Origin of the sequence: Stagnimonas aquatica, from assembly GCF_003730135.1 — a bacterium.
GTDB lineage: Bacteria > Pseudomonadota > Gammaproteobacteria > Nevskiales > Nevskiaceae > Stagnimonas > Stagnimonas aquatica.
This window is the reverse complement of the sequence record NZ_RJVO01000002.1, coordinates 1-57,671: the sequence shown is the minus strand read 5'-3', so window position 1 is coordinate 57,671 and position 57,671 is coordinate 1. Positions and strand designations below refer to the sequence as shown.

The window sequence follows — 57,671 nt, the reverse complement described above, 5'->3', positions numbered from 1 at the left end:
GTGGTCCCAGGCGTCGTGGGCATCACCCCAGGAGTGCGGTGTACCTACCACCAGGCCGTTGCCCTCGCGGCTGTCGAGGTAGTACGGCAGCACCGTGCGGCTGGCGTTGCGCTGCACCAGCATCGACTCGCCGTTGTAGCGCGGCAGCATGAAGCGGTCGCCAAAACCGCGCACGCCCTGCAGCAGACCAAAGTAGTGGTCGAAGCTGCGGTTTTCCTGCATCAGGATCACCACGTGCTGCACATCTGTGATGTCGCGGTTGACGACCTTGGCCGGGATGCTGAGGGCGCGGGCGATGGAGGGCGGCAGCAAGCCAAGGCCGGCACCGTAGAGGCCAGCGCGTAGAAAATCGCGACGATCAAGCGTGCTCATACGGAGTTTGCGGTGAACGAACGGTCGTCCAGCATCCCAGGCGCTGATGAAATCCGCGTGTCAGTGGCTGCCGCCGTCGCGGGCAGTCCGCGATAATCGCGGCATGAATGCGTCCACCCCCGGCAATCTCTGGATCGTCTCCGCCCCGTCCGGCGGCGGCAAGACCAGCCTCACTCGCGCCCTGCTGCCCCGGCTCAAGGGCCTGGGCGTGGAGGCGGCGATCTCGGTCAGCTACACCACCCGCGCGCCTCGCCAGGGCGAGGAGGAGGGGGTGCACTACCACTACGTCGACGAGGCGCGCTTCGTCGGGATGATCGCGGCCGGGGACTTTCTCGAACACGCCCATGTCTTCGGGCGCCGCTACGGCACCGGGCGCGAGCGCACCCAGGCGCTGCTGGCGGCGGGCGTCGATCTGATTCTCGACATTGACTGGCAGGGCGCCCGCCAGGTGCGTGCCGCCATGCCCGAGGCGCGCAGCCTGTTCATCCTGCCGCCCTCGCGCGCCGAGCTCGAGCGGCGTCTGCGTGGCCGTGGCACCGACAGCGATGCGGTGATCGCCGCGCGCATGGCCGAGGCCACCGCCGAGATGAGCCATTACGCCGAGTACGAACACTTGCTGGTGAACGCCGACTTCGAGACCGCCTGCGCCGAGCTGACCGCGCTATTCCTGGCGCCGCGCCTGGCTCGCGAGGCGCAGCAGCGGCGCCATTCCGACCTGATCGCCGACCTGCTGCGCCCCTAGCCGCGCGAGCCTGCTGCTGGAAAAACCAGCAGTACTCGGCTATCCTTCGCGGCCTTGTCTGCACCACTCAATGAGGTTTTCATGGCCCGCGTAACTGTTGAAGACTGCCTGGCCCAGATCCCCAACCAGTTCCAGTTGAGCCTCGTGGCCGCCAAGCGCGCCCGCCAGCTCGCCCGCGGCGCCGAAGCCCATCTGCCCTGGGGCAACCACAAGTCCACGGTGCTGTCGCTGCGCGAGATCGCCGAGGGTTACGTTACCGAGAGCGTGCTCGACGAGCAGGAGCTGCCGGTGATCCAGGCCCCGAAGATGGAGCTGGAAGCGCTGGACCCCTCGTTCGACCTCTAAGCGTCGAGCGAATCAAAAAAAGCCCGCGACTGCGGGCTTTTTTGTTGCTGCTGCCGGATGGGCTCCCGGTGTCTGGCCGGGGCTTGTGTCTCGACTGCCCGGACCCCACCGGCGCTACGCGCCACCTCCCCTACGCGTAGGGGAGGCAACCGCCCATGCCTCCCCTGCATGCAGGGGAGGTGGCGCGTAGCGCCGGTGGGGTGCGCCGCTACGCCTCAGGCCTTCTTCAGGTACTGCGACTTCAGCATCATCGGCGTGCCATCGACCTTGCAGTCCACGTCATGGTCGCCGGACACCAGACGGATGTTCTTGATCTTGGTGCCCTGCTTGATGACCAGGGATGAGCCTTTCACCTTCAGGTCCTTGATCAGGGTCACCGTGTCGCCGTCCACCAGCACATTGCCGACGGCGTCCTTGACGATCTTTTCGGCTTCAGCGTCTTCGGCGGGCGCCGCCACCGGCCATTCGTGGGCGCAGTCCGGGCAGATGTAGAGCTCGCCGTCCTGATAGGTGTTTTCCAGGGCGCAGACTGGGCAGGGAGGGGGAGTGGTGGGCATGGGCGCGTCCTTGGCGAATGGGGGCGCGAGTGTAACCACTGGGTGCCGCGCGTTCAGACCTGCGCGTACTTCTCGACATCGCCGACCCAGCGGCGGATCAGCAGTCGCGCCAGCTCGGGCTGGCTGTCCAGCCACTGGTCGGCGAGCTGCTGCAATTCCGGGATCAGCGGCGCGTCGCGCTGCGGATCGGCGAGCTTGAGCCCGATCACGCCGGTCTGGCGCCGCCCCAGCAGCTCGCCGGGGCCGCGCAGCTCGAGGTCTTTCTGGGCGATCTCGAAACCGTCGGTGGTGCGCCGCAGGGTATCGAGTCGGGCGCGCCCCAGTTGGCCCAACGGCGGCTGGTAGAGCAGCACGCACTGGCTCTCCACCGCGCCGCGCCCGACGCGGCCGCGCAACTGGTGCAACTGCGCCAGGCCGAGGCGCTCGGCGTTCTCGATCACCATGATGCTGGCGTTGGGCACATCGACGCCGACCTCGATCACCGTGGTGGCCACCAGCAACTGCGTCCGGCCGTCCTTGAACGCCGCCATCTGCGCTTCCTTCTCGGTGGGCTTCATGCGGCCGTGGACGAGGCCGATGTGCAGCTCGGGCAGGGCCGCGCGCAGTTGCGCGGCGGTGGTTTCGGCGGCCTGGGCTTCCAGCTCGTCGCTGTCCTCGATCAGGGTGCAGACCCAGTAGGCCTGCTTGCCCTGGCGGCAGGCCTCGCCGATGCGGGCGGTCAGCTCCGGGCGCCGCTCGTTGACCAGGGCGACGGTGGTGATCGGCGTGCGCCCGGGCGGCAGCTCGTCAATGACGCTGACATCGAGATCGGCATACAGCGTCTGCGCCAGGGTGCGCGGGATCGGGGTGGCGGACATGATCAACTGGTGCGGGCTCAGGCCCGCCGGGCCCTTGTCGCGCAGCGCCAGACGTTGCTGCACGCCGAAGCGGTGCTGCTCGTCCACCACCACCAGGGCCAGTTTCGCGAAGGCGACGTTCTGCTGGAACATCGCATGGGTGCCGACCACCAGGCTGACCTCGCCGGCGGCAATCGCGGCGAGGGCGGTGTCTTTCTGCGACTTCTTCAGCTTGCCGGCGAGAAAAGCCACCGACAGGCCCAGCGGTGCCAGCCAGCGGCCGAGATTTACCGCGTGCTGCTCGGCCAGCAGTTCGGTGGGCGCCATCAGCGCCGCCTGGTAGCCGGCGCGGGCGGCGGTGAGCAGGGCGACGGCGGCGACCACGGTTTTGCCGGAGCCGACATCGCCCTGCACCAGCCGCAGCATGGGCTTTTGCAGCAACAGGTCCTGCGCGACCTCGGCCAGCACCCGCCGCTGGGCGCCGGTCAGCTGGAACGGCAGCGCTGCCTGCAAGGCCGCCTGTGCAGCGGCAAGGTTGGCCAGGCGCGGCGCCGGGCGGGTCTTCACCTGGCGGCGCAGCAGACGCATGCACAGTTGATGGGCCAGCAACTCCTCGCGCAGCAGCCGGCCCTGTGCCGGGTGTCGTTGCGCCATGAGCAGGCGGGCGTCGCTGTCGGCCTCCGGCTGGTGGATCAGCCGGAGAGCGCTGAGGCTGTCGGGCAGCGGCAGGCCGGGCAGATTCAACAGCAGCGAGCGGTCGCGGGCGGCGAGCTCCAGCGCCTGCTGGATCAGGCCGCGCAGCTTGGTCTGCGAGAGGCCGGCGGTAAGCGGATAGATCGGCGTCAGCCGCGCCTCGGTGGGCAGGTCCTCGGCGCGCTCGGCGACCCGGTATTCCGGGTGCACCATCTCCATGCCGCCGACACCGCCGCGCGGGCTGCCGTAGGCGCGCAGCCAGCGACCGGGCTGCAGCGCCGTGCGCTGCGCCTCGTTGAAGTGGAAGAAGCGCAGCAGCAGGCTGCCGCTGGCGTCCTCGATGGAGACGCGGAGGGTGCGGCGCTTGCCGGTGAAGCCGACTGCGGCGGCGCCGATGCGGCCCAGCACCAGGGCGTCTTCGCCGCCCTTGAGCTGGCCGATGGGGACGGCCTGGCGGCGGTCCTCGTAGCGCAGCGGCAGGTGGAACAGCAGGTCCTGGATGGTCTCGATGCCCAGGCCGTGCAGCACGCCGCCCAGGTAGGGGCCGGCGCCGCGCAGGTACTGCACGGCGCTGTGCAGACCGACCGCAGCACCGGCCGACTTTGGGGCGCCGCCTTGGCTGCGTGCTGTGGCCACGCGCGCGGGCGCGGCTCCGGCTAGTCGAGCACCAGGATGCCGTCGGCTTCGATGCGCGAGCCGCGCGGCAGGCTGGCGATGCCGATGGCGGCGCGCGCCGGGTAGGGCTGCTGGAAATACTGGCCCATGATCTCGTTGACCTTGGCGAAGTGGCCGAGGTCGGTCAGGTAGATGTTGAGCTTGACCAGGTGCTGCAGGCCACCGCCGCTGGCCTTGGCGACCGCCGCCAGGTTCTTGAACACCTGGTGGATCTCATCCTCGATGCTGGCATTGGTCAGGGCCATGCTGACCGGATCGAGCGGAATCTGGCCCGAGAGATAGACCGTCTTCCCGACCTTGACGGCCTGGGAATAGGTGCCGATGGCGGCAGGGGCGTCGGCGGTGTGAACGATTTCGCGGCTCATGCGTTTAGGAATCTGTTTTGTCAATTAAAGGTTTACGCAGCATTGGCATTCATCGGCGGGGCTAGCCGTGGCAGAGAACTTGCTTCAGGCTAGCCCCAACACGACAGCTACGTCAGTTGTCGGCAACTTCATTCGGACCACTATGAAGAACGCATTTACTTTACGCGGTATCAGCCGTTTCAGCGCCGTGGCGCTGATGACCTTGGCCGGCGCGGCGCAGGCGATTCCGGAGCGGCCGGCTTCCGGCCCGGTGGAGTTGCTCGCCCGCCTCAACAGCAACACCCAGGGCGCGCTGCTGAATCATTCGCTGCCCGACAGCCTGTACAACACCGTGCACAGCACCGGCAAAACGCCGCTGCTGGTCGACAACCCGGCCGCCGACCCGGTGGAGCGCGCGCAGTTTTTCCTGTCCATCTACGGCAGCCTGGTCGGCGCCGACAATCCGCTGAACCAGCTCGGTTCGCGGCGTGTTTCCAAGGACCGCACCGGCGTCACCCATGTCCATATGGATCAGGTCTCCCAGGGCCTGCCCGTTTTTGGTGCGCGGCTGGTGGTGCACATGGATGGTAGTGGCGTCCGTGGTGTCAACGGCGTGTTCGTTCCGGGCCTGGATCAGCTGTCCACCACGCCGAAGATGTCGATCGGTGACCTGCGCCAGCGCGCCATGGCCGCCGGCGCCAAGATGTATCCGGGCAAGGCACTGAAGCTGGAATCCAGCCGCCTGATGTTCTACCGCACCGGCCTGCTCAAGGGCGTCCCGGGCGAGAGCTACCTCGCCTACGAGGTGATCCTGACCGGCGGCACCCTGGCCTACCCGATCAAGGACCGGCTGATCCTCGACGCCAACCGTGGCACGGTGCTCAACCGCATCGACGAGATCCACACCGTCCTCAACCGCGAGATCTATTTTGCCAATCAGGACCTGCCGCCGTTCTACACCGAGGGCAGTCTGGGCGCACCCAGCGACATCCCCCTGGTGGGCGACGTCGGCAGCGACCCGACCTCGCGCATCCCGCGCCTGCCGGTCGATAACCTCTACATCTTCGCCGGCGGCACCTACGAGCTGTACAAGAACCTGTTCGGCCGCGAAGGCTACGACGACGGTTTCATTGATCCGGCCACCGGCGAGTTGCGCGCGCAGGTGCAGAAGAGCGTCTACCTGATCAACGAGCAGTGCCCGAACGCCTACTGGAACGGCGACTCGACCAATTACTGCCCGGCGTTCGATGCCGACGACGTGGTCAGCCACGAGTGGAGCCACGCCTACACCGAGTACACCCACGGGCTGGTCTACCAGTACCAGTCGGGCGCGCTCAACGAAGCCTATTCGGACATCTTCGGTGAGACCTACGACCTGGTGAACGGCATCGAAGGGCCGCTGGGCGTGACCTTGACCGAAGGCGATTACTTCGAGAACGGCGGCAGCCGCTGGGTGCTGGGCGAGGACTTGTCCGAAGTCGCCGCTGGCCTGCTGCTGCGCGACATGTGGGATCCGGACAACTTCGGCGTCAACGTGCCGCTGCTGGGTATCCAGATTCTCGCGACCCCTTCGCCGGGCAGCGTTATCACCTCCGAGAACTACTACTGCAGCACCGGCGACAACGGCGGTGTGCACACCAACTCCGGCGTGCCCAACCACATGTACGCGATGCTGGTGGACGGCAAGGAGTTCAACGGCGTCACCATTCCCAAGATCGGCATGACCAAGGCCGCGCACATCTACTTCCAGGCTGAAACCCAGTACCAGACGCCGACCACCAACTTCGCGCAGCACGCCGACGCCCTGCTGATGTCCTGCAAGGATCTGATCGGCAAGCCGCTCAACGACGTGCTCGGCAAGGTTTCTGACGAAGTGATTTCCCAGGCTGACTGCGACGCTGTCGAGCTCGCCAGCAAGGCGGTGGAGCTGCGTCAGAACCCGAAGGAAAAGTGCGGTTACACCACCGTGCTGAAGCCGGAAGCCTCGACGCCCGCGCTGTGCCCGACCGGCAAGTTCGTCACGCCGAGCTACAAGGAAACCTGGGAAGCCGGTGCGATCCCGAGCGGCTGGACCACCAGCAAGAACATCACCGGCGACTACGATTCGCCGACCTTCGACTGGTCGATCAACTCCGACCTGCCGGCGCCGCATACCGGTAAGGCCTTGTTCGCTCGCAACGACGGGGATGGCACCTGCACCTCCGGTGGCGATGCCTCCGGCTCGATCCGCGCCGACTCGCCGGAGTTCACGGTGCCGGATAGCGCCAGCTTCCTGTCCTTCACCCACTTCATGCAGTCCGAGCAGGGCTTTGACGGCGGCAACCTGAAGTACAGCACCGATGGCGGCAACACCTACGCCATCGTCCCGCAGGATGCCTTCACCTACAACGAGCACACCGGCGTGTTCGGCGACGGCCCGCTGCTGCCGATCCCCGACCCCATCGGTCTGCCCGGCAACGGCAACAACACCAGCCCGCTGGCGGGTGAGGCGGCCTGGACCGGCGCCGATCAGGGTGAGGCCACCGGTAGCTGGGGCACCACCATCGTCGATCTGGCCAAGCTGGGCCTGGCCAAGGACGCCAAGGTCAAGTTCCGCTGGGAGTTTGGTCAGGACGGCTGCGGCGGCAATCTGGGTTGGTTCATCGACGACACCCAGGTCTACTACTGCGGCCTGACCGATCCGGGCACCGGCAGCAGCTCGGGCGGCAGCAGCTCCGGTGGCAGCACCAGCAGCGGTTCGTCCTCCTCGGGCGGTAGCACCAGCAGCGGTTCCTCGTCCGGCGGCAGCACCAGCAGCGGCTCGTCCTCGGGCAGCAGCGGTGGTTCCTCCTCCGGCAGCAGCGGTCGCTTCGGTGGCGGCGCCTTCGGCTGGCTGGCCTTGCTGCCCCTGTTCGCGGCGGCCCTGCGCCGCCGCCGTTGGCACTGAAGACGGATCGGAGACGCCGGCGAGTCCATCGCCGGCGCGCTCTCCGGTAGCGCAGTATCCGAATCCCGGGGCGGAAGCGCCCCGGGATTTTTTATGCCTGGGCCTGGACCTGGGCTCGGCGCAACTGTTGCAGCAAAGGCTGGAAATCCAGGCGGCAGGCGCGGCTCAGCGCCACGGCGCGCGCTTCTGCGTCGGTCCAGTCCCGCAGGGACCAGGGCCATCGGCTGGCAAATACCAGCCGGTTGTCGTTGGCCTGGGCGTTGAGCACCAGCACCTGGTCGTCGAAGGCGCTGCGCAGGTCTTCCAGCAAACGGCTGGCGCGACTGGCGACGCCGATCAGATTGATCACCGCGATGCCCTCATGACGCAGCTTGCCGCGCAGTTCGCGGAAGAACTCGGGGCTGCAGAAGCGACGCGCGGTGCCCTGGGCGTCGCAGCCGTCGAGCAGCACCACGTCGAGACCGGTGGTGACCTGGGAGAGGTGGTCGGCGGCGTCGGCGAGCACGATGCGGTGGCGTGCGTCCTCCGCTGGCAGCTGGAACAGACTGCCGAAGGCGAGCACCTCCGGATTGATTTCCACCGTGGTGATGCGGGTCTGCGGCAGGTGCCGGTAGCAGAACTTGGTCAGCGAGCCGCCGCCCAGGCCGACGATCATCAGCTCGCGCGGGTCCGGCAGCAGCGGCAGAAAGCCCATCATCTGCCGGGTGTAGCTGAGCGTCAGCGCGTCCGGGTAGTCCATCAGCATTTCGCTCTGCACATAGCGCAGGCTGAAGTGCAGGCGCCGCGAGCGGACGCTGTCGAGCGCGAACGGCCGCCGATAGCGACCATTGCGGATCCGCTTTAGCGCCTGCCTCAGGTCGGCATCGGCCGGCTCCCGCAGCCAGAGATGCTCCCCGCTGTAGAGGCCCTCGGCGGGCAGACGATGCCAACGGCGGCCGTCCGCGCCGGCGGGCAAGGCGAGAGGGTCGAGTGAGTTCGGGCGCAAGGTAAGGGCGGCCTCGGTGGGGACTGCGGGTGCGGAGCTTTCGGTGCGACATGTGAATGACATGTGCGTAAGATGATAACAAAATGCCCTGGTCTTCCCTCCTTGCAGCGCTATTTGCTGCGCTGGGGAACCGCTTTTTCCCAGTGCTAGGATTCGGCCCATGGAAACCAAAACTGCCCGTCTGACCGTGCTGATCGACCCGGACAAGAAGGAGGCGTTCGAGCAGCTCTGCGCCCGCCAGGATCAGACTGCCTCACAAGTGGTGCGGCAGCTGATCCGCGACTATCTGGCCAAACACGGGGTTTCTTACGGCCGGGACGACGCCGGGCGTGGCTGAGGCGGGTGGCGGTCATTGCATTCCGGTGTCGGGGACGCCAGCGGTTTGAACGCACTCCGGAACTGGCGTCTACGGCCCATGACCGTGGCAGACCTCGACGCCTGCCTGGCCCTGTGGCGACGGTGCGAAGGACTGGTGCTGCGCGAGGCCTGCGACCAGCCTCCCGCCCTGGCTGCTTTCCTCGAGCGCAATCCGGGCTTCAGCTGGGTGGCGGAAACGGAGCGGGCGCAGGTGATCGCGGCGGTGCTGTGCGGCCACGATGGCCGGCGCGCCTACCTCTACCATCTCGCGGTCGATCCGTCGTGGCGGCGCCTGGGCTGCGGGCGGGCCTTGCTGACTGCGGTTCGGCAGCCGCTGAAGGCCGCCGGCATCAGCCGCTGCCATGCCTTTGTCCGCACCGATAACGCCTCGGCACTTCGTTACTGGGAGCGTCTGCAGGCCGAGCGCAGGACCGACATCCAGTTGTTCACGGTGCGATTCGCTGACGAGGTTTAAGCCGACAGCGCGCCTGCAGAAATGCGTTGGCCCCCTGGGGAGCAGGCTCGGTCAGCGAGCCTCTGGCGGGGTGTATCAACTGCCGTCGGCACATCGGCCGTCGCCGCGCTAGGAACGGCTCACCCGCTCCACGGCAGACAGGCGTCGCACCCGCTTGATGACTCGGGCGAGGTGGATACGGTCTTTCACGGTGATCAGGAAGCGCATCTCCACCGCCTCTTCGGCGCCGGACCGATCAGGCATCTGCACGTTCTCGATGGAGCTGCCGGCCTCGGAAATCTCGCCGGCGACGCTGGCCAGCAGGCCACGGCGGTTGTGCGCCTTGAGCTTGAGCTCGGCCAGGAAGTCGCCCTGCACCTTCTCCGACCACACCAGGGCGATCCGCTCGCCCGGGCCGCCCTTGCGCGCCTGCACGTGTTCGCAGTCGAGGCGGTGGATGATGATGCCGCGGCTGGCCGAGACGTAGCCAATGATCGGATCGCCGGGAATCGGCCGGCAGCAGCGGGCGTAGTCGATCACCAGACCCTCGGTGCCCTCGACCGCCAGCGGCATGGAGTCGCTGGAGCGGGTGCCGGTGGCCGATTCCGGCAGGAAGTGGCGCGCCACCAGCGGCGCCAGTCGCTCGCCGGTGCCGATGGAGATGAACAGATCCTCCAGCTCCTCCAGCTGGTAGCTGGCCAGCACCGGAGCCGCTGCCTTGGCATTGAGCACGGTCGGCGGCAGCTTGAGTTCGCGCAGGGCGATTTCCAGCAGACGGCGACCGAGCCGGATCGCCTCGTCCTCGCGCTGTTCCTTCAAGAAAGCGCGGATGCGAGAGCGTGCCTTGGCGGTCTTCACGTAGTTGAGCCAAGCGGCGTTGGGCCGCGCGTGACGGGAGGTGATGATCTCCACCGTCTGGCCATTCTTGAGTGGCGTGTTGAGCGGTTCCAGATGGCCCTCGATACGGGCGGCGACGCAGTGATCGCCCAGCTCGCTGTGCACGGTGTAGGCGAAATCCACCGGCGTCGCCCCCTTGGGTAGCCGGCGGATCTGGCCCTTGGGCGTGAACACGTAGACCTCGTCCGGGAACAGATCGACCTTGACGTTCTCAACCAGCTCCTGCGCGCCGTCGCTGCCCTGCGAGTCCAGCAGCATCTGCAACCACTCGCGGGCACGCGCCTGCGGCGCGGAGTTGGCGGCATCGCGTCCGCCCAGCTTGTACTGCCAGTGCGCGGCGATGCCGCTCTCGGCGATGTGGTGCATCTCGCGGGTGCGGATCTGGATCTCGATCTTCTTGCCTTCGGGGCCGACGCAGGTGGTGTGCAGACTCTGGTAGCCGTTGCCGCGGGCATTGGCGATGTAGTCGTCGAACAGACCCGGCACCGGCTTGTAGACGTGGTGGACGATGCCCAGCGCGCGGTAACACTCATCGAGCTTGGCGACCACGATGCGAAAGCCCAGCAAGTCCATTACGTCGAGAAACTTCAGCCGCTTCTTCTGCATCTTGCGGTAGATGCTGTAGTAGCTCTTCTGGCGGCCGATCACGGTGGCGCCGATGCCTTCCTCGGCGAGTGCTTTCGACAGCCGCTGCTCAATCTCGCGGATCAGGCTCTTCACATCGCCCAGACGCTCGCCCACCGCCTTGACGAACACCTCGTAGCGTTGCGGATGCAGGTTGGCAAAGGCCAGATCCTCCAGCTCGCGGCGCAGGGTGTTGATGCCCAGGCGCTGCGCGATGGGCGCGTAGATCTCCAGGGTTTCCTGGGCGATGCGGCGCTTCTTCTCCGGCGCCATCGCACCCAGGGTGCGCATGTTGTGGAGACGGTCGGCGAGCTTGACCAGGATCACCCGCAGGTCGTCGGTCATCGCCAGCAGCAGCTTGCGGAAACTCTCCGCCTGCCGCTCGACGCGGCTCATGCCCTCGATCTTCTCGATCTTGGAAACGCCATCCACGAGCTTCGCCGCCTCGGAACCAAACTGGCGGGCGATCTCGTCCTTGGACACCGAGGTGTCCTCGATCACGTCGTGCAGGATCGCGGCGATCAGGGTGACGTGATCCAGCCGCATCTCGGCGAGGATGCGCGCCACCGCCAGCGGATGGTAGATGTAGGGCTCGCCGCTGCTGCGGTTCTGCCCGGCGTGCATCTCGGCGCCGAAGTTGTAGGCGCGGCGCACCTCGGCGACCTGCTCTTCCGGCAGGTACTCGTTGAGCAGACGTACCAGAGTCTCGATACCGAACTCCCGCGCCACCCGCTGCGTGCGCAGCGCGGTGCCGATCTTCTGGATCAGCGGACGCGGCGAGAAGGGGCTGGGGGTATCCATGCCGGGGAGTATATTGGGCGACCGGGCCTCGCTGGTGACTCAGTACGGCCTGCCGTCCTTGTGCAAGGGCAGCATCTCGCGCCGGGAGCCGCCATCCGGCTGCGCGACCTGCTGGTAGCGAAGCAGCAGATCGTCGTCCGGGTAGTGCGCCTCGTCGTCGTCGTCGCGGGTGCCGACCTCCAGATAGACCGCGACCGAGTCCCCGCGATTCACCAGTTGATGGCCATCGCCATTGCCGGCCGGGTAGCCGGCGCAGTCACCGGCCCGGAGGACTTGCTCGCCTGCGTCCGTGCGCAGCACCAGCTCGCCCTCCAGCAGGTAGACGAACTCTTCCTCGTGGGTGTGCCAATGGCGCAGCGCCGACTGGCCGCCCGGCCCGAGGCGGACCAGATTCACGCCGAACTGCGTCAGGCCCAGCGCCGGTCCCAGGCGCCGCTTTACACGGTCGCCCATGCGTGACTTGTAAGGCTCGGGGTAGCCGCTGCCGCGAAGCTCGGGCAGGCTGGCGGGATCGAGCGCGGGCAGTCGCAGAGCGTCGGACATGATGGTCTCCGATGGCGGATTCGGGACAGTTTAGGTCGGTGCCAGCGCCTCGCGAATCGCGCTGGTGAAGGCTTCGCCATAGTGCTTGAGCTTGGCTTCGCCGACGCCGGGTATCTCCGCGAAGGCGGTGAGCGTTGCCGGCTGCTGCTGCGCCATGGCGCGCAGCGCGGCGTCGGCGAACACGACATACGGTGGCACGCCCTGTTCGTCGGCGAGCCGTTTGCGCAGGGCGCGCAGGTGCTGGAACAGCCGCTCCTCGGCGCCGGCCAGCGGCACCGCTTCGGTGGCGCTGCGGTTGCCGCGCCCACGCGGCGGTGCTTTCTCGGCCTTCGGTGGCGCCGCCAGCTCGACCCGACGCTCGCCCTTGAGCACCTGCCAGCTCCCGGCGGTGAGCGTCAGCACCGGATAGCCGTCCTGCGTCTCGCCCAGCAGGCCCTCGTGCTTGAGCACACGCGCCAGATGCCGCCAGTCCTCCACCGGCCGGTCCTTGCCGAGCCCGTAGGTGCTGATCGTCTCGTGGTTCTGGCGGATCAGCTTCTCGGTTTTCGCCCCGCGCAGGATGTCGATGATGTGCCCGGCGCCGAAGCGCTGGTTGAGCTTCGCCAGCCGGGCGACGGTGGAGAGTAGTTGCTGGGCGGGGACCGTCCAGTCCTCGGTGACGCGCGGTGTGGTGCAGTTGTCGCAGGCGCCACAGGGGCCGACGAAGGTTTCGCCGAAATAGGCGAGCTGCACCTGCCGCCGGCAGGCGCTGGTCTCGGCGTAGTCCAGCACCTGGCGCAACTGCTGGCGCGCCTGGCGCTGCTCTTCCAGCAGGGGCTCGCTGGTGACCGGATCGAGCTTCTGGGCGATCAGGAACTCGGCGGTGTGGATGTCGCCGGCGCCGAAGTAGAGCGTGCATCGTGCCGGCTCGCCGTCGCGGCCGGCGCGGCCGGCCTCCTGGTAGTAGCCCTCCAGCGACTTCGGCAGGTCGTAGTGCAGTACCCAGCGCACGTCGGGCTTGTTGATGCCCATGCCGAAGGCCACCGTGGCGACCATCACCGAGACGTCATCGCGGATGTAGCGTTCCTGGTTCTGGCTGCGGGTCTCGGCGTCGAGGCCGGCGTGGTAGGGCAGGGCGGCGATGCCATCGGCCCGGAGCTTCTGGCTCAGCTCGTCCACCCGCTTGCGCGACAGGCAGTAGACGATGCCGGCGCCACCGGCGCGCGCCTGCGCCAGCAGCTCGCCGTAGGTGCGCGAGGTCTTGGGTTTGACCGCGTAGTAGAGGTTGTGGCGGTCGAAGCTGGCGACGTGCACCGCCGGTTCCCGCAATGCCAGTTGGCGGATGATGTCGCTCCGCACCCGGGGCGTGGCGGTGGCGGTGAAGGCGTAGACCGGCACCTGTGGAAAGCGCTCGCGCAGACGCGACAGTTGCCGGTACTCGGGGCGGAAGTCATGGCCCCATTCGCTGACGCAATGCGCCTCGTCGAGCGTGAACGCGGAGATGCCCTGCGCTTCCGCCAGACGCGGCAGGAAGCCGTCGAGGAATTCGCTGCTCAGCAAGCGTTCGGGCGCCAGGTACAGCAGCTTGATCTCGCCGCGCAGCAAGGCGCCCATGCGCTCGCCGCCTTCGCCGGCCTTGAGGCTGGAGTTGAGGAAGGTGGCGGCGATGCCGTTGTCGGCCAGGAGCCGCACCTGGTCCTGCATCAGCGCGATCAGCGGCGAGACCACCACCATCACTCCCGGCATCAGCAGCGCCGGCAACTGGAAGCAAAGACTCTTGCCGCCGCCGGTGGGCATTACCGCCAGAAGGTCGCGGTGTGCCAGGGCATCAACAACGATGGACTCCTGGCCGGGGCGGAAGTGATCGAAACCGAAGTGCTGCTTGAGGGACGTCTGGAGTGAAAGTTGGAGGGGATTTTGCATCCCGCTAGTGTCGGGCCATGGCGGCTCCCCGCCAACTGTTGGATCGTCGCTTTTGAAACTAAGGTGGTAGCTGCGCCGGCTTTTGGCGATATAGCACTTGCTCGGTGCTGACGATCAGGTAGGCCCTATTTTCATCAAGGCGTCCCTTGACCAGCGCCGGAAGAATGTCTGTCAGTGCCCCATCTGACCAGATCTTGGTTTTATTCTGGTGCCAAAGTAGAGCACTGTGCCCACCCACAGATTGCACAGTTGTGGGGCTTGGCACTGGTTCCAAGGCATTGATGGAACCGTCGGAGCTGCGAATTTTGATCTGGGTGCTATCTCCCAGTGGCTCGGACCAGACCACCAGGCTGCCTTTCGCGCCGTGGAAGGCACTAAAGGCTGGACTAAGGATGGACTGCACCGCAGGCGCGCTGTAGGCAGCGTGTACCAGCTGCTTTGCGCCATCGGCCAACTCCCTTTGCCACACCACGCTGCTACCGTTGGTGCTCACTTTTCTATCGTGATTGCCATCTGCGCTGAGCTTGGTCGATGTGGTGGTGGCGGTGTTGTAGAGGTACACACTTTGCTCTGACGGGCCGCCGCCGCTTGATTGCATCGATGCCCAGTAAAACACCGTCGCGCTGTCGTCGCTGTTTGCCTGCAGATCGAAGCCATCGGAGCCCAGGGTTTGGCCGCTCTGTCGACTAATCACCGATTCCATTCCCGTTTCGAGATTGCGGACGCGCAACGAATTGGTCGTGCTCCAAGCCACGAACGGCCACTTGGCTACGGGATTGATGCTAGCGGCATTGGCTGGCCCATGATCCGTGATCGCACCGGCGTTCCAGACCCGAAGTCTGGCGAAGTTGTTTTCAGGTGGGCGACTGGACCAGACCACGCGCGTACCGGCAATCTGGAAGCTCGACGCACCGGTTTCCGAATCCAGGTTTGTGATCAAGGATTCGCTTCCGGAGAACTGCCGCAGGCGGATTTCTCTATTGCTGGTGCGGTACAGGATCTTGCCGTCTTTGGCGTCCAGCAGTTCTCCACCCGCACCCAAGGACAGCAGGCGCTCAAACTGCGTTGCCGCGAGTGGCGCGTAGATTATTGGAGTGGACAGGCTGCTGAGGTTGTTGCCAGCATCGCGCGCCGAAACTTTCAGTGTGTAGGTTCCCTCCGGGAGGCCTGACAGGTCGTAGCTAACTGAGAAGTCGTTTCCGGACGTCTTGAGTATGGTGATGTCGCCCAGCGTAACCGTGATTTTCGGGTCCGGCTGATCGTCATTGACCTGTCCGGAGATTTGCAGCTCGGTTCCGACGATGGACCATTGCTCCGGACTGGTCAGATGTATACGGGGATAGTTGTTGACCTCGAAGGTCTTTGTCAGGGTGAGCGATTCGGCGTGAGCGTCGGTAACGACTGCGCTTACGACGTGGGTGCCAGCCGTGGCCGTTCGTGTATCCCACTCCCAAATGTAGGCGTCGGCGTCGCCTTCGAACTCGCATTCGTCCGGGTTGGCGCAGCCGTTCTTCTGACTTAGCGAAAGGGTTTGCTCATTGTCCAGATAAAACGTGACGTTGGTGATGGCTGTGTCGGACGCGGCGGTAACAATTGCCCGCACCACACCGCCCGATCCTTTGATCTGCAGGTTTGCGTTCAAGTCCGGGTTCGCCACTTCGGCTGTGCGTTTGATCAGCACATAGTTGTCCGATCCGAACCGAATTCTTGCGTTGAGCAGGTGAGAGCCGTTGCCCCACGCCGGTGTTGACCAGGTGGCCGGAAACAGCGGCCCCACTGTGCCGCTGGTCAGTTCGCGGGTATCGACGAAGTAGGTGACCCTTGTTGGGTTGCCCACAACGGACTGAATGCTCAGTTGCACCGAGCCAACAAGTGGTTCGTTCTGATCGAGGGCGATGCTCGCTCCCAAGGTGGGATCGACGGTCAGTGCCGCAGCTCCGGATGCGGTGCTCAGCACCGCTTGTCCGGAGGGTCGAAGGGATACCACGCGGTAGCGCCGTTTTTCGCTGGTTGATCGCAGCCAGGTGTATGTATTTCCTTGGCCCTCTGTAGCAGACAGGGACTCCTCGACCTCCCAGGTCGAAGCCTTCGCATTCGTGGCCGGCTGCGACTCGACACGGTATGCAGATTCGTCGGTCAAAACGTCTTGCCAAGTCAAGGTGAGTGTCGCCGTGTCAGGCGTGTACTCGGCACTGAGATTGGCATTCGCAATCTCTGGGGGTGTCGGCAGGAAGCGCGCGGCTACACTGCGGCCTGTCGACATGGTGATTTGGCACTCGCCAATGCCCGAACACGGAGCGCCCCAGCTATCGAACGTCGAATCATCTTCGGCGGTGGCCGAAAGACGCACGGTACTACCTTGTGAGAAGTTGGCGGTACAGGTGGTTGGGCAATCGATGCCCGATGGAACCGAAACTACGCGGCCCAGACCAGTTCCGGTCAAGGAAACGGTCAGGATTTTCGGGGTCTCGATGGGCTTTTGTAAGAAGCGGGCGGAGACACTTCGGTCTGCCGACATGGTGAGTTGGCACTCGCCAGCTCCTGAACACGGAGTGCCCCAGCTATCAAAGGTCGAGTCGTCGATGGCGGTGGCCGAAAGACGCACGATGCTGCCTTGTGGGAAATTAGCGGTACAGGTAGTCGGGCAATCAATGCCCGATGGAACCGAGACTACGCGGCCTTGTCCTGTGCCCGTCGAAGAAACTGCCAACGCTCTCGTCGGTTCTGGAGGTGTATCAGTCCCACCACTACCTCCACCTCCACATGAGCTCAACAGCAAGACCACACAGGCTAGGCCATAGGCGATTGCGGCTCGAGGCCAGTTTGCCGAGGCGGGGCCGATTTCTTGTGTGTGGATCCAAGCCGCCGGAGAAAAGAAAGTAATCACTGTTCGCCCCCCCCCTACACCGTGGTTAACGCTAGAAACGAAGGCCACCGAGAAGCTAATTCTCCGCACCCTAGTGAAACCAGCGTTGTCCCGTTTTCCCTAACGTCCCCAGAATCTGAAGTCCCTCACCGAAGTCAGGAACAATCGGCACTTCTCCGCTTTCTAGCCGATAGCTGCACCCTATCTTAGTACTACCCTCTGGGCGAGGTAATCTGTGATCTGGCTCTTAATTCTGTGGACGAATAAAGCGCGCCGTTCAAGGACCAAGCAAATTCGGTCCTTGAACGGGTGCTGAAAACGACGTTCAGTTGAGTGCCAATGATGTGTTTCAGCCGCGCCCGGCCAGTTGCGCGACGATGGCGGGGTTTTCCAGGGTGGAAATATCCTGGGTGATGTCCTCGCCCTTGGCGATCGAGCGCAGCAGGCGGCGCATGATCTTGCCGCTGCGGGTCTTGGGCAGGCCATCGGCTAGGCGGATGTCGTCGGGCTTGGCGATGGCGCCGATCTGCTTGGCGACGTGCTCGCGCAATTCCTTGACCAGGGCATCGGCCTCGGCGCCGGTGGGGCGCTGGCCCTTGAGGATCACGAAGGCGAATACCGCCTCGCCCTTGACCTCGTGCGGCCGTCCGACCACTGCCGCCTCGGCGACACGCGGATGGCTGACCAGGGCCGACTCCACTTCCATGGTGCCCAGGCGATGGCCGGAGACATTGAGCACGTCATCGACGCGACCCATGATCCAGTGATAGCCGTCGGCGTCGATGTGGGCGCCGTCGCCGGCCACGTAGTACTTGTTGTTGAACTGGCCCCAATAGGCGGAGCGATAGCGTGCGTTGTCGCCCCAGATGGTGCGCAGCATCGACGGCCAGGGTTTGGTGATGACCAGATAGCCGCCCTGACCGGGCGCGGTCACCGGCTCGCCGGTTTCATCGACGATGGCGGTGAAGATGCCGGGCAGGGGCTTGGTGCAGGAGCCGGGCTTGGTCGGAACCGCGCCCGGCACCGGCGCGATCATGATGGCGCCGGTCTCGGTCTGCCACCAGGTATCGACGATCGGCAGCTTCTCCTTGCCGATGACGCGGTGATACCACATCCAGGCTTCCGGATTGATCGGCTCGCCGACGCTGCCGAGCAGGCGCAGCTTCGACAGGTCGTACTTGTTGGGCCACTCCTCGCCGAGCTTCATCAGCGCGCGGATCGCGGTGGGGGCGGTGTAGAAGATGGTGACGCCGTGCTCCTGGGCGATCTTCCAGAAGCGACCGGCGTCGGGCACCGTGGGCGCGCCCTCGTAGATCATCACCGTCGCGCCGTTGCTCAAGGGGCCGTAGGCGACGTAGCTGTGGCCGGTGATCCAACCGACGTCGGCAGTGCACCAGAACACGTCGTCCGGCTTCAGGTCGAAGACCCACTGGGCGCTCAGGTGCGCACCGAGCAGGTAGCCACCGGTGGAATGCTGGATGCCCTTGGGCTTGCCGGTGGAGCCGGAGGTGTAGAGCAGGAACAGCGGATGCTCGGCGTCCACCCATTCCGGCTCGCAGCGCTCGGACTGCGTGGCCAGCAACTCGTGCCACCAGAGATCGCGGCCGGCGACCATGGGCACGCCGTGGTCGGTGCGCTTCAAGACGATGACCTTGGTGATGCTCGGGCCGCCAGCCGACAGCGCCTCGTCCACCGCCTTCTTCAGCTCGACGATGTTGCCGCCGCGCCAGCCACCATCGGCGGTGATGACCAGCTTGGCGCCGGCATCCTCGATACGGTCCTTCAGCGAGCTGGCCGAGAAGCCGCCGAACACCACCGAGTGGGTGGCGCCGATGCGCGCGCAGGCCTGCATGGCGATCACCGCCTCGGCGCTGTGCGGCAGGTAGATCACCACGCGGTCGCCGACCTGCACGCCCAGGCTCTTGATGGCGTTGGCGAGCTTGCAGACTTCCGCGTGCAACTGCTTGTAGGTGTAGGTGCGGACATCGCCCTTTTCACCCTCGAAGCGGATCGCGAGCTTGTCGCCCTGGCTGCCGAGGTGCCGGTCCAGGCAGTTGACCGAGACATTGGTCTTGCCGTCGGCGAACCAGCGGTAGTTGGGGGCCTGGCTGTCGTCCAGCACCTGGCGGAACGGCGTCTGCCAGTGCAGGTTCTCCTTGGCCAGACGGCCCCAGAACGCGGTGAAGTCGGCTTCCGCCTCGGCGTGCAGCGCGGCCAGCCTGTCGGCATCGAGGCCGGCCTTGGCGACGAACGCGGCACTGGGCGGGAATACCCGGCTTTCCTCAAGCACGGATGCGATGGAACTCACGGTCTTGTCCTCCTGGGTTGGAACGGCGGCCCCGCTGCGGGAGCCTTCATAGGGCGCGTATGGCTTCATTTCGAGTATGCCTCAGCGGGGTCTTGGGATCGTCGCGCGACGGCCGTGCTCAGTGGCTGGCGGCGGTGCTCGCGCCGTAGCCGGTTTCCGAGCGGATCATCTGCGCCTGGAAGCGGCCCTGCTCGCGGCGTGCGCGGGCGCTGGAGTCGGTCACCGAGCCCAGCCAGCAGCCGAAGAAGGCGATGGCCATGCTGAACAGCGCCGGGTTGTCGTAGGGGAAGATCGCAGCGGCGTGGCCGAAGGTCTTCACCCACACCGCCGGGCCGATCACCGTGAGGGTCACCGCCGTCACCAGGCCCAGGCCGCCACCGAGCACCGCGCCGCGGGTGGTGAAGCCCTTCCAGAAGATCGACATCAGCAGGATCGGGAAGTTGGCCGAGGCGGCGACCGCGAAGGCCAGGCCGACCATGAAGGCGACGTTCTGCTTCTCGAACAGGATGCCCAGGATGATCGCCAGGACGCCCAGGGCCAGGGTCGCCATCTTGGAGACGAACACCTCGTCCTTGTCGTTCACCTGCCCCTTGCGGAACACGCTGGCGTAGAGATCGTGCGAGACCGCGCTGGCGCCGGACAGCGTCAGTCCGGCCACCACCGCCAGGATGGTGGCGAAGGCCACCGCCGAGATGAAGCCGAGGAAGACATCGCCGCCGACCGCATGGGCGAGGTGGATGGCGGCCATGTTGTTGCCGCCGCGCAGACCCTTGTCATCGAGGTAGAAGGTGTCGGTGCCGACCAGCACGATGGCGCCGAAGCCGATGATGAAGGTGAGGATGTAGAAGTAGCCGATGAAACCGGTGGCGTAGAACACGCTCTTGCGGGCTTCCTGGGCATCCTTGACGGTGAAGAAGCGCATCAGGATGTGCGGCAGGCCGGCGGTGCCGAACATCAGCGCCAGGCCGAGGGAGATCGCCGAGATCGGATCCTTGACCAGGGTGCCGGGCGCCATGATGGCGTTGTGGTCCTTGTGCACCTCGACCGCGCGGGAGAACAGGGTGTCCAAGGAGAAGCCCATCTTCTGCATGACCATGTAGGCCATGAAGCTGGCGCCGCCGAGCAGCAGCACCGCCTTGATGATCTGCACCCAGGTAGTGGCGAGCATGCCGCCGAAGGTCACGTAGACGATCATCAGCACGCCGACCGCGACCACGGCGGTGGAATAGTCCAGGCCGAACAGCAGCTTGATGAGCTGGCCGGCGCCGACCATCTGCGCGATCAGATAGAACGACACCGTGGTCAGCGTGCCGACCGCCGCGAGGGTGCGGATCGGCTTCTGCTCCAGGCGGTAGCTGGCGACGTCGGCGAAGGTGTACTTGCCGAGATTGCGCAGGCGTTCGGCGACCAGGAAGGTGACCACTGGCCAGCCGACCAGGAAGCCGATGGAGTAGATCAGGCCGTCGAAGCCGGAGCCGAACACCAGGGCGGAGATGCCCAGGAAGCTGGCGGCGCTCATGTAGTCGCCGGCGATGGCGAGGCCGTTCTGGAAGCCGGTGATGCCGCCGCCGGCGGCGTAGAAGTCGGCACGCGACTTGGTGCGTCGCGCTGCCCAGTAGGTGATGCCCAGCGTCAGCGCCACGAAGGCGAAGAACATGCTGATGGCGGTCCAGTTGGTGGCCTGCTTCACGGCCTCGCCCTCGAGGGCGGCAGCGAAGACCGGGCTGGCGGCGAAGGCCGCGAACAAGCTCAGGATGCGTTTCATGGCGAGGTCCTCGAATGGCCTACTTGTTCTGAGCGGCACGGACCGCGTCGGCGGTCAGGCGGTCGAAATGGGTGTTGGCGCGGCGCACGTAGATGCCGGTCAGCACGATGGCCGAGAGGATCACGCCGAGGCCGAGCGGGATGCCGAGGGTGATGACGCCATCCAGCGGCATCGCCAGCGTCTGCTTGCCGAAGGCGATCATCAGGATGAAGCCGTAGTAGATGACGCACATGGCGATGCTCAGGCGCACCGCCAGCGAGTTGCGGGTCTTCTGCAGTTGATGGAAGGCGGGGCTGTCGGCGATCCGTTGCAGATCGGCGCTCAGCGGCGGGGTTTCGGATGCCTCGTCACGCGGGGCGTGCAGGGTGGCGGCCATGGTCATGTTCTCCTCCAGCTTTTTGTGGTGCAGCGGGTGATCGCACTCTAGGAGCGCGGGCCGGAGGAAGGGAACGCGACTTTAGTCGGGTCGCCAATGCCGGCCCGCTAGGACTTTGGTCTAATCACCATCACGAGGAGTCGCGCCCCGAGAGTGCGGCCCCGCTTCCGAGGAGTCGCGATGCTGCCGGGTTGGTTGCTGTTTCTGGTCTCCGCGTCCTACGTGGGCCTGCTGTTCGGCATCGCCCACTACGGCGACCGCGTCAGTGCCTTTGGTCGCACGCCGGCGCAGCAGCCGCTGATCTACAGCCTGGCGCTGGGCGTTTACTGCACCTCCTGGACCTTCTACGGCGCGGTCGGCCGGGCCGCCGACAGTGGCTGGGATTTCCTGCCGATCTATCTCGGGCCGCTCTTGGTATTCGTGTTCGGCATGCCCTTGCTGTCGCGCATCATCGAGGTCAGCAAGCGCCACAACATCACCTCCATCGCCGACTTCATCGGTGCCCGTTACGGCCGCCATCAATCGCTGGCCCTGTGGGTGACCTTGATCGCGGTACTCGGCGTGCTGCCTTACATCGCCTTGCAGCTGAAGGCGGTGGCTTTCGGCTTTGAGGTGCTGGCCTCGCCGCTATCGCTTTCCGGCGGCCTCGGCCACCGCTATGGCGATAGTGCCCTGGTGGTGGCGGCCCTGCTGGCGGTGTTCGCGATCCTGTTCGGCACCCGCCAGGTGGTGTCCAGCGAGAATCACCACGGCATGGTGCTGGCAATCGCCTTCGAGTCGGTGATCAAGCTGCTGGCCTTTCTCGCGGTTGGTCTCTACGTCTGCTACGGGATCTACGACGGCTTCGGTGACGCCTACCAGCAGGCGTCGCGTTTACCGCAGCTCAGCGAGCCCTTGGCTCGCGCCGACTGGCAACTGGGATTCTGGACCCAGACGCTACTGGCGGCACTGGCGGTGATCTGCCTGCCTCGGCAGTTCCATGTCGCGGTGGTGGAGTCCACCTCGCCACGCGATCTGCGTCGCGCCCGCTGGGTGTTTCCGCTCTACCTGGTGCTGATCAGCCTGTTCGTGGTGCCGATCGCCACCGCCGGCCTGGCGCGTCTGCCGGCGGGGACGGCCGCCGATACCTATCTGCTGGCCTTGCCGCTGGCGAATGGCCACGGCCTGCTGTCGCTGGCCGCCTATCTGGGCGGCTTTTCGGCGGCGACCAGCATGGTGATCGTCGAGACCATCGCGCTCTCGACCATGCTCAGCAACGAGGTGGTGATGCCGGTGCTGCTGCGCTCACGGCGCCTGCGGCTGGGCGAGCGCGGCGATCTCAGCTGGCTGCTCAAGCTGGTCCGCCGGGTCGCCATCGTCGTCATCATCGCGGCGGCCTATCTCTACTATCGGCTGTTCACCGGTCTGGGCACGCTGTCGGCCATCGGCCTGCTGTCCTTCGCGGCGGTCGCGCAGTTCGCGCCGGCGGTGATCGGGGGAATGGTCTGGCGCGGCGGCAGTTATCGCGGCGCAGTCTGGGGCCTGCTGGTCGGCTTCTCTGTCTGGGCCTACACGCTCCTGCTGCCGGCGCTGCTGTCGGCGTCCGGCCAGGGCAGCGAACTGCTGGCCGAAGGGCCGTTGGGCGTCGCTGCCCTGCGGCCGCAGGCGCTGTTCGGGCTCGACGCCCTGGATCCGGTGGCACACGGCACCTTCTGGAGCCTGGCCACCAATCTGTGCTTCTACTTGCTGGTGTCCTGGCTGGCGCAGCCGCGCCTGGCCGAGCGTCTGCAGGCGGTGCAGTTCCTGACCCCGACCGGCGCGCCGCTGGTGGCGACACCGCCGGCGGCGACACCGGCGACCGTGGGCGATCTGCTGGCCCTGCTGGAACGGTTCCTGGGCAGCGAGCGTGCGCAATCGCTGCTGGGCGAGTTCAGCCGTCAGCGCGGCAAGCCGCTGCCCGTGGTGCAGGACCGCGCCGACCGCGAGCTGCTGCGCTTCACCGAACATCTGTTGGCCGGCGCGCTGGGCGCTTCCAGCGCGCGCCTGCTGCTGGCCTCGACGCTGCGCGGCCGCGACATGCTGCCGGAAGACGTGATTCGACTGCTCGATGAGACCAGTCACGCCATCGTTTTCTCTCAGGAGCGCCTGCGGGCGACGCTGGAACACCTCTCGCAGGGGGTCAGCGTGGTCGACAAGGATTTGCGGCTGGTGGCCTGGAACCGCCGCTACCAGGAACTGTTCGCCTATCCACCGGAGCTGATCCACGTTGGGCAGCCGATCGAGAACCTGTTCCGCCACAACGCCGAGCGCGGCCTGTTGGGCGAGGGCGATGTCGAGGCTCTGGTGGCGCGGCGCATGGAGCATCTGCAGCGCGGCACTGCGTACGTGCACGAGCGGGCTTTGCCAGACGGCACGGTGATCGAGATTCGCGGCATGCCGATGCCCAGCGGCGGTTTCGTGACCAGCTATTCCGACGTCACCGCCTACACCCGTGCCCAGCAGGCGCTGCGCGAGGCCAACGACACCTTGGAGACGCGGGTGGCCGAGCGTACCGGCGAACTGGCCGAGGCCAAGGCCGAGGCCGAGCGTGCCAATGCCGCCAAGACCCGTTTCCTGGCCGCCGCTTCGCACGATCTGGTGCAGCCGCTGCACGCCGCGCGCCTGTTTCTCGCGGCCGCCGACCGGTCGGCGGTGCCGGCCGACTCCGGCCAGTTGCTCGACCGCATCGGTGACTCCCTGCAGGCGGCAGAGCAGCTGCTGTCCGGCCTGCTGGATATTTCCAAGCTCGACGCCGGTGCCCTGCCAGTGCACCGCGAAACCTTCGCCGCCGGCCAAGTGCTGGACCCCTTGGCGCGCGAGTTCGAGGCGCTGGCGGCGGCCCGTGGCCTGCGCTTCCGGTACCGGCCCAGCGCCGCCCTGCTGCACAGCGATCCGGCCTTGCTGCGCCGGGTACTGCAGAACTTTCTGGGCAACGCCCTGCGCTACACCCGCAGCGGTGGCGTGCTGCTGGGTAGCCGTCGCAGTGGCGGTGGATTGCGACTGGAAGTCTGGGACACCGGCCCCGGCATTCCTGCCGACAAGCAGCGCGAAATCTTCGAGGAGTTCCGCCGCCTCCATGCTCAGGACGCAGTCGGTGAGCGCGGGCTGGGGTTGGGCCTGGCGATCAGCGAGCGCATTGCCCGTCTGCTCGGTCACCCTCTGGCCTTGGGTTCGCGCCTGGGACGGGGCTCGGTGTTCTCCATCACCGTGCCGCTGGGCAGCGTGGGCGATCTGGTCGTCCCGGCTCCGGTGCAGGACAAGAACCGCGCCGTCGAGTTGCGCTCCCGCATCCTGGTGGTCGACAACGAGCCCTTGGCACTGGCCGCGCTGACGGCGCTGTTGCAGCGCTGGGGGCATGAGGTGCTGGCCGCCACCAGTGCCGCAGAGGGGCTGCGCTTGTACGCCGACCGTCCGCCGCCGGATCTGATCCTCGCCGATTACCACCTGGACCACGGCGAGAGCGGCATTGAGGCCATCGCCCGTTTTCGCGCCCATTGGGGAGACGAGTTGCCCTGCGCGGTCATCACTGCCGACCCTACCCGCGCCGCCCGCGATGAGGCAGCTGCCCTGGGGCACGCCTTCCTCCAGAAACCGGTAAAACCGGCGGCCTTGCGTGCCCTGGTGCAGCGGTTGCTGGGTGGCTGAAGATGGTAGACCCAGCCAGGCGAGGGCGGTGGTTCATCCGTAACGGTAAAATCACGGCTCAGAATTCCTGCCTGCCTAGAGCCCTTGAACATGCCGCCGTCCCCGAGTTCCAGTCCCATCCTCCTCACCGGCGCGGCCGGATTTGTGGGCCTCCATGTCACTCGTGTGTTGCTCGCGCGGGGCGAGCGGGTCGTCGGCATCGACAATCTCAACGACTACTACTCGCCGCAGCTCAAGCATGACCGCCTGGCGACGCTCAAGGACGAAGCCGGATTCCAGTTCGAGCGTGGCGATGTCGCCGACGCGGAATTTCTGCGCCGCTGCTTCGAGACCCATCGTCCGCGGCGGGTAGTCCACCTGGCCGCGCAGGCCGGGGTGCGCTACTCGATCAGCAATCCGGGTGCCTACGTGCAAAGCAATCTGGTGGGCTTCGGCAACATTCTGGAGGTCTGCCGGGCCGCCGCCGTCGAGCACCTGGTCTACGCCTCTTCGTCCTCGGTATACGGCGCCAATAGCCGGCAGCCGTTCTCGGTGGCGGATGGTGTCAACCATCCGGTCTCGCTATATGCGGCGACCAAGAAGGCCAACGAGTTGATGGCCCACACCTATTCGCATCTCTACCGGATTCCCACCACCGGCCTGCGCTTCTTCACCGTCTACGGTCCCTGGGGACGGCCGGACATGGCCTATTTCAAGTTCACCCAGGCGGTCCTGGCTGGCGAGCCGATCGAGGTCTACAACCACGGCCAGATGCGCCGTGACTTCACCTACATCGACGACATCGTCGATGGCGTGGTGCGGGTGCTGGACCAACCGGCGCAGCCGAATCCGGACTGGGACAGCGATAGCCCCGATCCGGCCAGCAGCAACGCGCCCTACCGGGTCTACAACATCGGCAATCACCAGCCCGAGTCGCTGGAGGATTTCATCGCCGCCATCGAGCAGGCCACTGGCAAGCAGGCGATCAAGAAATACCTGCCGATGCAGCCGGGCGACGTGTTGAGCACCTATGCCGACATCAGCGCCTTGAACAAGGCGGTGGGCTTCGCGCCGCGCACGCCGATCTCGGTGGGTCTGCCGCGCTTCGTGGAGTGGTATCGCAGCTATTACCGCGTGTAGGCCCGTGCCGGAGGCGGGGCTACTGAATCACGCTCTGCGGTGGTTTGTAGCGCAACGCCGGCAGTTTTCGGCCCAAGCCGGCGAGCAGGCCGTGCTCGTTGATCCACAGTGCGTAGCGCACATAGGTCGGATCACGGCTCAGATGCGCCTCCTCGGTGCGGGCGCGCAGGAAGTAGACGCCATTGATGAGCAGCAGATGCAGGCAGTTGCTCAACGCCACCGCAGGTGACACCGCGACGAAGGGGATGGAGATCAGCCACCAGCTGAGATTCTTGCTCAGATAGGCCGGGTGCTTGCTGTAGCGGTAGGGGCCGTCGGTGATGACGCCGCGCGCGGTGAGGTTGGAAAAACGCAGGCCGAAGGCCACGGTCGATAGCGCATAGATCGCCAGCAGCGATACCAGCACCAGCGCCCAGACGAACTTCGCGCCCGGTAGGTCGGCAAGCCACTGGCCCCAGACGATGCCGTCCTCGTAGCGCAGGTACTGATTCTCGACCAGCGAGAAGAACGGCTGGTAGCACATCAGCGCCACCATCCAGCCGAGCGCGGTGGGCTCGGCCCAGCGGATGTGGGCGTCGAACAGGCGCAGCGTCATCGCATAGCCGATCACGCAGAACAGCAAGTCGACGGTGAAGGTGAGGTGGAACAGGAATTCGAACAGCGAGTAGCCGCCGTGCGGCAGGGCCAGCCAGGCGTTGTGGGCGCCGCGCACTTCCTGGCCGACGTAGACCGTCATCAGCGGCACGAAGAACCCCTTCACAGCCCAGCCGGCGAGATGGTTGACGATCAGCCTCCGGCTTTCGGCGCTGGGAGTCTGGCCGCGCAGCCAGAGCCAGGGCAGGCGGCCGAACTGCCAGTAGCCGTCCTCGGGCTCGCGCAGGCGACCGTCCAGCCACCAGAAGTAGAACGGTGCGGCGATCAGCATCGGGATGCCATACACCCGCAGCGCCCGCCAGAACGGCTGGTAGAAACTGCCGTGGTACTCCGGGAACAGCGCGTAGGCTCCGCCGATCAGGCCCAGGGTCATGCCCAGTCCGACTAGCTTGATCAAGACCCGCCCAAGATCTGGCTTGGCCGGACGGTCCCAGTCCAAACCACTGCTCGGATTCCGGTGGCTGCGCAGTACGAAGTGCTCGTGCAGGCCGATCAGCAGCGCGATCAGCAGGCCGGCAGTGAGGCCGTTGTCGTAGGGCGTGTTCGGTGAACTGGTCTGCCGCCAGGCCAGATAGGCCAGGCCAGCCACCGCCGCCAGGCAGTTGAAGCCGAAGCGGCTGGCGCTGGTCGGGCGTTGCAGTGGCTGGGCCGGGGTTTCAGGCATAGCGCCAGCGCATCCCGTCTTTGGAGTCTTCAAGCAGTACGCCCTCGGCTTTGAGCTGGTCGCGGATGCGGTCCGACTCCGCCCAGTTCTTGGCCTGCCGCGCGGCGAGGCGGGCGGCGATCAGGGCTTCGATGGCCTCGGCGCTGGGGCGGCCGACGGCGGCCTGCGGCGACCAGGAAAACCAGGCCTCCGGACTCTGCTGTAGCAAGCCCAGGAGCTTGCCGGCGTCGAGGATCTGCGCCTTCAGGCGGCTGCGCTCCTCGTCGGCTTCCGCCTTGTTGGCGGCGCGCACCAGCTCAAACAATTCGGCCAGCGCGGCTGGCGTGTTGAGGTCGTCCTCCAGCGCGGCGATGAAGCTATCCGGTGCGCCGACGCCGGGCGCCGGACTGACTTCGGCAAGCTCGCGCAGGGCGCCGTAGAGGCGGTCGAGCTTCTTGCGGGCATCGGCGACCACGTCCTCGTTCCAGTCCAGGGGCTGGCGGTAGTGGCCGGTGAGCAACACCAGGCGGATCACCTCGCCGGGCAGCAGCTTCACCAGATCGTGAACCAGGGTGACATTGCCGAGCGACTTGCTCATCTTCTCGCCGCGCATGTTGAGAAAGCCGTTGTGCAGCCAGTAGCGGGCGAAGGGCTTGCCGCCGTGGGCGCAGACGCTCTGGGCGATCTCGTTTTCGTGGTGCGGGAAAATCAGGTCATGGCCGCCGCCGTGAATGTCGATGGTTTCGCCCAGCAGGGCTTCGGCCATGGCCGAGCACTCGATGTGCCAGCCCGGACGGCCGCAGCCCCAGGGCGAGTCCCAGCCAGGTTGGTCGGTGCCGGACGGTTTCCACAGCACGAAGTCGCCCGCATGCTTCTTGTACGGTGCCACCTCAACGCGGGCGCCGGCCATCAGCGACTGCTCGTCGCGCTTGGAGAGCTGGCCGTAGTCAGGGAAGGACAGGGTGTGGAACAGCACGTGACCCTCGGCGGCGTAGGCATGGCCGCTGGTAATCAGTCGCTCGATCATGTGGATGATCTGCGGCAGGTGCTCGGTAACCCGGGGTTCGTGGTCGGGCAGGGCCACGCCCAAGGCCGCCAAGTCTTCGTGATAGGCGGCGGCATAGCGATCACTGATGGCGCGGATCGAGACACCTTCCTTCACCGCCGCCGCGTTGATCTTGTCGTCGATGTCGGTGATGTTGCGGGCATACACCACCTTCGGGTATCGCCGCCGCAGCAGCCGTGCGAGGGTATCGAAGACCACCGCCGGGCGGGCGTTGCCGATGTGGGCGTAGCTGTAGACGGTGGGTCCGCACACGTACATCGTCACCCGATCCGGGTGTAGTGGTGCGAAGGCTTCCTTTCGGCCGCTAAGCGTGTTGTGAAGTTGCATCGAGGGACGTTGCGAAGGGGCAAGCCTGCAACGATAGCGCTAATGCGCGTCCAGCGCGCTAGCCGCCGCGATTCAGAAAACGACGGTAACCAACAGCATGCCGGATGCCATGCCCATCAGGAATGCCCAGAAGCCCCAGACGTAGCGCGGTTTGATGCGGTTACGTGCCTCGCGGGAATCGTAGTACGTCAACATGGTTCTACTCGGCGGATAAACGATGCTTGTTGGGGGCACTAACCAACCGCTGGGTTTGTGCAAAAAAAACTGTGATCGGAGTATCAGGCAGGCATTTATTGCACTGCAATAGACGTTCCATAACTACGAATCCGACCTCGTCAGTTTATGAGCGTCCGGACCGGTTCGGGGATCGCCGGAACGGGGGAGTCGGTGATTCTAGGTGGCTTCAAGCGGTTAAAAATATTCAATCCATTCAGATGGATAAATAAAATTAATATGCATTTGACGGACGCTAGCCAGCTCGCATTAACCTGATGCGTGCATTGCCACTTTTTTCTCGTATTGATTACTAATTTCCGCTCGGCGCTGTTTTAGCTGGCTTCCGATAGCCAGCGTCCGATGTCAGCTCGGTCTTCGTGGGTCGGGCGACGGACCAGATCCAGGGTGTGGACCTGGTGCCGACCGGCACGGCGGTCGTCGAAGAAATAGCGCAGGCCGCGATAGATGGTCGGGAAGGCGATTTCATCCCAGGGGATGTCTTCCTCGCGCATCAGTTCCACTGCACTGCTCTCGCTGGTAGGGCCAAAGTGTGGGCCGCGCAGGTGGCCCCGATGGATCAGGTGTACCTGGTCGACATAGGGCACGTTGATGACTGCCACCAGGCCATCGACCACGACCTCCGCCTGCGATTCCTCCAGGGCCTCGCGGGCGGCGCCCTGGGCGCTGGTTTCGCCCAGCTCCATGAAGCCGGCGGGGAAGGTCCATTTGCCGAAGCGCGGCTCGATGTTGCGCTTGCACATCAGGATGCGGCCATCGGCCGCCTCCGGAATCACGCCGACGATGAGCTTGGGGTTGACGTAGTGCACCGTGCCACAGGCCGGGCAGACGTGGCGCGGCAGATGATCGCCGTCGTCAGGCACCCGGTAGACCACTTCGTGACCGCAGGCGCTGCAAAACTTCATGGGCGGCTCGGTGTCCCCGGGAGGTTCCGGCCACCGACGCGCTGGCGCGCGCGATGACTGGACTTCATTGGTGCCTGAGAAAGGAATCGAACCTTCACGAGGGGTTGCCTCGGCGGATTTTGAGTCCGCTGCGTCTACCAGTTCCGCCACTCAGGCTTGGTCGCGCATTATAGCCGCGTCGGCGTGTGCATCTGGGACAATAGCTGGATGCGCAAACAAGACTTTCACTACGAGCTCCCCCCGGAGCGGATCGCCCGCCATCCCATAGAGCCGCGCTCCGCCGCGCGCCTGCTGCACCTGGCTGCCGACGGCAATCACCATCGGGCGATGCTGGATTTCCCCGCCCTGCTGGCGCCGGGCGATCTGGTGGTGTTCAACGATACCCGCGTCATCAAGGCGCGCTTGCTCGGACACAAGCCCACGGGGGGGCGCGCCGAACTGCTGATCGAGCGGGTGCTCTCAGGGAGCGAGGTATTGGCGCAGCTCGGCGTGAGCAAAAAGCCCAAGCCCGGCGGACACATCCGGGTTGCCGATGGCAGCTTCGTACTGCTCGGGCGCGAGGGCGATCTGTTCCACTTCCGCTGGGAAGGCCCGGGAGATGTCTGGTCGCTGATGGAGCGAGCCGGGCAGCTGCCGCTGCCGCCCTACTTCGAGCGCGAGCCGAATGCCGAAGACGAATCCCGCTACCAGACCCTGTTCGCGGAAAAGCCGGGCGCGGTCGCGGCACCGACGGCCAGCCTGCATTTTGATGAAACCCTGCTGGCGGCCTTGACCGAGCGGCGGGTGCGGACCGCCAAGGTGACCCTGCATGTCGGAGCTGGCACCTTCCAGCCGGTGCGCGTGGACGAGATCCAGCAGCACCAGATGCATGCCGAACGCTATGAGGTGACTGCCGCCACCGCTGCGGCCATCGCCGAAACCAAGGCGCAGGGCGGCCAGGTGGTGGCGGTGGGCACCACGGTCTGCCGCGCCCTGGAATCGGCGGCGCGCTCTGGCAGCCTGCACCCGGGGGGCGGCGAGACGCGGCTATTCATCACCCCCGGCTACCGCTTCGCCGTCGTGGATCGGTTGCTGACCAATTTCCATCTTCCGGAATCGACGCTGCTGATGCTGGTCAGCGCCTTTGGCGGCCACGCGCGGCTGATGGAGGCCTACCGGCAGGCCATCGCCGCCGAATACCGCTTCTTCAGTTACGGCGACGCTATGCTGATTGAGCGCGATCACGGTGGCTGAGGTCGGGGCGCCCCACAGCTTGCCGACCTGCGGGCCTAGGTTTTTCCCCGGCGCCCTGTAAGGAAGGAAACCACAGCCATCACCAGGAACACCAGAAACAGGATCTTGGCGATCCAAGCGGCTTGTCCGGCGATACCGCCAAAGCCAAGCAGGGCGGCGATGATGGCGACGACCAGGAAAACGACGGCGTAGTGCAGCATGGCTATCTCCTTGGTGCAGGTGGAAAGTGCGGCGCCGAAGCGGCGCCAGAACTTTGCCCACCACAGCAGAGCCGCCTGAGTCCGGGCTGAATCGGCCTCAGGCCCTGCGATACGCGGCGCGCAATTGCGCCACCGCACCGGCCCACTCGGTCAGCACGAACAGCGCCAGCACCGGCGGGCCGCCCAGCAGCAGAATCCAGACCAGGCTGGCGCCGACCCAGAGCCGCCCCCAGCCGTCGATCACCGCCAACAGGCCCACGGGGTGCAGCAGCCGCGCCACGACCCAGACGCTGACCAGGGAGCCGGTGAGGCTCACGAACAGCAGATGGATCGGCTCGAACGGTGGCGGTTGGGCCGCGCCGCCGAGCAGGCCGTTGAGCCAGTAGAGCCCGCCGAGAAACTGCGGCGCCAGCGCGGGGATCGCCAGCATCCAGGTCACCGCCGAGTCCAGCCAGGCCCAGAAGCGGACCGTGCTCGCCGGTATGTGGTCGTAGTTGCGCATCGCGGGTCTCCTGACAGGCGCGAAGAATAGCGACAATAGGCGATGCGATTCGAACTTCTGAAAACCGACGGCCTTGCCCGTCGTGGCCGCCTGCAGTTGCAGCACGGCGTGGTGGAAACCCCGATCTTCATGCCGGTCGGCACCTATGGCACGGTCAAGGCCCTGACCCCGGAAGAGCTGCGCGCGGCGGGGGCCCAGATCATTCTCGGCAATACCTTCCACCTCTGGCTACGGCCCGGCGTCGAGGTGATGGGCAAGTTCGGCGGCCTGCACGGCTTCATGAACTGGAACGGCCCCATCCTGACCGATAGCGGCGGCTTCCAGGTGTGGAGCCTGTCGGAGCTGCGCAAGCTCACCGAGGAAGGCGTGCACTTTGCCTCGCCGGTCAATGGCGACAAGGTTTTCCTGTCGCCGGAGAAGTCCATCGAGATCCAGCACGCGCTCAATAGCGACATCGTCATGCAGTTCGACGAATGCACGCCCTACCCGGCGACCGCCGAGCAGGCGCGCAAGAGCATGGAGCTGTCGGCGCGCTGGGCCGCGCGTTGCAAAACCACCCATGCCGGCAACCCCAACGCCCTGTTCGGCATCGTGCAGGGCGGCATGCATGTCGAGTTGCGCCGCGAGTCCCTGCAGCGATTGGAGCAGATCGGCTTCGACGGTTACGCGGTCGGCGGGCTCTCGGTCGGCGAGCCGGAAGAGGAGCGCCTGAAGGTGCTCGACGCCATCGGCCCGGCGCTGCCGGCGGCACACCCGCACTACCTGATGGGGGTCGGCACGCCACGCGATCTGGTGCAGGCGGTGGCGCGCGGCATCGACATGTTCGACTGCGTGATGCCCACCCGTAACGCCCGCAACGGGCACCTGTTCACCAGCGAGGGCGTCATCAAGATCCGCAACGCCAAGCATCGTGATGACACTGGTCCGCTCGATCCCAAGTGTCAGTGCAACACCTGCCAGAACTACTCGCGGGCCTATCTCTACCACCTCGACAAGTGCAACGAGATTCTTGGCGCCCGACTGAACACCGTGCACAACGTGCACTACTACCTGGACCTGATGCGGCGCATCCGCGAAGCCATCGACGAAGGCCGCTACGCGAGCTTCGCCGCCGAGTTCCTGGCCGGTCCGGAAGGCGCGCCAGCACGATCCAAGCAAACGCCGGAGGCGAAACCCGAGGTCTAGAGTCCCGGCCCGGTCGGGTCGGTCTACAGAGACGCCAGCACCTCGGCGGCGGCTCTCTGGCCGGAGCGCAGGGCGCCGTCGAAGTAGCCGTTCCAGATCTCGGCGGTTTCGGTGCCCGCCCAGTGCAGCGGGCCAATCGGCTGGCGCAGGGCCTCGCCGTAGTCGAGCCAGACCCCGGGCGGGAAGTAGCCGGCATAGCAACCGCGGCTGAACTCCTCCTCGCTCCAGCTCTGCTCGATGTATTCGAGCGGCGCGGCGGCGGCCTCGCCGAAGTAGCGCACGAAGCTGTCGATGGTGCCCTGGCGGCGCTGTTCGGGCGTCCAGGCCAGAGCCTTGCGGCCGTCCTCGCCCTCGATGAAACCCATCATCACGCCGATGTGGCCGTCGGGTGGCGAGTTGTCGAAGGTGATTTTCACCGGTCCGGTGTCGCTGGTGACCTGACCATTCAGGCCGGCGTCGCGCCAGAACGGCGTCGGATACACGCACTGCACCTTGATCACGGTACCCATAGGTAGCCGCTGAGTGAGCTGGTCGCGCAGGCCTCCCAGCGGTGGCGTGTAGCGCATGCGCCCGGCCAGGGTCGGCGACAGCGCCAGGATGGCCCGCTGGGCCCGCACCGAGAATCCCGCGCCGGCGACGGTGACCCCCTCGGCGTCGTAGGCCACATCGCGCACGACGCGGTTGAAGCGGATGCGGTCCCGTAGCGGTTCGGCGAGCCCGATCGAGATCCGCTGGCTGCCGCCGACGATGCGCGAATCCTGGGCGCCGTTCTCGGTGTTGATCAGGTTGTCGAGGCTGCCGGCGCTGTGGATGTAGAACAGCACGTGCAGCAGCGAAAGGTCGCGGGGCTGGGCCGAGAACACCGATTCGATGGTGAGCTGCAGCAGAGCCTGGCCACCGGGGCTCAGGACATTGGCGTCGATCCAGGTCTGGAAGGTCTGGCTGTCCCAGGCGACGGCATTGCCGGCGGTCCAGGGCCGGTCGAGCGGCACCTCGGCGGCCATGCTGTTGAGCCGCTGGATGGCGACCGCAGCCTCGGCAGCGCCTACGGGGTCGGTCGGCGGCAGCCGGTTGAGGCCGAGGTTCAGCGGATCGACCGGGAACAAATGGCCGTACTGCAGTGACAGGCCATCGCGGTGGTCCAGGTAATTGCCGGTGCTGTAGGTCTTGAAGGTCTCCAGGCCGAGATCGGCGATGGTCTTGAGGACCAGGTCCTGGGTGGGGCCTACCCACTGGCCGCCGACCTCGACGACGGTGCCGGGCTTGGCGCCGGCCGCCGTCACCGGATGATTGAGGGTGCGGCCGCCGACCCGGTCGCGCGCTTCCAGTACCAGCACCTGTTTGCCGGCAGCGACGAGTTCGCGGGCGGCCATCAGCCCGGCCAGGCCGGCACCGATCACCACGACCTCGGTGGACTCGCTGAGGTTGCTCGCCGCACCGGCGTCCGGGAGCGGGGAGTTGCCACAGGCGGCGAGGGTGGCGCCGGCGCCGATGCCGGCCAGGCCGCTGAGCAATTCTCGGCGGGTTAGCGCCGGCGGGGGTAGAGGAGAGTTCATGGTGGCTTTAATGCAGAAGGTCGGCCCAGACTGCGGTTTCCAGGTAGTCGTTTTCCTGCGCGTCGCGGGAGCCCGGCGATAGCGCGGTGCCGGTTTCCAGCAGCGTTGCGCGTGGGGCGTCGTCGCGGACCCAGGGAGCCAGCGCCAGAAACTCCGGTTTCTCGCCCTGGAACACCTGGTACCAGCCAACGTCGGTTCCGGGCTCGAATTCCAGATTGCCGACGTAGTGCTGCCCCGGTCCGCTCTGATGGCGGGCGGTGATCGCGCTCTGGCCGTCGAAGGCGAGGTCGAGCAGATTGCCGACCAGATGGGCGGTGATGTTGTAGCGGAAGCCGACGCTGGGTTCGGCGACCGTGCGCCAGGTGGAGTTCATCCACTCCAGCGGCTGCCAGCCGCCAGCGTAGTAGGCGGCCCAGCGGCCGGGATTGGCCTCGGCCTGCACCACCACGTCCACGCCCAGGGCATCCATGCAGGGCATGTAGCTGGCCGGGATGTCGGCGCAGGGCTCGAACCCTGCCGGGCGCTGGCCGAACTCATAACCCCACTGGAAGGCCGGCAGCGAGGTGGCGAAGCCCAGCTGGAAGCCGGCCACCGGGTAGCCGGCGGCGTTGGCGAGTCCCGCCTCGCCGCTGGCCGGGCCCTCGTCCAGGCCCAGAACCTGTAGTTCGATGTCGGTCAGCGGGACTTTTTCGTTGCGGAACAGCAGGTTCTGCTCGCCGCGCGGCGCCTCCGGGTGCAGGTCTTCCGGTCCCCACAGGAAGGTGACGTTGGCGATGTGGGCGGCGGTGGCGATATAGACCTCGTCGATGCTGGCCAGATTCGGGTCCTTGAACAGGGCGAGGTCGACCGGATCGCTGGAGGCGGCGTAGGGCGCCTGGTTGTTGGAGGCCACGACATACACACCGTAGTCGCGGGCGATGTCGGAAAAAGTCTGCGAGAAGGCCCGGGCGAAGGTATCGGTGGCGGCCAGAAACACCTGTTTGCGAGGATCGACGCCCGGGAAGCGGATCTGGTAGGCGAGTACCTGCGGCAGATAGGCGAGGTTCAGCAGGCCCAGCGCGCCGACGATGCCCAGCGGGGCGGCGTCGCCCAGCGGTGCGGCCAGCGGCGTCTGTGCCTGTGCCCGCACCAGGGCGCCGCGCGAGCCGCTGGCGATGGTCATCAGCCCGGCGTCCTCGTTGTAGACCACAAGAGCCGGGAGGTCTGCACGCAGATGGGGCACAACCTGCTCTTCCATGAGGCAGCGCATCTTCAGGCGGAACTGGCCGTAGCTCTCGACGTGCCGGATTTCCTGCTTGTACTGGATCGCGAAGGCGCGCAGCTTTGCACCGGTTTGGGGCGCGCCGCTGGCCGGCCGCCAGCGAGCCGGGCGCAGCGCCTCGCAGGTGGCGGCATCGGGGCGCAGAGCGGGCAGGGTCGGCCAAGGGAGGTCGGTCGGGCCGGGCGCGGCCTCGGGATTGGGGCTGCGCTCGCTCAAGCCGCAAGCGCTTAGCAGCAGGGGCAGCAGGCTGAGCGCCAGGACGCGCTTCATGCGGAGACTCCGATCTGGGATTGCAGGGCGTGGACCAGCAGCCGCAGCTGGGCTTCGCCGGCGGCGCGGTCGCCGGTGGCGAGGTGTTGCAGGATCAAACCGTCCATCGCGGCCACGCAGATGCCCGCCAGCAGGTGTCGGTCGGGGCAGGCGCCCGCCGCCGGCAGGGCCTCGAAGGCCTGGCCCAGCGCAGCCACATAGCCCTGGTACTGGCGCCGGGCGAGGTCGGCATGCCCAGGGGTGTTGAGCGCGTACAGGGTCAGCTCGTACTGCATGCGCTGCAGTCCGGGCGTTTCCACGGTGTAGGCCCAGTAGGCTTGGGCGACGCGGGCGACGCCATCGCTGAGGCTGCCGGCACCGTCCAGGCTGCGCGCCAGAACCTCGGCGATCCCGGTGTGAATCTCGTCCAGCACGGCCCCCAGCAGGGCATTCTTGCCGGGAAAGCTGTAATGCACCATCGCCTGGTTCATCCCGGCTTCGGCGGCGACCGCCCGGGTCGAGGCAGCGGCCAGGCCGTCGCGAACGATCACCCGCATTGCCGCCTCGATCAGCTTGCGTCGGCGCTGGTCCGGTCCCAAGGCCTGGGGCGGCCGGCCGCGCCGGCGGGGCGGCTCGGCGGAGGCTGGCTGGGAGGCGGGAATGCATTTAGTCATTCGACTAATTAAATTCCGAAGCAACTGTCAGGCGCAAGACTCTGGTGATGGCGGGCACAAAAAAGCCCGCCGGAGGCGGGCTTGGGAGGCAGTGCCTGGTGGCCTCGGCTCAGAGCAGCTTCTCGATGTCCTTGGCGATGTCTTCCGGCTTGTCGATGGAGCCGTAGCGCTTGACCACCTTGCCGTCCTTGCCAACCAGGAACTTGGTGAAGTTCCACTTGATGCCCTCGGTGCCGAGCAGGCCGGGCGCGGAGCTCTTCAGCCACTGGTAGAGCGGGTGGGCGCCGGCGCCGTTGACCTCGATCTTGGCGAACATCGGGAAGCTCACCTCGTAGTTGAGCGAGCAGAAGTTCTTGATCTCGTTCTCGTCACCCGGCTCCTGATGGCCGAACTGGTCACAGGGAAAGCCGAGGATCACCAGGCCCTGGTCCTTGTACTGCTTGTAGACCGCCTCCAGGCCCTTGTACTGCGGGGTGAAGCCGCACTTGCTGGCGACGTTGACCACCAGCACTACCTTGCCCTGGTAGGCCCCCAGGCTCTGCTCGCCACCGTCGATGGTTTTTGCCGAAAAGCCGTAGAAATCGGTCATTGTGGTTCTCCTGTGAACAAGAAAAAGGGCCGGTGCTTCCGGCCCTTTTGAGTGGCGTTTCCGAAGTACTTTCCGCAGGTTACAGGCTCGCTGCCGGCAATGCCATGAAGTCCTCGGCGCCGCCCTTGACGGTGGCGCACAGGCCGCCCACCTGGGGCAGTAGCTTGGCTGCGAAGTAGTGGGCGGTCGCCAGCTTGCCGGCCTTGAACAGCTCGTCGCTCTGGGCACTCGCCGCCTGCGCCATGCGCAGCCAGTTGTAGCCGAGGTAGGTGAGGGCAAAGGCGCGCTGGTAGTCGCAGCAGCCGAATGAAGCGTCTTCCGGCTTGCTGCGGAAGGTCTCATAGATCCACTGGGTCGCGCTTTCCAGATCGGCCAGGGCCTGCTTGAGCGGGCCGGCGATGAAGGCGAACTCCGGTGCGGCCTCGGCCGCAGCCTTGTTCAACAGCGAGAAGAAGCGGGTGACCGAGCGGCCGCCGTTGAGGAACAGCTTGCGGCGCACCAGATCCATCGCCTGGATGCCGTTGGTGCCCTCGTACAGGCAGAGGATCTTGGAGTCGCGCAGGATCTGCTCGATGCCGTGCTCGACGATGAAGCCGTGGCCGCCGTAGACCTGGATCGCCATCGAGCCAAGGTCGACTGCGCCGTCGGTGCAGGTCGACTTCACCAGCGGGGTGTTCAGCTCCACCCAGTCATTGGCCTCCTCACGCACCGCCGGGTCCGGGTGGTGGTGGGCATAGTCGACGTAGAGCGCGGTCTCGTAAGCCAGAACGCGGGCGCCTTCGGTCATCGCCTTCATCTGCAGGATCATGCGGCGCACGTCCGGGAAGTCGATGATCGGCTTGGGCTGCTTGCGTTCCAGGGCGTAGCGCAGGGCGTTCTGGGTGGCCAGTTCCATCTGCCCCAGGCCCTGGAAGCCGACCATGATGCGGGCGAGGTTCATCATCACGAACATGTTCTGGATGCCCTCGTTCGGATTGCCGACGATCCAGCCGGTGGCGCCGTCGAGATTCATCACCGAGGTCACCGAGCCGTGGATGCCCATCTTGTGCTCGATGGCCGAGCAGTAGATGGCATTGCGCTCGCCCAGCGAGCCGTCGGCCTTGACCAGGAACTTGGGAACCACGAAGGTCGACAACCCCTTGACGCCGGCCGGAGCACCCTCGATGCGGGCGAGGGCGAAGTGGATGATGTTGTCCGCCATCCCGTGTTCGCCGGAGGTGATGAAGATCTTGCCACCCTCCAGCTTGTAGCTGCCGTCGGCCTGGGGGATGGCCTTGGTCTTCACGGCTGCCAGATCGGAGCCCGCCTGCGGCTCGGTCAGCAGCATGGTGCCGGTCCACTCGCCACTGGAGAGCTTGTGCAGGTAGGTCTGCTTGATTTCCTCCGAGGCGCTGGCGTGCAGGGCCTCGAAGCAGCCACCGGTGAGGCCCGGGTAGAGCGCGAAGGCGACGTTGCCGGAGCAGACCATCTCCTCCACCACCTTCCAGAGCAGGTATGGCATGCCCAGGCCGCCGTACTCGGTCGGGTTGCTGATGCCGACGAAGCCGTTGGCGGCGTAGGCCTTGAACGCCTCGGTGAAGCCCTTGGGGACGCTGACGGTGTTGTCCGGGTGGCGGGTGCAGCCCTCGGCGTCGCCGGAGGCATTGAGCGGGAACAGCTCCTGCTCGACGAACTTGGCGGCGGTTTCGATCATCTCCTGGATGATCTCCGGGGTGGCGTCGGCGAAATTAGGGACCGATTTAGCAAGATTGCCGGCCTTGAGAACCTCGTTAAGGACGAAGCTGATCTCGCGCAAAGGGGCGGTGTAGCTGGCCATGATGGGACTCCTGGAAGGGCGAAAATTTGGGCGCGCGGAGTATACCGGCCTCCGGCCCGCCACCCCAGCGGCTTGAAAGGGCGATGCAGCAGCCCTATGGCATACTCGCGCGCTCTGCGTCCTGACCAATGACTCTCATGTTGCTCGACTTCCTGATTGCCCCTGCCTACGCCCAGCAAGCCGCTGGCCAGTCCCCCGGCCTTTTCGAGGCCTTCTGGCCCCTGCTGGTGATGATCCCGCTGTTCTACTTCCTGCTGATCCGTCCGCAGATGAAGCGCCAGAAGGAACAGCGCCAGATGCTCGACAAGCTGGCCAAGGGCGACGAGATCGTGACCACTGGCGGCATCGCCGGGCGCATCTCCGGCATCGGCGAGGTCTACCTGACGGTGGAATTGGCCGACAACGTCCTGGTCAAGGTTCAGAAGTCGGCGGTTTCCACGGTGCTCCCCAAGGGCACGCTGAAAACGCTGTAACGATCTATTGAGGCGCGGCGCCAGGCCGCGCGGAGAAACCATGCAGCCCTATCCGCTCTGGAAGACGATCCTATTGGTGGTCGTCACCCTGCTGGGTGCGCTCTATGCGCTGCCCAACGTCTACGGTGAAGATCCCGCCGTGCAGATCAACACCACCTCCGGCGACCCGCTGCCGGTGGATTTCGCCGCCCAGGTGGACGCCGCGCTGAAGACCGAAGGCATACAGCCCAGCGGCTCGCGGGCCGACGGCGGTCACTGGGTGGTGCGCTTCGCGCAGGCCGAACAGCAGCTCAAGGCCGCCGACGCGCTGAAGAAGAGCCTGGGCAACGGCTACATCGTTGCCCTGGGCCTGGCGTCCAAGACCCCGGACTGGCTGACCAAGCTCGGCGCCAAGCCGATGTCTCTGGGCCTGGATCTGCGCGGCGGCGTGCACTTCCTGCTCGAAGTGGACGTCGACGACGCCCGCAAGGCCGCCGCCCAGCGCTACGTCACCGATCTGCCCAACTTCCTGCGCAAGAAGGACATCCGCTACACCGGCCGGCGTCAAGAGGGTGAGCGCACGGTGCTCGACTTCGCCGACGCGGTCACCCGCGAGGCGGCACGCAAGGCGATTGCCAAGGAATATCCGGAGCTCAAGCTCGACGCGCCGGATGGCGCCACCACCCTGACCGCGACGCTGACCGAGTCCGAGGTCAAGCGCATTGTCGACTTTGCGGTGCAGCAGAACCTCACCACTCTGCGTAACCGCGTCAACCAGCTGGGCGTGGCCGAGCCGCTGGTGCAGCGGCAGGGCGCAAACCGCATCGTCGTGCAGCTGCCCAGCGTGCAGGACACCACGCGGGTCAAGGACCTGCTGGGAGCCACCGCGACCCTGGAATACCGCGCGGTGGATGAAACCGGCTCGGCGGACAGCGCCGCCGCCAGCGGCATCGTGCCGCCGGGAACCGAGCTGTTCTACACCCGCGAAGGGCGCCGGCCGGTACTGCTCAAGCGCGAGGTGATCGCGGCGGGCGTGAACCTGGTGGATGCCGCCGCCACGGTGGACGAGAACGGGACCCCGGCGGTCAGCGTGACGCTCGACAGCCAGGGTGCCAAGCGGATGTTCGAGTTCACCGAGAAGAGCGTCGGCAAGCCGATGGCGGTGCTCTTCCGCGAGACCGTGGTCGAGACCAACTACAACGCCGAGGGCGTGCCGCTGCGCGAAAAGCGCGAAGTGGAGGAGATCATCTCCATCGCCAGCATCCGTGGCGTGTTCGGCAAGCGCTTCCAGACCACCGGCCTGACTAGCAAGGAAGCACACAGCCTCGCGCTGCTGCTGAAAGCGGGTGCCCTGGCGGCGCCGGTGGAAATCGTCGAGGAGCGCACCGTCGGTCCTTCCCTGGGTGCGGACAACATCAAACAGGGCTTCACCGCCGCGTTGCTCGGCCTGGGGCTGGTCAGCCTGTTCATGGCGATCTATTACAAGGTGTTTGGCCTATTCGCCATTGCCGCGCTATTGCTGAACCTGGTGCTGGTGGTGGCGGTGCTGTCGCTGGTGGGAGCGGCGCTGACCGTGCCTGGTATCGCTGGCATCGTGCTGCACATGGGCATCGCGGTGGATGCCAACGTGCTGATCTACGAGCGCATCCGCGAAGAGCTGCGAAACGGCACCAAGCCCGGTGAGGCCATCCAGCACGGCTATGACCGCGCTTTCCTCACCATCGCCGACGCCAACGTCACCGTGCTCATCGGTACGGCGATGCTGTTCGCGCTGGGAGCTGGCCCGGTTAAGGGATTTGCAATCACCCTCGCCATCGGCATCCTCACCTCGCAGTTCACCGCCATCGTCGGTTCCCGCGCGCTGGCACAACTGGTCTTCGGCCGGCGTCAGCGCATGTCCGACCTTCCTATCTGGTAAGCCGCCATGAGAATCTTTTCCGGCGTTCCCAATATCAACTTCATGGCGCAGCGGAAGACTGGCCTGTGGGTGTCCAGCTTCCTGACGGTCGCTGCCATCTTGCTGGTCGCCTTCCGCGGACTGAATTTCGGCATCGACTTCACGGGTGGCGTGCTAGTCGAAGTGCATTATCCGCAGGCCGTGGAGTTGGACTCCGTGCGCGCTGATCTGGCCCACGCAAACTATGAGCACCCGGTCGTGCAGTACTTCGGTACCAGTTCTGACGTGCTGATCCGTTTGCCGCCCGCCGAAGACAGCAACTCCGCCAAAGTCAGTACGGCCATTCTTGACGCGTTGCATGCCAGCGAACCGAATGTGGAACTACGGCGGGTGGAGTTCGTTGGCCCGCAGGTGGGTGACGAACTGACCCAGGATGGCGCGCTTGCGCTGCTGCTGGCCTTCATTGGCATCGCCTTCTACATCATGTTCCGCTTCGAGTGGAAGTTCTCGGTCGGCGCGGTAGCCGCGCTGATCCACGACGCGATCATGGTGTTGGGCTTCCTGTCACTGACCTGGATCGAGTTCGACCTGACCACCGTCGCGGCGATTCTGGCGCTGATCGGCTACTCAAATAACGAGACCATCGTTATCTTCGACCGCGTCCGCGAAAATCTGCTCTCGCAGCGGCGCATGGAAATCCTGGATGTCGTCAATCTCTCAGTAAACCAGACGCTGCTTCGCTCGGTGATTACCCACCTCACGACTCTCTTGGTATTGACTGCATTACTACTGATGGGTGGCAAAAGCGTGCACAGCTTCTCGTCTGCACTGATGGTTGGCGTGATCGTTGCGACCTACTCATCAATTTACGTTTCGACTGGATTGGCCGTAGTGTTGAATGTGAGTCGAGAAGATCTGGTGCCTGCTGAGAAGAGCGACGCGGACGTCGTTTAGCTGTAAAGCAATAGTGTGGCTGGTCACAGCTTATGTTCTGTAGTTCCGTTACCTTACCTTCGTATAACCGCTGAACATCGCATGATTAGGTGAGTTGATTTGGGTTGTGCGTTGCAGCAAGTTGGTGTCTTATGCGCGAAGCCCCAACTCGATCTCTAATCGGGGCTCAAAACTCAGGGAATTTGGTGCGAGCATGCAGCATACGGGTGGAGGATCTTTGGTGAAGGTGGAGACGCAGTACTCGGCCAGAGTGGCAGGGATGTCGAATTCAATCGTTTTCGAGGCGCCGCGGTCCCTGGCCAAGGAATCTCTGGTTGGTGCGGGGCTTGGCTCCACTGCAGTTATGAGAATGGCCAAATTTTACCCGCGCCGTGGCAAGCGCTTGTTTGATGTTGCTTTTTCAATGGCTTTTCTGGGGCTGGCTGGTTTTTGGCTCCTCCCGCTCATCGCGTTGCTGATCCGTCTCGACAGCCCTGGTCCAGCCTTGTTCAGGCAGCAGCGAGTGGGATTGGGGGGCAAGGTTTTCCTTTGCCTTAAATTTCGGACGATGGGGCACAACCCGGAAGCTGCTTTCGTTCAGACGCGCCGAGATGATCCTCGAATCACTCGGGTTGGTCGCATCTTGCGCAAGACTAACTTGGACGAGTTGCCGCAGTTCATCAATGTTCTACTCGGTGATATGTCCGTTGTTGGGCCTCGGCCGCATGTGCCGCAACTTGATGAAGCTTTTGCAGGGGCCGTGCAGAGCTATGAACTTCGTACAATGGTTCGTCCCGGTGTTACGGGACTCGCTCAGGTGTCTGGCTGTCGTGGAGAGACACGCAGCGTCCGTGAGATGAACCAGCGTGTTCGTTTTGACCTTTTCTACATTCGTTCGGTATCCCTGTTGATGGACGTCAAGATCGTGATTCGCACTGTGTTGGCCGCGATTCGAGGCGACGAGAGAGCGTTCTAGTAGAATCGTATTTGTTAAGCGTTTGCGCCCACAGGACTCTGCGGCAGGACAGGGTAGTGGCTATGTCAGGTGGCCCAGTAGAGAATTATCCGGAGATATTGGAGTGCAGAAAAGTAATGTTTTGCGGATGGTGATTCTCGCTGCGCTAATCTGGGGGGTAGGTGGCTGTACCGTCATCCCCGGTTTACACGTGTCTGAAAGCCCCAGCCTCGTTCACGGTGACAGCTACTCCACTAGCAGCGAAGCTGATGTCACCACTTATCACCTTCAAAAGTCCCCTGTCCTGAGCGCAGTTCGTATTCGGGAAATCAACGGCAATACCCTGCAAGATATCTATTCCGAGCGGCTTGAAAAATCCCCCGAACTAGCTGCCCTCGGCGCTGTTTCCCCGGCGGATGTGCCGCCAGAGTATCTGGTAGGAGCTGGGGATATTCTTTTCATTACAGTATGGGATCATCCCGAACTTAATAACCCGTCTGGGCAGAATCGCTCCGACCCAGAGTCTAGTGGTCGTTTGGTTTCGTCACTTGGCACGGTCTTCTATCCTTATATGGGGCTGGTGGAAGTTGCGGGAAAAACTGTCGACCAAATTCGAACGACGCTGTCCACGGGGCTGGCCAAGGTAATTCAAAAGCCACAAATCGACGTTCGGGTCATCAGTTTTCGGTCAAAGCGTGTTCAGGTGACAGGTGAAGTCAAAACTCCAGGCCTGCTGACACTCGATGACACTCCGAAGGGTGTTCTTGAAGCCTTGGCCGAGAAGGGCGGGCTATCGTCCAGCGCCAGTCGCCGGAGCGTCTTGCTTACCCGCGCTGGCAAGACCTATCAGATTGATCTCGGCGGTTTATTGTCGGGTTCCAGCGCCGCACCTAACCCCCCTCTCGCGCCTGGAGATGTTGTTCACGTTCCCGACCGGTCTTTGGATCAGGTGTTTGTTCTGGGCGAGGTCAACAATCAAGGACCGGTTTACCTTCAGCAATCGAATTCGACTCTGACTGAAGCGCTGACGCTGTCTGGTGGACTCGACAAACTTCGTGCTAACGATGGTGGGGTTCTGGTTTTTCGCAGGCCTTCCGGGGATGACGGGGTCGCCACGGTTTATCACCTTGATATGGCGAGTCCGGTAGGTCTTCTGCTGGCTGGAGAGTTTCCCCTGCAGCCCCGAGACGTCGTTTACGTGCAGGCTACTGGTTTCGTGAAATACAACTCGGTGATCAACCAAATACTTCCCACGATCAGCGCCATCTTCCAGATCGACCGGCTCACCAAGTAGCCAGCGTGAGTTCCGTAGTTTGAATCCAGTAGTTATCAACATTTGGGTGCTTTTGTGACGGTTTCTAGTGACAGCGGGTCGGGTCTGCCTACGCACACAGTTAAAGGGCCGCTAGTCGATCCCTTGGTGCACACCGATGGCGAAATCAGCTTCCGTGATATCGCCGATCTGATTTGGAGTGGGCGTTGGCTCATTTTAGTGGTTGCGTCGGTGGTCTTGGCGCTGAGCCTTTTCTATGTTTGGACTGCGAAGCCTCAGTATCAGTCCATGGGTTTGGTGCAGGCCGAGCAAAAAGAAAAAGGCTTGGGAAGCGCGTTTAACGAGCTATCCGCAATGATGGGCAGTGGCGCCGTGTCGGGTATTGCTGCCGAAATTGCGATCATTAAAAGTCGGATGATCCTCGGTACGGTGGCCGAGAAGATGAAGCTGCCGATCAAAGTCCGCCCAAATTACTTTCCCTTGTTCGGTGAGGCGGTTGCCAGACGTAGGGCAGATCTTCCTCAGCCCGCCGAGCCCATGCTGGGACTCTCAAAATTCGCTTGGGGCGGCGAGAAAATTACGGTCTCTGTGTTCGATGTGCCCGAGAGTTTGCAGGACACGGCGTTCCGACTCGTGGCGGGTAGCGACGGTAGCTACAGCATTGTTGTGCCCGGAGGTCTCGGAACATTCAACGGCAAGGTAGGAGAGTCTGCCGCAATCAAACTTGGTGACGAGCAGGCTCGAATTTTTGTTCAGGAACTGAAGGCTAGACCTGGTACAGAATTCAGTCTTCTCCGCCGCTCCCCTGGACAGATGTATAGCCTCATGCAGAGCCGGTTGACGGTTGCAGAGCAGGCAAAGGAGTCTGGAATTATCCAGATCACTTACCAGGACGAGGATGCTGCTGCTGCGGCGGCGGTCGTGAACGTCATTGAGGACGAATACCTCCGGCAGAACGTCGAGCGTAAATCTGAGGAGGCTGAACAGTCTCTGCAGTTTGTAAATAAGCAGCTGCCGGAGGTTAAGACCAGTCTGGAAGAAGCTCAGGCCAAGCTAAATTCCTATCAACTCGACAAGGGCACTGCGGATGTCCAGAAAGAAACGGACCTGGCTTTGAACCGCGCTGTCGAACTGGAAACCCAGCGACTCAGCTTGCAGCAACAGCGTGAAGCTGCGCTGCAGCGATTCACCTTGCGCCATCCGATCGTGCAGACTTTGGACGAGCAGATTCGCGCTCTTAGCGCAGAGTCGGAGAAGCTCAAGGAGCAGGTCCGTCAGTTGCCCGCCCGGCAGCAAGAGATTTTTAGCTTGATGCGCGACCTCAAGGTGAATTCGGAGTTGTACGTCACTCTGTTGAACTCTAGTCAGCAGCTGCAGGTCGCCAAAGCTGGCACTGTTGGCAGCGTTCGTATCATCGATCGGGCCCTTAAGCCGCGTTCTCCGTCGGCCCCGAATAAGGGAATGATTGTCTCTGGTGCGTTTGTGATGGGGCTTTTCATTGGGTTGGTGATGGTGTTCATCCGTCGCGCGCTTCTTCGTGGCGTTGATCGCCCGGATGAGGTGGAGCAGAAGCTTGGTTTGCCTACCTACGCCTCGATTCCTTTCAGTTCTCAGCAACGGCGCGTCAATCAGCAGCAACGCGGTAATAAAGCCTCGTCCAAAATTCTGGCTCACCTCGCGTCCAACGATCCTGCCATCGAGGCTCTGCGCAGCCTCCGCACATCCATCCATTTTGCCTTGATGGAGTCTGGCTCCAATGTGGTGATGCTGACCGGACCTGTTCCGGGCATCGGAAAGTCGTTTGTCTCAATTAACTTTGGTGCGGTACTTGCAATGGGGGGAAAGCGAGTTGCAGTCGTTGACTGCGACCTACGGCGCGGCACCATTCATAAGTACCTCGACGGAGACGCCGGATCCGGCGTCAGCGATTACGTGGTCGACGCTGGTCTCTCGTACGACAGCATCGTCCGGAACACGCCAGTTGAAGGTCTGGCTCTGGTATCGCGCGGCACCTCCCCTCCGAATCCAAGCGAGGTTTTGCTGCATGCTCGCTTCTCAGATTTAGTGGCGCGGCTTTCTGAAAACTATGACTATGTGCTTCTCGATACCCCCCCGGTGCTGCCTGTGGCGGACGCCTCGATCATTGGACAACTCGCCGGATGCACTCTGGTCGTGCTGAAGTCCGCAGAACATCCGTTGCGAGCTATTGAGGAGACAATCCGCCGTCTTCGGCACTCCAACGTCGAAGTGAAGGGCGTGGTATTCAATCAGGTCGGAGCCAAGATGGGCAGCTACGGCTACTACGGTTATGGCTACGGCTATGACTACGCCTATAAGTACTGATCGCCTGACTGGTTGGTGATTCCGTGGTCTTCGAAAAGCCTCTGGTCGGCGGCTTCCCTACGGTTGCCGCTACCCGCAAGCAATTCGCCGAGCTAATGCTCGCCGATTGCTTGGCCGCCCGCTTGTCCGCGACGCCAGTAACTCCGAAGCTGGTCTTCTCTTCCAATGGGCAAGGGGTCGCGCTGGCCGGAACCGACCTCTTTTTCGCCAAGGCGATGGAACAGGCTGACTGGATACATGCCGACGGAATGTCCATCGTCCTGGCGTCCAAGCGAGCCACGACTAGCTTACCGGAGCGGGTGGCGACAACTGATTTTTTTCACGATGCCGCCGAGGTTGCTGTCGCCAACGGCCTGTCTTTCTACATGCTGGGCGGCACCGAGCAGCAGAACCGCAAGGCCTGCGAGGCGATTGCCCAGTTGTACCCTCAGTTGAAGCTTGTCGGTCGTCGCAACGGTTACTTCAAGCCTGAAGAAGAAGAAATGGTCTGCGCCGACATCACTAATGCCAGACCCGACGTGCTTTGGGTGGCAATGGGAAAGCCTGCACAGGAGTTGTGGTGCGTGCGGAACCGAGACAGATTGGGTGGAGTTGCATGGATAAAGACCTGTGGCGGTTTGTACGCCTTTCTTGCTGGCGACGCTGTAAGGGCTCCTGAGTGGATGCAGCGTTGGGGGCTCGAGTGGCTGCATCGTGCGTTACAGGAGCCAGGCCGTTTGCTTTGGCGATATCTCGTTACCAATCCAAACGCGATCTATCGTTTAATCCGCTACACCCGGTAGCCCTGTGCTTCCACCGATAGGCTTTCAATGCAACGGCTCGCTGACAACGTTCTTTCTCACCTAAAAAGGGCAGCGGAGCCTGCGGTTTCCTTTTGGCTCAACGATGCCGATGTTCCCTGCAAAGTGCAGGACCACTGTGACGTAATCTACAGCCTGTGTTTGTTGAACCGGCTGGATTTGATTGCGCCCAGAGCGCTGAATCGATTCGCGTCGCTGATTCCCCAACTCGCCTTGCCGGGCTGGAACTCGACTGCCAGCCAGCCCCCGACTGAGGCACTCAACGTACATAATTTCGCCTACCTGCTCGGGACTTTGAATATCTTGAAGCGCAGAGGAATCGGCGACCTGTACCCGCGCATCGAACTGAAACGCAAGCCGGATTTTGACCGCCTGTTTTTCGGCAATGGGCTTACTCCGAAGTATCCCGCGAAATTCACGCATCACGCCTGGCGTGTCAGTCATTGGCTGGGCGGGGTCCCCTCCATCCTGTTGTCATTGTCGAAGTCAGTCAGCGTGGCGGCCGACGCGGCGGAGAAGCGACTTGCCCCTAGCATTATCGCTATCAACGGCCGATTGAACCCCAAGACGGGCATGATCCGGGAATATCAGTCTGAGTTCCTGCAGCACGCGTTCCGCTTCGCCTATCAGCTCCGCCACGATCCTGATTTGGGCGACCTAGGCGGCGTTGCGCACATCCTCTGGGTTAACTGGGCAATGGGCATTCCTTACGTCGCCTCTGAGCAATTGGCGGAAGCCTCGGTAAAGGCGCTCGCACGCCGAGGCCGCTTCCTGGAGGGAGTTCCTTACTGCTTGGATTTCGATCTGCTTCAAATCGCACGCACGGCGACGCAGGCTGGAGGTAATGCTCCTGCCCTTGAGGCTGAGGCATCGAGATATCTGGCGGATATAGAAGCATTCTTTGCCCAGTCTGATTTGGGGGCTTACACACTGCACAAATTTCCTGGAGCCTTGGCGACGTACGCAGAAGCTCAACTGGTCACTCAGGGCCCTGGGGCCGCAATCGATATCATCAAAGATGCCTATTGGCTCTAGTCACCTGCCGACGGAGTCGACCCGCCCGCAGTTGTCTCGGTGGCAGGCCTCATCCGACCATCTTGCACAGAAGGTAAAGGCGCAGAGAGAGGCTCGCCCAATTGTCATGATTCTATGGGCGGGGCCGCTGCTGTGGTTCATTGGCGGCGAGCGTCTTTTGCTTCCTTACTTCGCGATTGCCATCTGCCTATTCTCGGGCGGAAAAGCACTACTCGCTCCTGGAAACTTCAAGGGGCCCGTGTTGTGGCTGTTCGTGCTCTTGGTGATGCAGTTACTCTCAGTCCTCCAGATATCCACGACACTGCGTTACATCACTTTTGTTTGGGATTATTCAATTTATATTGGTTTTTTCTTTATATTTTCCTATATTAGTCTTAGAGTCAACTCTTTTGGTGCATTTGTTATTATTGTGAAGCATATGGTGCTGATGCTCGCGGCTTGCCATTTGCTTGCGCTGACTTACTTTGTTAGTGAGTGGGGATACTCTTCGATAATCGGAAAAATACTCCCTGATCAACTCAGAAATACCCCGATGGGTAGAAACATTGAATTTAGATCAATGGGGAGAAAATTGTATTTCTTCGGACTTATTGATGATCGGTTGAGTTCAATATTCTTAACATCAATTCACTATGGCGCGGCGACTTATATTATAACCCCGTTTTCCCTTTTTTTGACTTTTTCCAGCAGGGGTTTGAAGTTGATTTTTTGGGGGGCTCTTTTTTTGGTTTCGACTGGAGTTCTTATATATACCCAGTCAAGAACGGCCATGGTTCTTGCTGGTGTGGCAATTCCAGTGATCTTCTTTTTTTATCGCGTCAGAAACACTGCATTATTCTCTAGAGCGGTATTCCTATTTTCAGGATTTCTCCTTGGAGCTGCTATCTTGGGTGGTGTCATCGTTTTTTGGGATTATCTAACGACTTCGTTTAATGCCTTTTTTATCGAAAGTCGGGCCAGTAGCGCAGATCAGAGGTTCGAGATTTATTCTTTGACTTGGCAGTATTTCAAGGAAAATCCCATATTTGGATATGGAACCCAGACTAGTGTGCCAGGCATGCTGATACCAATTGGATCGCATAACTGGTATTTCGCCATTTTCTACAAGCATGGGATTCTTGCTGGTATTCCTTTCTTGCTGTTCCTTGGCTCGGTGCTTGGCCTCCTTTTTCGATCCTTGTTCGTCAAGGTGCCGCCAAAGCACGATTACCGTTCGCTTGTAATCGTGCTGTTTGTCACGACCCTGGGGTACCTCGCTCTGGTTTTGACGATCGAGCCCCTAGTGGATTGTGTGCACATATTTCTAGCGGCAATTCTGCTCGCCTTGTCTGCAAATATTGGAAGATTGGCTCCGACCCGAGTTGCTTAGTCGAAGCGCTTCGTCTGGGCACCGAATTCGACGTTGTGTGTCTGAAGTTGGTGTTCGCGCACTCACTGGAGTAAGCATGCCACTTCGCCTTTGGTTGTCGGTCTCGGCAATCTGCCTGCTTCCACTGCTGCAGGCTGCGACGGCGGATACGACGAATGAGCGTAGCCATTCGCCGGGGACGGCGAATCGATTTTTAGTCTACATGCACGGCAAGTTTGACGATCAGGCGAAGCCGCTACGATTGCCGGTCGCCGCGACCGCCAGTGCTCCATCACCCGTCAACGGACGGGATCTTTCCCAGTTGATTCGCCTGGGGCGTGAGGCTCGGCTGGATGCGGGGCGTGTCCTGCTCTCTGACCTCGGTGTGAAATCCAACCAGTACATTCGAGTTTTTTTCTGGGCCATGGTGGACGGTGCCGACGATCACCAACCGCAGTGGCGTGGCACCAACAGCTACGGTGCCCCTCCGCAACTGCTGATTTCACTACTCGATGGCAGCGGTCGAAAGATCGCGCAGGGTCCTGAACGCATCATCGCCGCTTTCGGCCCATTTCCCTGGCATTGCTATTACCAGGACCTCTGGCTGCCGCAGAACGCCGCTGCGCTCAATTTCACCTTCAAGAACGCTTGGAACAAGAAAGCCCAGTTTTCCGGATTTTCCTGGCAATCCATTTCCGAGGCCGAAGCCTCGGAGGGCACCGATGCGCTGCAGGACCCGGTGAGTGGCAGCTTGGCCACGAACATCGCTTACGACAGCTGGAGCGGGCACCTAAGAAAGCTCGGCAATCGGTATCCCTGGAAATTTCTGCAAGGACCGACCATCGGCCTGAAGGGAGTGCATCACGACCTAACCACGGCAAGAGGACTTGGCGACTTTTTTGAGCAGGAAGCCCTGTCGGATGAGGACCAACTGAATCACGGAGTGCTCTATCTCGCCCGCACCTTTTACAAGGGAAAGGAGTTGGGATTGCTGCCGGAGCATATGCCCGCAGATTGGGATCAGCAGCTTCTGAAATTGGTTCTGAGTGCTCAGGATTCAAAGACTGGCTACTGGGGCACCCGGAAACGGCCCCGTAGCATGGGCATTACCTTTCACCTGGTGAATGGACTCTTCTCGTTTGGTATTTCGCGTGAAGGTGAGCCTGCGGTGCCGGACCGCGATCGTCTGTTGCCCGCGGCGCGGCTACCTGGGGCCGACCGGATCGTCGAGACTACCCTCAAGATGCAGTCCCGAAGCAACGATGGTGAGCGAAAAATGGCCGGGTGGGCGCGTTCCGCCTATAACTACACAGGCAGCCCGGACCGCTCGGAGAGCAAGGCCAGCTTGGTCGTGACCGGTAATGCCATCGAATTACTGCGTCGCTCCGAGTTGTTCGTGGAGCCGGCGGCACGGGTGCAGATCTACAGCGCGATCAAGTCTGCTGTTCGCTACGTGCTGGATTGCTGCCTGGAAGACGATGGCGCCTGGCGCCAATCTGATGTCGACGAGTCGGCATCGAGCGACTCCTACATGTTCCGCATCCTCGACAAGAGCCATTATCTGGAGAGAAAGCTCGGTCGGAATCGTCCTCCGCCGGCCGTGCGCCTAGTCGGACAAAACGAGGGGGCTCCCCAGTTTGCCTGGCATCCGAGTCCAGGAGTGCCGCAATCGCTGCGGGTCTACGCATCAGGCTCCAATGGACATGAGACGCTGGTCGCCATCGTGGAGACCAATGACGCCCCTGCATTGGGTAGCGATCCTTATACCGTGGTTGGCAACATCCGTATGGCCGCAGAGCGCCGGTGGCGCAGTGTCTGGAATCCACAATCCTTTCTCATGAAGCGCCTCAGCGAAGTTGCCGACGCGGAACGAATCTTGTTAGCCCCAGGGCAGACCCGCTTTTCCCTGCGCTTGCCGGTCCCCTCGCAGCCGCTCAGTTTCGTCAGCGCCGACTGGTACGGTGAGGAATCGGCCCCAGCCGAATTGCCGATGAACGCCCACTAATGTCCGAGTTTGATCCCGAATGAACGCCGCGCCCTGCTTTTCCGTAGTCATTCCGCTCTACAACCGCGCCCAGTTGATCGAATCGACCCTGCGGTCGGTTCTGGGCCAGAGCTTTCAAGACTTTGAGGTGGTGGTGGTTGATGACGGCTCGGTAGACGAGCCGGAAACGGTGCTGGCGCGAATCGCTGATTCGCGCATCCGCTACGTGCGTCAGAAAAATCAGGGCGCGAACGTGGCGCGTAACCGTGGCATCGACGAGGCGCGGGGGCGGTACATCGCCTTTCTTGACTCCGATGACCGCTTCTTGCCCCACCATCTGGAAAAGTCGGCCGAGGCCCTTGGGCAGAACCCCGACGCGGTGGTGTTCGCCCGGGTCGTCGTAGATCGCGGTGAAGGCAGTACCTTTCTCAAGCCACCGCGTGGCCCCAAGCCGGGAGAACTAATCTCCGAGTACCTGACCTGCGACCGTGGATTTGTGCAGACCAGCACCCTGTGTGTGCCTGTCGACCTGGCTAGGCAGGTCCGCTATCTGGAATGGCTTCCTTTCGGCCAGGACATCGACTTTGCGATCCGACTCGCAGCGGCTGGCGCGCGCTTCGTGATGCTTGAGGACCCGGGTGCGGTTTGGCTGGACCGAGCCGATCCAAAGCGCATCTCCTCAAAGTCTAACCCGGCGATGCGTCTGCGCTGGCTGGACTTCTGTGCGCCGATGATGACCCTCCGAGCCCAGCGCGGATTCAAAGGCTGGTTCGCCGCTAAAGCCATGGTGCAGCATGGCCAGAGGGCACAGGCACTCCGCAGCTACTTCGGCGCTGTGACCGCGGGTTGTTACAAGCCGAAGCTCGCAGTCACTATTGGCCTGCAGCTACTGCTCGCCGGCGGCGGCTACCGCCGGATCGCCGATGCTTACCTGAAGCTGCGGAAAGCGCTGCGCTGAGCTGCGGCTGCCCCAGCTCGTCCAAACAGGCGAGCGTTGTGGCGGTTCAACGCAACCCAAAGCGGCGCTCCGTCCGATCCAGAACATGGCCGAACCGCTGCCTTAGGGCTGGCTCCAATTGAGTGGCGATGTACAGGCACAGCAGGAATACCAGGACGCTACTAGCTACAAACGCAAGCATTGGCGATACCCCGGTCGCGATCAGGCCCTTGATCAGGATGACGCCCAGGCTGAAGTGAATCAGATACAGGGGGTAGGTGACCAAGCCTAGCCGGCGTAGCGGCTCGCGGGCGAAGAGCGGAATGCTCCGATCGACGGCTGGCCAGTGCGTGCTCGCAAATAACCCCGCCATGGCGACGATGAAAACAAAAACTGGCACCTGCCAAGCCTGACGGCTACCGTCATCCGAGATGCCTTCTTCGATGTCGGTGCCGTGGAAGGCGAGATAAATCTGGAAGCAGCAGGTTAGAAAGAGTGCGACCGTATACACGGCCGAAGCCTTGGAGAGTCGGCGGCGCGTGAACAGCCAGAGATTCATTCCTAGCGAGAAGAAGACGCCGTACCAGAGCGGCAGATAGCGCCCGACCGTCTTGCGGAAGCCCTCCAAGTGCTCGATCTGGACCAAGCCGTTGCGGTTGCAGGCGACCAAGGCGATGAAGGCAATGCTGATCCCCCCCATGAGATTGGAGAACGTTTCCAAGCGATCCAGCCGCCTGGCGGCAATCAGCAGGAACATCAGCGCGTAAAAAATAATCTCCGCCGCCAGCGTCCAGTAGACCCCCTCAATCCAGGGACTTAGGGGGAATAAGGTGATCGAATGCAGATAGCGCCAAAGCAGATTCAGTACTGGTCGCTCAGTGAAGGCCAGGAGAGTTATCAAGCTGACCGTGGCGCAGATCCAGGCCGCTGGGTACAGGCGCAGGGCGCGCGAACGGAAGAACCTGTAGGGAGTCGCGCCCTGCGCAGAATTGGCGATGACGAAGCCCGAGATCACAAAAAAAATCTGTACGCCCATCCCGCCAAACCAGAACAGGGATGCTTCCGGGATGGCGTACGCGCCACGCACAATGTCGCGAGCACCGCTTTCGGGCTGCCAAGTCGAGTATCCAAGGTGAAACAGCAGAACTAAACAGGCCGATGCGAAGCGAATCAAATCCAGTCCGAAGTAGTACTGACGATTGCTCGCGTTCTGAAGCGGCATGGATGGTTCTCTATGAACGGGGCGAGTGCGAAAAGGTGAGGGGGCGGGTTAGCCGGCAGCCTCCAGCGACAGGTGCCGATGAAGTATCAGGCGTGGATCACTCCACCCATCGCACGCAACTTGCTCCAGAAATCGTTATAGCCCCGCTCGATCTGCCAGCTGTCGGTCACGGTAGTCACGCCGTCTGCGACCATGCCGCACAGTGTCAACGCCGCTCCCGCCCGTAGATCGAGAGCTCGGACGGTTGCCCCCGACATGCGGCCGCCATTGCCCTGGATGCGGAGGATGTTGCCGTCGGTAACCGAGGCCACACCCATCTTGGCCATTTCGTCGGCATAGCCATACCGGCCTGGAAACCGTAGGTCGATGATCTTCGACTCGCCACGTGCGCAGGCGGCGTAGGCAGCCAGGATGGGTTGCACGTCGGAGTTGATACCGGGGTGTGGTCCCGTGCTGATCTCCAGCGGTAGACAGCGACCACCACGGACGATCATTCGGTCTTCCCCCCGATAGAACCGGGCGCCGCTGTCTCTCAGGTGGATCAAGGGCACTTCGAGATCCTGGTGAGGGAAATTAATCATCTCGATGTCCCCCTGCGTCATCACCGACGCCACCAGCCAGGTGATGGCTTCCATATTGTCCGGAATGACCGAATGGCTGACGCCGGTGAGGCCTTCAACGCCGACGATTTCAATGTGCTCCTGGCCGTATACCGTGATCTTGGCGCCCATCTTGGTGAGCATGGCGATCAAGTCCATGATCTCGGGGCGCACATGGGGATTCCAGACACGCGTGATGCCGCGCGCGAGGCTGCCAGCCAGGATCGCGTTCTCAGTAGCACCGGTCGAGCGGATGGGCAGGTGGATATCGGCACCGACTAGGCCACCCTTGGGAGCCTCTGCGAGCAACTCGTTCTCGGTTTCCCAAACCCGGGCCCCGAGCTTTTCTAGCAGCATCACGTGCAGGTCGTAGGCTCGCTCTCCCAGTTTGCATCCGCCAGGCAGGGGCACCGCTCCGTGCCCGGTTTTGGCCACCAACGCGCCCAGAATCAGCAAGGTGTTGCGAATGGAACGGTCCTGCCACTCCAAAGTGGAAATTAGTGGTGCGCTTTGCTGAATCTCGATTTGATCCTGACCGTGCAAAACATGGCTCTTGCCGAGAGCATTCAGCATGCCGACATGGATTTGCGCATCCAGAATATTCGACGGGTAATTGTTTAGAACCACCTTCTCGTCGGTAAGAATGGTAGCCGCTAGTAGGCGGAGAGCACTATTCTTCGCTCCCGATATTTCGACGGTTCCGTTGAGTCGGGATTTTTCGATGGATACGGTTTTCATTGGTTGCCCTGTTTTTTCAGAATTCGAGCCGGGATTCCTACTGCGATGCAGTTATCGGGTACGTCCTTGGTGACGACAGCATTGGCTCCAATTACTGAATTTTCGCCGACTGTCAGTTTTCCCAGTATTTTTGCACCCGCAAAAATTACTGTCCCCTTCTTGATGTGAGGGTAGTTTCCGTCAAGATAGTCGCCTTTTCTAGCTCCGCCCAAGGTAACTTGCTGGTATACCGTGACATTGTCTTCAATAACAACGCCTGCGCCAATCACAATTCCGGCAGGATGGGGCATTTTAAAGCCAGGGCCTATACGTGATTTTTTGTGAATGTAAGTGGAGTAATCGCGTTCGAGGCGGATAAATAACAGGTGCGAAACTGCGCGGAACCCTTTCTTTTGGAAATATTTGGCCAAGTCATACAAAAGAGTTGCCCTCTGGCTGCCGCTGCCAAAATTAAGTTGATAAAATTTCTTGAGGATTAGTTTGATCTTCATTTTTTGGAAATTATGGTGTGAAAAATACTGAAGATGACTAATGAATAATGTGCCGTAAGGGTGGCTGAATAGATAATGACGACTTCCTTTGGCTCTAGGTCTATGATATCCGAGACGTAGAAGCCTAGGCACATCAAGGAAGCTCGGGTCAGGTTTATTAAAAAGAACTTTTTTTGCTCGGAAAAGACAGTAAAAACATTGACCAGAGGAGCGGCTACGAACTGGACGAAGAGGTAGATTGATAGATATCGCGAGAACATGCCTGCATCGTGCCAGCTACTTCCGAAAACGAGCTCGAACAGCTGCGGACCAGCTACGGCGAGAACAAGGCATGGCAGGATGGCTATGGCCGACATCATGGCAGCCACTCGGGTTGTCAGCGAAAGAATTCGGGCCGGGTCGCGCTTGCCTATTCTGGATATTTCTGCGAAATAGGCGTTGCCGGCCGTTGCTCCCAATAGATTAATAGGAATCGCCAAGGCGGTCAGGGCTAGTCCAAGTTGCCCAGTCTCTGCGGGACCAAACTTGTATGAAAAGAATAGCGCTGGTCCCTGTATCGACAGCATCAGTAACAACTGTGAAGGAAGCCGATAGATTGGAATATCGGCGTAGTGACGCAGGGCGAGGAGTGCTCGCCTTTTTTTAAGGTACTTTCGGTTTTTCTTTAGGTCTGGAAATGCCGAGCTTCCGAGAGAGAGAAGCCCGCCACCTTGTTGAACAAGTTGCCCGGTCAGTAGACCGAGTGGTTTGATCGAGAGTAGCCCCAACAGAATTTTCGTCAACGATCCAGAGAGTGTCTGGGTGAATTTTGTCCGGGCGATCGCCACAAAATGCTTCTTTCGCGTTGCCCAGAACGAGAGGGTCTCGTAGAGGCTGGTTGCTAAGATGCTCATGCAGAGCAGCCACCAGAACGGCGCGAGAGCCTCCATGTTGAAGAATTTCAGCAGGGGCTCCGACCAGATTCCCAACGCCAACGTGATGATGAGAATCCCGGCGAACGACGTCAGCAGAGTCGTCGCCAAGATGTTGGCGGCCATCCGGTCTGTTTTTGGAAGAGGAAGCGCGACGGAGTAACGCAGTGTGAGCAGTGGAGCGACAATCAACGTCAGTGACAGGAAAGCTGAAAGCAGGCCCATGTCCGCAGGCCCATAAATTCGCGTGATGAACGGAATCGCAGCGAGACCAATGATCTGTGCTGATCCGGCGCCAGCAACCAAGATGGCCATGTTCTTGAGCAGTTCATGGCCATTTTTGCTGCCGAGCAGCTTCTTGAACTTCGACATGCGAGTGCGCGTCAGGCCGGTTTTCGTCCGATGCTGTAGTACTGGAAGCCAGCTTTCTTGAGGTAGGCGGGATCGTACTGGTTGCGGCCGTCGAAGATGACCGGCTGCTTGAGCAGCTTGGCCAGGGTGGCAAAGTT

General features: G+C 63.1%; 47 protein-coding genes and 1 tRNA gene (1 of these 48 running past the window's edge). 20 read left to right on the top strand and 28 right to left on the bottom strand.

Translation table 11 applies throughout. The annotated features are described in order from the left end of the window. A protein-coding gene (locus ED208_RS04770) for a phosphocholine-specific phospholipase C (RefSeq protein WP_123210746.1) crosses the window boundary here: on the bottom strand, positions 1-372 show its 5' portion. The gene continues 2,271 nt to the left of window position 1, outside the view; 372 of the gene's 2,643 nt are visible here — the first part of the coding sequence; the start codon lies at positions 370-372; the stop codon falls past the left edge of the window. Positions 373-475: 103 nt separating this feature from the next. Here ED208_RS04770 and gmk point away from each other — a divergent pair, with 103 nt between their 5' ends. Together gmk and rpoZ are read left to right on the top strand one after the other, a co-directional pair. Then, entirely contained in the window at positions 476-1,114 is a 639-nt protein-coding gene (gene gmk, locus ED208_RS04765) for a guanylate kinase (protein WP_123210745.1), read from the top strand. Between the two features lie 81 nt (positions 1,115-1,195). Next, a complete protein-coding gene (rpoZ, locus tag ED208_RS04760) occupies positions 1,196-1,459 on the top strand; it encodes a DNA-directed RNA polymerase subunit omega (RefSeq protein WP_123210744.1) in 264 nt (87 codons plus the stop codon). A 215-nt stretch (positions 1,460-1,674) separates the two neighbouring features. Here the strand turns inward: rpoZ and ED208_RS04755 are convergent, their stop codons facing one another. Genes ED208_RS04755 through ED208_RS04745 form a run of 3 tightly spaced genes read right to left on the bottom strand, consistent with a single transcriptional unit; the run spans position 1,675 to position 4,585 of the window. After that, complete coding sequence (locus ED208_RS04755; protein ID WP_123210743.1) at positions 1,675-2,016, bottom strand: zinc ribbon domain-containing protein YjdM; 342 nt, start codon at positions 2,014-2,016, stop codon at positions 1,675-1,677. Positions 2,017-2,069: 53 nt separating this feature from the next. Next, on the bottom strand, positions 2,070-4,181 hold the full coding sequence (gene recG / locus ED208_RS04750) for an ATP-dependent DNA helicase RecG (RefSeq protein ID WP_123210742.1): 2,112 nt from the start codon (positions 4,179-4,181) through the stop codon (positions 2,070-2,072). Between the two features lie 20 nt (positions 4,182-4,201). Then, on the bottom strand, positions 4,202-4,585 hold the full coding sequence (locus tag ED208_RS04745; protein ID WP_123210741.1) for a RidA family protein: 384 nt from the start codon (positions 4,583-4,585) through the stop codon (positions 4,202-4,204). Between the two features lie 142 nt (positions 4,586-4,727). On the opposite strand from ED208_RS04745, the gene ED208_RS04740 reads away from it, so the two are divergent. Continuing rightward, on the top strand, positions 4,728-7,490 hold the full coding sequence (locus tag ED208_RS04740; protein WP_123210740.1) for a M4 family metallopeptidase: 2,763 nt from the start codon (positions 4,728-4,730) through the stop codon (positions 7,488-7,490). Positions 7,491-7,581: 91 nt separating this feature from the next. On the opposite strand, the gene ED208_RS04735 is transcribed toward ED208_RS04740, so the two are convergent. Continuing rightward, positions 7,582-8,445 (bottom strand): spermine/spermidine synthase domain-containing protein, encoded by an 864-nt coding sequence (locus ED208_RS04735; protein WP_158608435.1) that lies wholly within the window; start codon positions 8,443-8,445, stop codon positions 7,582-7,584. Positions 8,446-8,635: 190 nt separating this feature from the next. Here ED208_RS04735 and ED208_RS04730 point away from each other — a divergent pair, with 190 nt between their 5' ends. After that, complete coding sequence (locus ED208_RS04730; RefSeq protein WP_123210738.1) at positions 8,636-8,812, top strand: ribbon-helix-helix protein, CopG family; 177 nt, start codon at positions 8,636-8,638, stop codon at positions 8,810-8,812. 78 nt (positions 8,813-8,890) lie between these two features. Further along, entirely contained in the window at positions 8,891-9,307 is a 417-nt protein-coding gene (locus ED208_RS04725; protein ID WP_123210737.1) for a GNAT family N-acetyltransferase, read from the top strand. Between the two features lie 108 nt (positions 9,308-9,415). On the opposite strand, the gene ED208_RS04720 is transcribed toward ED208_RS04725, so the two are convergent. The 7 genes from ED208_RS04720 to ED208_RS04690 all read right to left on the bottom strand — a co-directional run bounded on the left by ED208_RS04720 (position 9,416) and on the right by ED208_RS04690 (position 21,368). Further along, positions 9,416-11,608, bottom strand: coding sequence for a RelA/SpoT family protein (locus ED208_RS04720; RefSeq protein ID WP_123210736.1), 2,193 nt, complete (start codon positions 11,606-11,608; stop codon positions 9,416-9,418). Positions 11,609-11,647: 39 nt separating this feature from the next. Next, complete coding sequence (locus tag ED208_RS04715) at positions 11,648-12,151, bottom strand: cupin domain-containing protein (protein ID WP_123210735.1); 504 nt, start codon at positions 12,149-12,151, stop codon at positions 11,648-11,650. 30 nt (positions 12,152-12,181) lie between these two features. Further along, a complete protein-coding gene (gene recQ / locus ED208_RS04710; RefSeq protein ID WP_123210734.1) occupies positions 12,182-14,053 on the bottom strand; it encodes a DNA helicase RecQ in 1,872 nt (623 codons plus the stop codon). A 58-nt stretch (positions 14,054-14,111) separates the two neighbouring features. Beyond that, positions 14,112-16,838 (bottom strand): InlB B-repeat-containing protein, encoded by a 2,727-nt coding sequence (locus ED208_RS16995; RefSeq protein ID WP_267897945.1) that lies wholly within the window; start codon positions 16,836-16,838, stop codon positions 14,112-14,114. Positions 16,839-17,268: 430 nt separating this feature from the next. Next, entirely contained in the window at positions 17,269-19,296 is a 2,028-nt protein-coding gene (gene acs, locus ED208_RS04700; protein ID WP_123210732.1) for an acetate--CoA ligase, read from the bottom strand. 49 nt (positions 19,297-19,345) lie between these two features. Then, a complete protein-coding gene (locus ED208_RS04695) occupies positions 19,346-20,992 on the bottom strand; it encodes a cation acetate symporter (RefSeq protein ID WP_123210731.1) in 1,647 nt (548 codons plus the stop codon). Between the two features lie 19 nt (positions 20,993-21,011). After that, on the bottom strand, positions 21,012-21,368 hold the full coding sequence (locus ED208_RS04690; protein ID WP_123211205.1) for a DUF485 domain-containing protein: 357 nt from the start codon (positions 21,366-21,368) through the stop codon (positions 21,012-21,014). 180 nt (positions 21,369-21,548) lie between these two features. Between ED208_RS04690 and ED208_RS04685 the strand changes: the two genes are divergently transcribed. Then, positions 21,549-25,031: a hybrid sensor histidine kinase/response regulator gene (locus ED208_RS04685; protein WP_199720513.1), complete on the top strand. Its 3,483-nt coding sequence runs from the start codon at positions 21,549-21,551 to the stop codon at positions 25,029-25,031. 90 nt (positions 25,032-25,121) lie between these two features. After that, positions 25,122-26,150, top strand: a complete 1,029-nt coding sequence (locus ED208_RS04680) for an NAD-dependent epimerase (protein ID WP_123210730.1) — start codon at positions 25,122-25,124, stop codon at positions 26,148-26,150. A 19-nt stretch (positions 26,151-26,169) separates the two neighbouring features. Here ED208_RS04680 and ED208_RS04675 read toward each other — a convergent pair whose 3' ends face one another. The 5 genes from ED208_RS04675 to ED208_RS04660 form a co-directional block, all read right to left on the bottom strand. Next, positions 26,170-27,468, bottom strand: coding sequence for a methyltransferase family protein (locus ED208_RS04675; protein ID WP_123210729.1), 1,299 nt, complete (start codon positions 27,466-27,468; stop codon positions 26,170-26,172). Beyond that, on the bottom strand, positions 27,461-28,840 hold the full coding sequence (gene cysS / locus ED208_RS04670) for a cysteine--tRNA ligase (RefSeq protein ID WP_123210728.1): 1,380 nt from the start codon (positions 28,838-28,840) through the stop codon (positions 27,461-27,463). The genes ED208_RS04675 and cysS overlap by 8 nt, the downstream gene beginning before the upstream one ends. 72 nt (positions 28,841-28,912) lie before the next feature. Further along, the gene (locus ED208_RS17670; RefSeq protein ID WP_267897941.1) at positions 28,913-29,035 is read right to left on the bottom strand and encodes a hypothetical protein; all 123 of its coding nucleotides are present in this window, start codon (positions 29,033-29,035) and stop codon (positions 28,913-28,915) included. 353 nt (positions 29,036-29,388) lie between these two features. Next, positions 29,389-29,979, bottom strand: a complete 591-nt coding sequence (locus ED208_RS04665) for an NUDIX hydrolase (protein WP_123210727.1) — start codon at positions 29,977-29,979, stop codon at positions 29,389-29,391. 68 nt (positions 29,980-30,047) lie between these two features. Continuing rightward, positions 30,048-30,135, bottom strand: a tRNA-Leu gene (locus ED208_RS04660). 51 nt (positions 30,136-30,186) lie between these two features. On the opposite strand from ED208_RS04660, the gene queA reads away from it, so the two are divergent. Further along, a complete protein-coding gene (gene queA, locus ED208_RS04655) occupies positions 30,187-31,212 on the top strand; it encodes a tRNA preQ1(34) S-adenosylmethionine ribosyltransferase-isomerase QueA (protein ID WP_123210726.1) in 1,026 nt (341 codons plus the stop codon). A gap of 35 nt (positions 31,213-31,247) precedes the next feature. Here the strand turns inward: queA and ED208_RS04650 are convergent, their stop codons facing one another. Further along, the gene (locus ED208_RS04650; RefSeq protein ID WP_123210725.1) at positions 31,248-31,412 is read right to left on the bottom strand and encodes a DUF1328 domain-containing protein; all 165 of its coding nucleotides are present in this window, start codon (positions 31,410-31,412) and stop codon (positions 31,248-31,250) included. Positions 31,413-31,509: 97 nt separating this feature from the next. Then, entirely contained in the window at positions 31,510-31,914 is a 405-nt protein-coding gene (locus ED208_RS04645) for a hypothetical protein (protein WP_123210724.1), read from the bottom strand. Between the two features lie 42 nt (positions 31,915-31,956). Between ED208_RS04645 and tgt the strand changes: the two genes are divergently transcribed. Beyond that, positions 31,957-33,099 (top strand): tRNA guanosine(34) transglycosylase Tgt, encoded by a 1,143-nt coding sequence (gene tgt / locus ED208_RS04640; RefSeq protein WP_123210723.1) that lies wholly within the window; start codon positions 31,957-31,959, stop codon positions 33,097-33,099. A 23-nt stretch (positions 33,100-33,122) separates the two neighbouring features. Here the strand turns inward: tgt and ED208_RS04635 are convergent, their stop codons facing one another. From ED208_RS04635 to ED208_RS04615, 5 genes are all read right to left on the bottom strand, one after another. Continuing rightward, complete coding sequence (locus ED208_RS04635; protein ID WP_233574829.1) at positions 33,123-34,613, bottom strand: flavin monoamine oxidase family protein; 1,491 nt, start codon at positions 34,611-34,613, stop codon at positions 33,123-33,125. Between the two features lie 49 nt (positions 34,614-34,662). Further along, positions 34,663-36,186: a hypothetical protein gene (locus ED208_RS04630; RefSeq protein ID WP_123210721.1), complete on the bottom strand. Its 1,524-nt coding sequence runs from the start codon at positions 36,184-36,186 to the stop codon at positions 34,663-34,665. Next, entirely contained in the window at positions 36,183-36,839 is a 657-nt protein-coding gene (locus tag ED208_RS04625) for a TetR/AcrR family transcriptional regulator (protein ID WP_123210720.1), read from the bottom strand. The genes ED208_RS04630 and ED208_RS04625 overlap by 4 nt, the downstream gene beginning before the upstream one ends. A gap of 109 nt (positions 36,840-36,948) precedes the next feature. Further along, positions 36,949-37,428 carry a glutathione peroxidase gene (locus ED208_RS04620; protein ID WP_123210719.1) on the bottom strand — a complete coding sequence of 160 codons (480 nt, stop codon included), beginning with the start codon at positions 37,426-37,428 and terminating at the stop codon, positions 36,949-36,951. Positions 37,429-37,507: 79 nt separating this feature from the next. Next, positions 37,508-39,244: an acyl-CoA dehydrogenase family protein gene (locus ED208_RS04615; RefSeq protein WP_123210718.1), complete on the bottom strand. Its 1,737-nt coding sequence runs from the start codon at positions 39,242-39,244 to the stop codon at positions 37,508-37,510. A 128-nt stretch (positions 39,245-39,372) separates the two neighbouring features. Here ED208_RS04615 and yajC point away from each other — a divergent pair, with 128 nt between their 5' ends. The 11 genes from yajC (at position 39,373) to ED208_RS04560 (ending at position 53,222) form a co-directional block, all read left to right on the top strand. Next, complete coding sequence (gene yajC / locus ED208_RS04610; protein WP_123210717.1) at positions 39,373-39,717, top strand: preprotein translocase subunit YajC; 345 nt, start codon at positions 39,373-39,375, stop codon at positions 39,715-39,717. 40 nt (positions 39,718-39,757) lie between these two features. Further along, the gene (gene secD, locus ED208_RS04605) at positions 39,758-41,614 is read left to right on the top strand and encodes a protein translocase subunit SecD (protein ID WP_123210716.1); all 1,857 of its coding nucleotides are present in this window, start codon (positions 39,758-39,760) and stop codon (positions 41,612-41,614) included. A 6-nt stretch (positions 41,615-41,620) separates the two neighbouring features. After that, the gene (gene secF, locus ED208_RS04600; protein WP_123210715.1) at positions 41,621-42,547 is read left to right on the top strand and encodes a protein translocase subunit SecF; all 927 of its coding nucleotides are present in this window, start codon (positions 41,621-41,623) and stop codon (positions 42,545-42,547) included. A gap of 259 nt (positions 42,548-42,806) precedes the next feature. Then, positions 42,807-43,502: a sugar transferase gene (locus ED208_RS04595; RefSeq protein WP_233574821.1), complete on the top strand. Its 696-nt coding sequence runs from the start codon at positions 42,807-42,809 to the stop codon at positions 43,500-43,502. Between the two features lie 103 nt (positions 43,503-43,605). Then, positions 43,606-44,775 (top strand): polysaccharide biosynthesis/export family protein, encoded by a 1,170-nt coding sequence (locus tag ED208_RS04590; RefSeq protein WP_148044686.1) that lies wholly within the window; start codon positions 43,606-43,608, stop codon positions 44,773-44,775. Between the two features lie 126 nt (positions 44,776-44,901). Beyond that, positions 44,902-47,097, top strand: a complete 2,196-nt coding sequence (locus ED208_RS04585) for a polysaccharide biosynthesis tyrosine autokinase (protein WP_233574905.1) — start codon at positions 44,902-44,904, stop codon at positions 47,095-47,097. A 23-nt stretch (positions 47,098-47,120) separates the two neighbouring features. After that, on the top strand, positions 47,121-47,879 hold the full coding sequence (locus tag ED208_RS04580) for a WecB/TagA/CpsF family glycosyltransferase (protein ID WP_199720512.1): 759 nt from the start codon (positions 47,121-47,123) through the stop codon (positions 47,877-47,879). A 27-nt stretch (positions 47,880-47,906) separates the two neighbouring features. Next, positions 47,907-48,932: a hypothetical protein gene (locus tag ED208_RS04575; RefSeq protein ID WP_148044685.1), complete on the top strand. Its 1,026-nt coding sequence runs from the start codon at positions 47,907-47,909 to the stop codon at positions 48,930-48,932. Further along, positions 48,916-50,301 carry an O-antigen ligase family protein gene (locus ED208_RS04570; protein ID WP_123210712.1) on the top strand — a complete coding sequence of 462 codons (1,386 nt, stop codon included), beginning with the start codon at positions 48,916-48,918 and terminating at the stop codon, positions 50,299-50,301. Before ED208_RS04575 ends, ED208_RS04570 begins: the two co-directional genes overlap by 17 nt. A gap of 76 nt (positions 50,302-50,377) precedes the next feature. Then, positions 50,378-52,285, top strand: a complete 1,908-nt coding sequence (locus tag ED208_RS04565; protein ID WP_148044684.1) for a hypothetical protein — start codon at positions 50,378-50,380, stop codon at positions 52,283-52,285. 19 nt (positions 52,286-52,304) lie between these two features. After that, positions 52,305-53,222 carry a glycosyltransferase family 2 protein gene (locus ED208_RS04560; protein WP_123210710.1) on the top strand — a complete coding sequence of 306 codons (918 nt, stop codon included), beginning with the start codon at positions 52,305-52,307 and terminating at the stop codon, positions 53,220-53,222. Between the two features lie 46 nt (positions 53,223-53,268). Here the strand turns inward: ED208_RS04560 and ED208_RS04555 are convergent, their stop codons facing one another. The 4 genes from ED208_RS04555 to ED208_RS04540 all read right to left on the bottom strand — a co-directional run bounded on the left by ED208_RS04555 (position 53,269) and on the right by ED208_RS04540 (position 57,534). Further along, on the bottom strand, positions 53,269-54,423 hold the full coding sequence (locus ED208_RS04555) for an acyltransferase family protein (protein WP_123210709.1): 1,155 nt from the start codon (positions 54,421-54,423) through the stop codon (positions 53,269-53,271). Positions 54,424-54,509: 86 nt separating this feature from the next. Next, a complete protein-coding gene (locus ED208_RS04550; protein ID WP_123210708.1) occupies positions 54,510-55,760 on the bottom strand; it encodes a UDP-N-acetylglucosamine 1-carboxyvinyltransferase in 1,251 nt (416 codons plus the stop codon). Beyond that, positions 55,757-56,251: a serine O-acetyltransferase gene (locus tag ED208_RS04545; protein WP_123210707.1), complete on the bottom strand. Its 495-nt coding sequence runs from the start codon at positions 56,249-56,251 to the stop codon at positions 55,757-55,759. Before ED208_RS04545 ends, ED208_RS04550 begins: the two co-directional genes overlap by 4 nt. Further along, a complete protein-coding gene (locus ED208_RS04540) occupies positions 56,248-57,534 on the bottom strand; it encodes a lipopolysaccharide biosynthesis protein (RefSeq protein WP_123210706.1) in 1,287 nt (428 codons plus the stop codon). The genes ED208_RS04545 and ED208_RS04540 overlap by 4 nt, the downstream gene beginning before the upstream one ends. Positions 57,535-57,671: the final 137 nt, after the last annotated feature.

Coding starts and splice junctions, on each gene's coding strand:
- ED208_RS04740 (WP_123210740.1), top strand. CDS start 4,728: ATGAAGAACGCATTTACTTTACGCGGTATCAGCCGTTTCAGCGCCGTG.
- yajC (WP_123210717.1), top strand. CDS start 39,373: ATGACTCTCATGTTGCTCGACTTCCTGATTGCCCCTGCCTACGCCCAG.
- rpoZ (WP_123210744.1), top strand. CDS start 1,196: ATGGCCCGCGTAACTGTTGAAGACTGCCTGGCCCAGATCCCCAACCAG.
- recQ (WP_123210734.1), bottom strand. CDS start 14,053: ATGCAAAATCCCCTCCAACTTTCACTCCAGACGTCCCTCAAGCAGCAC.
- ED208_RS04555 (WP_123210709.1), bottom strand. CDS start 54,423: ATGCCGCTTCAGAACGCGAGCAATCGTCAGTACTACTTCGGACTGGAT.
- ED208_RS04645 (WP_123210724.1), bottom strand. CDS start 31,914: ATGCGCAACTACGACCACATACCGGCGAGCACGGTCCGCTTCTGGGCC.
- ED208_RS04665 (WP_123210727.1), bottom strand. CDS start 29,979: ATGAAGTTTTGCAGCGCCTGCGGTCACGAAGTGGTCTACCGGGTGCCT.
- ED208_RS04690 (WP_123211205.1), bottom strand. CDS start 21,368: ATGGCCGCCACCCTGCACGCCCCGCGTGACGAGGCATCCGAAACCCCG.
- ED208_RS04695 (WP_123210731.1), bottom strand. CDS start 20,992: ATGAAACGCATCCTGAGCTTGTTCGCGGCCTTCGCCGCCAGCCCGGTC.
- ED208_RS04550 (WP_123210708.1), bottom strand. CDS start 55,760: ATGAAAACCGTATCCATCGAAAAATCCCGACTCAACGGAACCGTCGAA.
- ED208_RS04620 (WP_123210719.1), bottom strand. CDS start 37,428: ATGACCGATTTCTACGGCTTTTCGGCAAAAACCATCGACGGTGGCGAG.
- ED208_RS04720 (WP_123210736.1), bottom strand. CDS start 11,608: ATGGATACCCCCAGCCCCTTCTCGCCGCGTCCGCTGATCCAGAAGATC.
- ED208_RS04675 (WP_123210729.1), bottom strand. CDS start 27,468: ATGCCTGAAACCCCGGCCCAGCCACTGCAACGCCCGACCAGCGCCAGC.
- ED208_RS04545 (WP_123210707.1), bottom strand. CDS start 56,251: ATGAAGATCAAACTAATCCTCAAGAAATTTTATCAACTTAATTTTGGC.
- ED208_RS04715 (WP_123210735.1), bottom strand. CDS start 12,151: ATGTCCGACGCTCTGCGACTGCCCGCGCTCGATCCCGCCAGCCTGCCC.
- secD (WP_123210716.1), top strand. CDS start 39,758: ATGCAGCCCTATCCGCTCTGGAAGACGATCCTATTGGTGGTCGTCACC.
- ED208_RS04755 (WP_123210743.1), bottom strand. CDS start 2,016: ATGCCCACCACTCCCCCTCCCTGCCCAGTCTGCGCCCTGGAAAACACC.
- ED208_RS04650 (WP_123210725.1), bottom strand. CDS start 31,412: ATGCTGCACTACGCCGTCGTTTTCCTGGTCGTCGCCATCATCGCCGCC.
- ED208_RS04680 (WP_123210730.1), top strand. CDS start 25,122: ATGCCGCCGTCCCCGAGTTCCAGTCCCATCCTCCTCACCGGCGCGGCC.
- ED208_RS04565 (WP_148044684.1), top strand. CDS start 50,378: ATGCCACTTCGCCTTTGGTTGTCGGTCTCGGCAATCTGCCTGCTTCCA.
- acs (WP_123210732.1), bottom strand. CDS start 19,296: ATGAAGCCATACGCGCCCTATGAAGGCTCCCGCAGCGGGGCCGCCGTT.
- ED208_RS04685 (WP_199720513.1), top strand. CDS start 21,549: ATGCTGCCGGGTTGGTTGCTGTTTCTGGTCTCCGCGTCCTACGTGGGC.
- ED208_RS04615 (WP_123210718.1), bottom strand. CDS start 39,244: ATGGCCAGCTACACCGCCCCTTTGCGCGAGATCAGCTTCGTCCTTAAC.
- secF (WP_123210715.1), top strand. CDS start 41,621: ATGAGAATCTTTTCCGGCGTTCCCAATATCAACTTCATGGCGCAGCGG.
- queA (WP_123210726.1), top strand. CDS start 30,187: ATGCGCAAACAAGACTTTCACTACGAGCTCCCCCCGGAGCGGATCGCC.
- ED208_RS04575 (WP_148044685.1), top strand. CDS start 47,907: ATGCAACGGCTCGCTGACAACGTTCTTTCTCACCTAAAAAGGGCAGCG.
- ED208_RS04570 (WP_123210712.1), top strand. CDS start 48,916: ATGCCTATTGGCTCTAGTCACCTGCCGACGGAGTCGACCCGCCCGCAG.
- tgt (WP_123210723.1), top strand. CDS start 31,957: ATGCGATTCGAACTTCTGAAAACCGACGGCCTTGCCCGTCGTGGCCGC.
- ED208_RS04745 (WP_123210741.1), bottom strand. CDS start 4,585: ATGAGCCGCGAAATCGTTCACACCGCCGACGCCCCTGCCGCCATCGGC.
- ED208_RS04725 (WP_123210737.1), top strand. CDS start 8,891: ATGACCGTGGCAGACCTCGACGCCTGCCTGGCCCTGTGGCGACGGTGC.
- gmk (WP_123210745.1), top strand. CDS start 476: ATGAATGCGTCCACCCCCGGCAATCTCTGGATCGTCTCCGCCCCGTCC.
- ED208_RS04630 (WP_123210721.1), bottom strand. CDS start 36,186: ATGAAGCGCGTCCTGGCGCTCAGCCTGCTGCCCCTGCTGCTAAGCGCT.
- ED208_RS04540 (WP_123210706.1), bottom strand. CDS start 57,534: ATGTCGAAGTTCAAGAAGCTGCTCGGCAGCAAAAATGGCCATGAACTG.
- ED208_RS04730 (WP_123210738.1), top strand. CDS start 8,636: ATGGAAACCAAAACTGCCCGTCTGACCGTGCTGATCGACCCGGACAAG.
- cysS (WP_123210728.1), bottom strand. CDS start 28,840: ATGCAACTTCACAACACGCTTAGCGGCCGAAAGGAAGCCTTCGCACCA.
- ED208_RS04625 (WP_123210720.1), bottom strand. CDS start 36,839: ATGACTAAATGCATTCCCGCCTCCCAGCCAGCCTCCGCCGAGCCGCCC.
- ED208_RS04595 (WP_233574821.1), top strand. CDS start 42,807: ATGTCGAATTCAATCGTTTTCGAGGCGCCGCGGTCCCTGGCCAAGGAA.
- ED208_RS04560 (WP_123210710.1), top strand. CDS start 52,305: ATGAACGCCGCGCCCTGCTTTTCCGTAGTCATTCCGCTCTACAACCGC.
- ED208_RS17670 (WP_267897941.1), bottom strand. CDS start 29,035: ATGTTGACGTACTACGATTCCCGCGAGGCACGTAACCGCATCAAACCG.